General features: G+C 68.5%; 58 protein-coding genes, 1 tRNA gene and 1 other RNA gene. 34 read left to right on the top strand and 26 right to left on the bottom strand.

Features of this window, described 5'->3' with window-relative positions:
• The first annotated feature begins 33 nt into the window (after positions 1–33).
• Genes WEA29_08625 through WEA29_08575 form a run of 11 tightly spaced genes read left to right on the top strand, consistent with a single transcriptional unit; the run spans position 34 to position 7,519 of the window.
• On the top strand, positions 34–510 hold the full coding sequence (locus tag WEA29_08625; protein MEX2323814.1) for a TlpA disulfide reductase family protein: 477 nt from the start codon (positions 34–36) through the stop codon (positions 508–510).
• Positions 510–1,214, top strand: a complete 705-nt coding sequence (locus WEA29_08620) for a prolipoprotein diacylglyceryl transferase family protein (protein MEX2323813.1) — start codon at positions 510–512, stop codon at positions 1,212–1,214. The genes WEA29_08625 and WEA29_08620 overlap by 1 nt, the downstream gene beginning before the upstream one ends.
• Positions 1,211–1,858, top strand: coding sequence for an ABC transporter ATP-binding protein (locus tag WEA29_08615; protein ID MEX2323812.1), 648 nt, complete (start codon positions 1,211–1,213; stop codon positions 1,856–1,858). Before WEA29_08620 ends, WEA29_08615 begins: the two co-directional genes overlap by 4 nt.
• Positions 1,855–2,526: a heme exporter protein CcmB gene (locus WEA29_08610; protein MEX2323811.1), complete on the top strand. Its 672-nt coding sequence runs from the start codon at positions 1,855–1,857 to the stop codon at positions 2,524–2,526. Before WEA29_08615 ends, WEA29_08610 begins: the two co-directional genes overlap by 4 nt.
• Complete coding sequence (gene ccsA, locus WEA29_08605; GenBank protein ID MEX2323810.1) at positions 2,523–3,230, top strand: cytochrome c biogenesis protein CcsA; 708 nt, start codon at positions 2,523–2,525, stop codon at positions 3,228–3,230. Before WEA29_08610 ends, ccsA begins: the two co-directional genes overlap by 4 nt.
• Entirely contained in the window at positions 3,227–3,349 is a 123-nt protein-coding gene (locus tag WEA29_08600) for a hypothetical protein (protein MEX2323809.1), read from the top strand. Before ccsA ends, WEA29_08600 begins: the two co-directional genes overlap by 4 nt.
• A complete protein-coding gene (locus tag WEA29_08595; GenBank protein ID MEX2323808.1) occupies positions 3,346–3,759 on the top strand; it encodes a cytochrome c maturation protein CcmE in 414 nt (137 codons plus the stop codon). The genes WEA29_08600 and WEA29_08595 overlap by 4 nt, the downstream gene beginning before the upstream one ends.
• A complete protein-coding gene (locus WEA29_08590; GenBank protein MEX2323807.1) occupies positions 3,756–5,714 on the top strand; it encodes a heme lyase CcmF/NrfE family subunit in 1,959 nt (652 codons plus the stop codon). The genes WEA29_08595 and WEA29_08590 overlap by 4 nt, the downstream gene beginning before the upstream one ends.
• Positions 5,711–6,169: a cytochrome c-type biogenesis protein gene (locus WEA29_08585; protein MEX2323806.1), complete on the top strand. Its 459-nt coding sequence runs from the start codon at positions 5,711–5,713 to the stop codon at positions 6,167–6,169. The genes WEA29_08590 and WEA29_08585 overlap by 4 nt, the downstream gene beginning before the upstream one ends.
• On the top strand, positions 6,162–6,944 hold the full coding sequence (locus tag WEA29_08580) for a tetratricopeptide repeat protein (GenBank protein MEX2323805.1): 783 nt from the start codon (positions 6,162–6,164) through the stop codon (positions 6,942–6,944). Before WEA29_08585 ends, WEA29_08580 begins: the two co-directional genes overlap by 8 nt.
• On the top strand, positions 6,941–7,519 hold the full coding sequence (locus WEA29_08575) for a TlpA disulfide reductase family protein (protein ID MEX2323804.1): 579 nt from the start codon (positions 6,941–6,943) through the stop codon (positions 7,517–7,519). The genes WEA29_08580 and WEA29_08575 overlap by 4 nt, the downstream gene beginning before the upstream one ends.
• A gap of 40 nt (positions 7,520–7,559) precedes the next feature.
• Here WEA29_08575 and WEA29_08570 read toward each other — a convergent pair whose 3' ends face one another.
• From WEA29_08570 to WEA29_08555, 4 genes are all read right to left on the bottom strand, one after another.
• Positions 7,560–8,171 carry a TlpA disulfide reductase family protein gene (locus tag WEA29_08570; protein ID MEX2323803.1) on the bottom strand — a complete coding sequence of 204 codons (612 nt, stop codon included), beginning with the start codon at positions 8,169–8,171 and terminating at the stop codon, positions 7,560–7,562.
• A 42-nt stretch (positions 8,172–8,213) separates the two neighbouring features.
• Positions 8,214–9,233, bottom strand: coding sequence for an anthranilate phosphoribosyltransferase (trpD, locus tag WEA29_08565; protein MEX2323802.1), 1,020 nt, complete (start codon positions 9,231–9,233; stop codon positions 8,214–8,216).
• A gap of 89 nt (positions 9,234–9,322) precedes the next feature.
• Positions 9,323–10,513 carry an acyl-CoA dehydrogenase family protein gene (locus WEA29_08560; protein ID MEX2323801.1) on the bottom strand — a complete coding sequence of 397 codons (1,191 nt, stop codon included), beginning with the start codon at positions 10,511–10,513 and terminating at the stop codon, positions 9,323–9,325.
• A 46-nt stretch (positions 10,514–10,559) separates the two neighbouring features.
• Entirely contained in the window at positions 10,560–10,826 is a 267-nt protein-coding gene (locus tag WEA29_08555; GenBank protein ID MEX2323800.1) for a WhiB family transcriptional regulator, read from the bottom strand.
• A gap of 144 nt (positions 10,827–10,970) precedes the next feature.
• On the opposite strand from WEA29_08555, the gene WEA29_08550 reads away from it, so the two are divergent.
• The 3 genes from WEA29_08550 (at position 10,971) to rnpB (ending at position 12,748) form a co-directional block, all read left to right on the top strand.
• Positions 10,971–11,402 carry a gamma-glutamylcyclotransferase family protein gene (locus tag WEA29_08550; GenBank protein ID MEX2323799.1) on the top strand — a complete coding sequence of 144 codons (432 nt, stop codon included), beginning with the start codon at positions 10,971–10,973 and terminating at the stop codon, positions 11,400–11,402.
• Between the two features lie 130 nt (positions 11,403–11,532).
• Entirely contained in the window at positions 11,533–12,315 is a 783-nt protein-coding gene (locus WEA29_08545) for a trypsin-like serine protease (GenBank protein ID MEX2323798.1), read from the top strand.
• A gap of 69 nt (positions 12,316–12,384) precedes the next feature.
• An RNA gene (gene rnpB, locus WEA29_08540) (RNase P RNA component class A) lies at positions 12,385–12,748 on the top strand.
• A 42-nt stretch (positions 12,749–12,790) separates the two neighbouring features.
• Here rnpB and WEA29_08535 read toward each other — a convergent pair.
• Positions 12,791–13,636 (bottom strand): hypothetical protein, encoded by an 846-nt coding sequence (locus tag WEA29_08535; GenBank protein MEX2323797.1) that lies wholly within the window; start codon positions 13,634–13,636, stop codon positions 12,791–12,793.
• On the opposite strand from WEA29_08535, the gene WEA29_08530 reads away from it, so the two are divergent.
• Positions 13,626–14,027 carry a hypothetical protein gene (locus tag WEA29_08530; GenBank protein ID MEX2323796.1) on the top strand — a complete coding sequence of 134 codons (402 nt, stop codon included), beginning with the start codon at positions 13,626–13,628 and terminating at the stop codon, positions 14,025–14,027. The two genes, WEA29_08535 and WEA29_08530, sit on opposite strands and share 11 nt — an antisense overlap.
• 73 nt (positions 14,028–14,100) lie before the next feature.
• On the opposite strand, the gene WEA29_08525 is transcribed toward WEA29_08530, so the two are convergent.
• A complete protein-coding gene (locus tag WEA29_08525) occupies positions 14,101–14,784 on the bottom strand; it encodes an aquaporin (GenBank protein ID MEX2323795.1) in 684 nt (227 codons plus the stop codon).
• Positions 14,785–14,895: 111 nt separating this feature from the next.
• On the opposite strand from WEA29_08525, the gene WEA29_08520 reads away from it, so the two are divergent.
• Positions 14,896–15,879, top strand: coding sequence for a TIGR03557 family F420-dependent LLM class oxidoreductase (locus WEA29_08520; protein ID MEX2323794.1), 984 nt, complete (start codon positions 14,896–14,898; stop codon positions 15,877–15,879).
• Positions 15,880–15,969: 90 nt separating this feature from the next.
• Here the strand turns inward: WEA29_08520 and WEA29_08515 are convergent, their stop codons facing one another.
• Positions 15,970–16,950 (bottom strand): LLM class F420-dependent oxidoreductase, encoded by a 981-nt coding sequence (locus WEA29_08515; GenBank protein MEX2323793.1) that lies wholly within the window; start codon positions 16,948–16,950, stop codon positions 15,970–15,972.
• A gap of 92 nt (positions 16,951–17,042) precedes the next feature.
• Here WEA29_08515 and WEA29_08510 point away from each other — a divergent pair, with 92 nt between their 5' ends.
• Both WEA29_08510 and WEA29_08505 read left to right on the top strand, forming a co-directional pair.
• A complete protein-coding gene (locus WEA29_08510; protein MEX2323792.1) occupies positions 17,043–17,402 on the top strand; it encodes a sulfite exporter TauE/SafE family protein in 360 nt (119 codons plus the stop codon).
• The gene (locus WEA29_08505) at positions 17,399–17,797 is read left to right on the top strand and encodes a sulfite exporter TauE/SafE family protein (GenBank protein ID MEX2323791.1); all 399 of its coding nucleotides are present in this window, start codon (positions 17,399–17,401) and stop codon (positions 17,795–17,797) included. The genes WEA29_08510 and WEA29_08505 overlap by 4 nt, the downstream gene beginning before the upstream one ends.
• Here WEA29_08505 and WEA29_08500 read toward each other — a convergent pair.
• The 3 genes from WEA29_08500 to WEA29_08490 are packed head-to-tail and all read right to left on the bottom strand — an operon-like array spanning position 17,766 to position 19,407.
• On the bottom strand, positions 17,766–18,290 hold the full coding sequence (locus WEA29_08500) for a metal-dependent hydrolase (GenBank protein ID MEX2323790.1): 525 nt from the start codon (positions 18,288–18,290) through the stop codon (positions 17,766–17,768). The two genes, WEA29_08505 and WEA29_08500, sit on opposite strands and share 32 nt — an antisense overlap.
• Positions 18,290–18,697, bottom strand: coding sequence for a ribonuclease HI family protein (locus WEA29_08495; GenBank protein ID MEX2323789.1), 408 nt, complete (start codon positions 18,695–18,697; stop codon positions 18,290–18,292). Before WEA29_08495 ends, WEA29_08500 begins: the two co-directional genes overlap by 1 nt.
• Positions 18,694–19,407 (bottom strand): hypothetical protein, encoded by a 714-nt coding sequence (locus WEA29_08490; GenBank protein ID MEX2323788.1) that lies wholly within the window; start codon positions 19,405–19,407, stop codon positions 18,694–18,696. The genes WEA29_08495 and WEA29_08490 overlap by 4 nt, the downstream gene beginning before the upstream one ends.
• Positions 19,408–19,565: 158 nt before the next feature.
• Between WEA29_08490 and WEA29_08485 the strand changes: the two genes are divergently transcribed.
• The 5 genes from WEA29_08485 (at position 19,566) to WEA29_08465 (ending at position 23,190) form a co-directional block, all read left to right on the top strand.
• Positions 19,566–20,588: a hypothetical protein gene (locus WEA29_08485; GenBank protein MEX2323787.1), complete on the top strand. Its 1,023-nt coding sequence runs from the start codon at positions 19,566–19,568 to the stop codon at positions 20,586–20,588.
• Between the two features lie 30 nt (positions 20,589–20,618).
• On the top strand, positions 20,619–21,182 hold the full coding sequence (locus WEA29_08480) for an HhH-GPD-type base excision DNA repair protein (GenBank protein MEX2323786.1): 564 nt from the start codon (positions 20,619–20,621) through the stop codon (positions 21,180–21,182).
• A gap of 5 nt (positions 21,183–21,187) precedes the next feature.
• Entirely contained in the window at positions 21,188–21,505 is a 318-nt protein-coding gene (locus tag WEA29_08475) for a hypothetical protein (protein ID MEX2323785.1), read from the top strand.
• An 82-nt stretch (positions 21,506–21,587) separates the two neighbouring features.
• The gene (locus WEA29_08470) at positions 21,588–21,968 is read left to right on the top strand and encodes a CoA-binding protein (protein MEX2323784.1); all 381 of its coding nucleotides are present in this window, start codon (positions 21,588–21,590) and stop codon (positions 21,966–21,968) included.
• 31 nt (positions 21,969–21,999) lie between these two features.
• Positions 22,000–23,190, top strand: a complete 1,191-nt coding sequence (locus WEA29_08465; GenBank protein MEX2323783.1) for a cytochrome P450 — start codon at positions 22,000–22,002, stop codon at positions 23,188–23,190.
• A gap of 3 nt (positions 23,191–23,193) precedes the next feature.
• On the opposite strand, the gene WEA29_08460 is transcribed toward WEA29_08465, so the two are convergent.
• The 3 genes from WEA29_08460 to WEA29_08450 are packed head-to-tail and all read right to left on the bottom strand — an operon-like array spanning position 23,194 to position 26,333.
• Positions 23,194–24,561 (bottom strand): FAD-dependent oxidoreductase, encoded by a 1,368-nt coding sequence (locus tag WEA29_08460; GenBank protein MEX2323782.1) that lies wholly within the window; start codon positions 24,559–24,561, stop codon positions 23,194–23,196.
• A gap of 43 nt (positions 24,562–24,604) precedes the next feature.
• Complete coding sequence (locus WEA29_08455) at positions 24,605–25,489, bottom strand: haloalkane dehalogenase (GenBank protein MEX2323781.1); 885 nt, start codon at positions 25,487–25,489, stop codon at positions 24,605–24,607.
• A gap of 10 nt (positions 25,490–25,499) precedes the next feature.
• Positions 25,500–26,333 (bottom strand): sugar phosphate nucleotidyltransferase, encoded by an 834-nt coding sequence (locus WEA29_08450; protein MEX2323780.1) that lies wholly within the window; start codon positions 26,331–26,333, stop codon positions 25,500–25,502.
• Between the two features lie 65 nt (positions 26,334–26,398).
• On the opposite strand from WEA29_08450, the gene WEA29_08445 reads away from it, so the two are divergent.
• Together WEA29_08445 and WEA29_08440 are read left to right on the top strand one after the other, a co-directional pair.
• Positions 26,399–27,298, top strand: a complete 900-nt coding sequence (locus WEA29_08445; protein ID MEX2323779.1) for an acyl-ACP desaturase — start codon at positions 26,399–26,401, stop codon at positions 27,296–27,298.
• A gap of 432 nt (positions 27,299–27,730) precedes the next feature.
• Positions 27,731–28,312, top strand: a complete 582-nt coding sequence (locus WEA29_08440) for a hypothetical protein (GenBank protein MEX2323778.1) — start codon at positions 27,731–27,733, stop codon at positions 28,310–28,312.
• Between the two features lie 173 nt (positions 28,313–28,485).
• Here WEA29_08440 and WEA29_08435 read toward each other — a convergent pair whose 3' ends face one another.
• On the bottom strand, positions 28,486–36,918 hold the full coding sequence (locus WEA29_08435; GenBank protein ID MEX2323777.1) for a glucoamylase family protein: 8,433 nt from the start codon (positions 36,916–36,918) through the stop codon (positions 28,486–28,488).
• Between the two features lie 1,074 nt (positions 36,919–37,992).
• Between WEA29_08435 and WEA29_08430 the strand changes: the two genes are divergently transcribed.
• The 5 genes from WEA29_08430 to WEA29_08410 all read left to right on the top strand — a co-directional run bounded on the left by WEA29_08430 (position 37,993) and on the right by WEA29_08410 (position 40,582).
• Complete coding sequence (locus WEA29_08430; protein MEX2323776.1) at positions 37,993–38,256, top strand: thioredoxin family protein; 264 nt, start codon at positions 37,993–37,995, stop codon at positions 38,254–38,256.
• Between the two features lie 2 nt (positions 38,257–38,258).
• Entirely contained in the window at positions 38,259–39,326 is a 1,068-nt protein-coding gene (gene arsB, locus WEA29_08425) for an ACR3 family arsenite efflux transporter (protein MEX2323775.1), read from the top strand.
• A gap of 170 nt (positions 39,327–39,496) precedes the next feature.
• A complete protein-coding gene (locus WEA29_08420) occupies positions 39,497–40,072 on the top strand; it encodes a hypothetical protein (protein MEX2323774.1) in 576 nt (191 codons plus the stop codon).
• Positions 39,958–40,206 (top strand): FkbM family methyltransferase, encoded by a 249-nt coding sequence (locus WEA29_08415; protein ID MEX2323773.1) that lies wholly within the window; start codon positions 39,958–39,960, stop codon positions 40,204–40,206. The genes WEA29_08420 and WEA29_08415 overlap by 115 nt, the downstream gene beginning before the upstream one ends.
• A 139-nt stretch (positions 40,207–40,345) precedes the next feature.
• Positions 40,346–40,582, top strand: a complete 237-nt coding sequence (locus WEA29_08410; GenBank protein ID MEX2323772.1) for a hypothetical protein — start codon at positions 40,346–40,348, stop codon at positions 40,580–40,582.
• Between the two features lie 48 nt (positions 40,583–40,630).
• Here the strand turns inward: WEA29_08410 and WEA29_08405 are convergent, their stop codons facing one another.
• Positions 40,631–41,038 carry a type II toxin-antitoxin system VapC family toxin gene (locus WEA29_08405; GenBank protein ID MEX2323771.1) on the bottom strand — a complete coding sequence of 136 codons (408 nt, stop codon included), beginning with the start codon at positions 41,036–41,038 and terminating at the stop codon, positions 40,631–40,633.
• Positions 41,039–41,041: 3 nt separating this feature from the next.
• Positions 41,042–41,278 (bottom strand): type II toxin-antitoxin system prevent-host-death family antitoxin, encoded by a 237-nt coding sequence (locus WEA29_08400; protein ID MEX2323770.1) that lies wholly within the window; start codon positions 41,276–41,278, stop codon positions 41,042–41,044.
• 401 nt (positions 41,279–41,679) lie between these two features.
• Here WEA29_08400 and WEA29_08395 point away from each other — a divergent pair, with 401 nt between their 5' ends.
• A complete protein-coding gene (locus WEA29_08395) occupies positions 41,680–42,531 on the top strand; it encodes an ERCC4 domain-containing protein (GenBank protein ID MEX2323769.1) in 852 nt (283 codons plus the stop codon).
• 410 nt (positions 42,532–42,941) lie between these two features.
• Here WEA29_08395 and WEA29_08390 read toward each other — a convergent pair.
• The 3 genes from WEA29_08390 to WEA29_08380 all read right to left on the bottom strand — a co-directional run bounded on the left by WEA29_08390 (position 42,942) and on the right by WEA29_08380 (position 43,715).
• A tRNA-Val gene (locus WEA29_08390) sits at positions 42,942–43,015 on the bottom strand.
• Positions 43,016–43,042: 27 nt separating this feature from the next.
• A complete protein-coding gene (locus WEA29_08385; GenBank protein MEX2323768.1) occupies positions 43,043–43,486 on the bottom strand; it encodes a nucleoside deaminase in 444 nt (147 codons plus the stop codon).
• A gap of 46 nt (positions 43,487–43,532) precedes the next feature.
• Positions 43,533–43,715, bottom strand: a complete 183-nt coding sequence (locus WEA29_08380) for a hypothetical protein (protein ID MEX2323767.1) — start codon at positions 43,713–43,715, stop codon at positions 43,533–43,535.
• Positions 43,716–43,835: 120 nt separating this feature from the next.
• Between WEA29_08380 and hmgA the strand changes: the two genes are divergently transcribed.
• The gene (gene hmgA, locus WEA29_08375; GenBank protein ID MEX2323766.1) at positions 43,836–45,128 is read left to right on the top strand and encodes a homogentisate 1,2-dioxygenase; all 1,293 of its coding nucleotides are present in this window, start codon (positions 43,836–43,838) and stop codon (positions 45,126–45,128) included.
• 22 nt (positions 45,129–45,150) lie between these two features.
• Here the strand turns inward: hmgA and WEA29_08370 are convergent, their stop codons facing one another.
• The 6 genes from WEA29_08370 to yedA all read right to left on the bottom strand — a co-directional run bounded on the left by WEA29_08370 (position 45,151) and on the right by yedA (position 51,331).
• Complete coding sequence (locus WEA29_08370) at positions 45,151–46,104, bottom strand: hypothetical protein (protein MEX2323765.1); 954 nt, start codon at positions 46,102–46,104, stop codon at positions 45,151–45,153.
• A gap of 106 nt (positions 46,105–46,210) precedes the next feature.
• Entirely contained in the window at positions 46,211–47,449 is a 1,239-nt protein-coding gene (locus WEA29_08365) for a HAMP domain-containing sensor histidine kinase (protein ID MEX2323764.1), read from the bottom strand.
• Positions 47,449–48,138 (bottom strand): response regulator transcription factor, encoded by a 690-nt coding sequence (locus WEA29_08360; GenBank protein ID MEX2323763.1) that lies wholly within the window; start codon positions 48,136–48,138, stop codon positions 47,449–47,451. The genes WEA29_08365 and WEA29_08360 overlap by 1 nt, the downstream gene beginning before the upstream one ends.
• Positions 48,139–48,216: 78 nt before the next feature.
• Positions 48,217–48,993, bottom strand: a complete 777-nt coding sequence (locus WEA29_08355; GenBank protein MEX2323762.1) for a hypothetical protein — start codon at positions 48,991–48,993, stop codon at positions 48,217–48,219.
• A gap of 1 nt (position 48,994) precedes the next feature.
• On the bottom strand, positions 48,995–50,410 hold the full coding sequence (locus WEA29_08350) for a transglycosylase SLT domain-containing protein (protein MEX2323761.1): 1,416 nt from the start codon (positions 50,408–50,410) through the stop codon (positions 48,995–48,997).
• A 51-nt stretch (positions 50,411–50,461) separates the two neighbouring features.
• Positions 50,462–51,331, bottom strand: a complete 870-nt coding sequence (gene yedA / locus WEA29_08345) for a drug/metabolite exporter YedA (protein MEX2323760.1) — start codon at positions 51,329–51,331, stop codon at positions 50,462–50,464.
• A gap of 323 nt (positions 51,332–51,654) precedes the next feature.
• On the opposite strand from yedA, the gene WEA29_08340 reads away from it, so the two are divergent.
• Positions 51,655–53,394 (top strand): sortase, encoded by a 1,740-nt coding sequence (locus tag WEA29_08340; protein ID MEX2323759.1) that lies wholly within the window; start codon positions 51,655–51,657, stop codon positions 53,392–53,394.
• 11 nt (positions 53,395–53,405) lie between these two features.
• Complete coding sequence (locus WEA29_08335; GenBank protein MEX2323758.1) at positions 53,406–54,056, top strand: hypothetical protein; 651 nt, start codon at positions 53,406–53,408, stop codon at positions 54,054–54,056.
• A gap of 149 nt (positions 54,057–54,205) precedes the next feature.
• Here the strand turns inward: WEA29_08335 and WEA29_08330 are convergent, their stop codons facing one another.
• Positions 54,206–55,648, bottom strand: coding sequence for an NAD-dependent succinate-semialdehyde dehydrogenase (locus tag WEA29_08330; protein MEX2323757.1), 1,443 nt, complete (start codon positions 55,646–55,648; stop codon positions 54,206–54,208).
• Between the last annotated feature and the right edge of the window lie 328 nt (positions 55,649–55,976).

The raw sequence follows: 55,976 nt of genomic DNA, 5'->3' as shown, positions 1-55,976 counted from the left end.
GGGCGGGACCGGGAACGGCCATACACTCGCCCGATGCCCCGACGCGTCCTCCTCCTCATCGTCGCCGCCGCCGTGATCGTCACTGCCTGTGCGACACCGGGACCTCCCAGCGCCGACGAGCTGCCGCTCATCACCCCAACCGACCTCGCATCCGCCCTCGACGCAGCCGAGCGGCCCGTCGTCGTCAACATCTGGGCCTCGTGGTGCACCCCGTGCCGATCCGAGGCGCCCCTGCTGCGGGCGGCGGCGGCCGAATACGGGGATCGGGTCGACTTCATCGGGGTGGCGGTACGCGACTCGCAGGACGGCGCTCGGGCCTTCATCGGCGAGTTCTCGCTGACCGGGTTGGAGCACTACTTCGACCCCACGGGTGCGGTGCCAGCGTCGCTGGGCGGTCGGGGGGTTCCCATCACCTTCTTCTTCGCTCCGGGCGGTGACCTCGTGCAGACCCACAGCGGTGTCATCGACGAGCGAACCCTGGTCCTGTTGATCGACGAGTTGCTCGGCTGATGGAGTTCGGGCTGCTCTTCGCCGCCGCCCTCGCCATCGCGGTCGCCGCGCTCGTCATCGGCGCCGCCACACGGGACGATCCTGAGGAGCGACGGTCGCGGATCGACCTCCTTCTCGGAGCCGTCATGGGTGGCGTCCTCGTCGGACGGATTACGGCGATGCTCCTGGGGGGCACCAATCCCCTGCTCCGGCCCGCCGACCTCCTCATCGTCCGTGGCGGCGTCGAGCCGATGGCAGCGACCCTCGGGGCGCTCACCGCCGTGATCGCCCTGCGGCGCCAGGGCGCACTGAGGAGCCTCGACCTCCTCGCCGTCCCCGCCCTCGCTGGCCTCGCCGGATGGCATGGTGCCTGCCTGCTGCGGTCCGCCTGTCTGGGAAGCCCATCCGAACTTCCATGGGCGTACGCCGAATCGGGGAGCACGCTCACCCGGCACCCCGTGGAGCTCTATGCAGCCGTGCTCTTCGGTGTCGTCGCTCTGCTCCTCGCCCGTGCGGGCATCGCGACACTCGGGGCCCTGGCCGGATCGGCGCTCGTCGCCGCGGCGGCCATTCGGCTGCTGACCGAGCCGCTGCGCCCGACACTGGGTTCGGGGAGGGTGGCGACCTACGGGGTCGGGCTCGCCGTGGCAGCGCTCGCAACCGTGGCTCTGAGCCTCGCCGGGCGTGGCCGAAGCTCACCATCCGTACACTCGGACGGCCCATGAGCCTGCAGCCCCTGGTCGAACTCGCCGGTGTGTCGGTCCACCGCGGCGCCACCCCCATTCTTCGCAACGTCGACCTTGTCATCCGATCGGGCGACCTGATCCGGCTCCTCGGCCCGAACGGGTCCGGCAAGACGACGCTGCTCCGCCTCATCGCCACCATCACCTCCCCCTCCGCTGGCACCGGCACCGTGCTGGGGACTCCCCTTGGCAGCGCCACCGTCGGTACGGTTCGCCCCGGGATCGGCCTCGTTGGGCATCAGACGGGGCTCCGAGCCGGTCTCACGCTCGGCGAGAACCTCCGACTCGTCGCCGGGCTCGCCGGACTGCGTCCACAGGCGGCGGAGGCCGCGCTGCAGCAGGTCGGTCTCCACAAAGCGCGCCATCGACGGGTGGAACACTGTTCCAACGGGATGCTGCGCCGCGCCGACCTGGCGCGCCTGACTCTCGGAGAGCCCTCCCTGATCCTCCTCGACGAGGCTCATGTCGGCCTTGACACCGACGCCGTCACTCTCGTCGGCGAACTCACCTCCGGCGTCGTCACTCGCGGCGGCGCCGCCGTGGTCGCCACCCACGACCCCTCCCGCGTCGAGAACGCCACCCGCACGCTGATGCTGGTCGATGGCTCTGTGATGGAGCGGTCGTGATCCCGCTGCGGCGCCAGGCGCTCCTCATCGCCGCCGCCGATCTGCGTGCCGAACGCCGGATCGGCGAGGTGGTCTGGGTGGCAATCCCGTTCGGCATCGTCGCCCTCCTCGTCATCCCGATGGCCATCGGGATCGACACGGCGCTGCTCGCCCGCCTCGGCTCCGGTCTGTTCTGGGTGGTCGTCCTCCTCTTCGGTCTGGGCGTTACCCAGCGCCAGACCGCCTCGGGTTCGTCGGCTCACGACGACACGCTGCGGCTCCTCGGGGTCGACCCGGCGGCCCGGTTCGTCGGCAACTCCCTCGCCAGTGCCTCTCTGTTGCTCGGATTCGCCACCCTCGTCGGCCTCGCCACCGTGATCCTCTACGACCCACCCCTTCCGTCGTGGTGGCTCCTCGCCACCGTGGTCGCCCTGGCCGTCGCCGGCCTGGCGATGGTTGGAACCATCACCGGGGCCGTCGCCCGCGGAATCGGATCGCGCACCACGCTGGCCCCGCTGCTGGCGGCGCCCCTGGCGATACCCATACTCCTCGGCGCCACTCAGGCCATGGAGGGCATGCGACAGGGGGCGGGTATCCTGCGATGGATGCTCCTGCTCGCCCTCGTCGACACCCTCGTGGCCGTCGCCGGCGTCCTCACCGCCCGACCCCTCGAGGAGGCCGCCGGATGATCCGGCCCCTCGAGATGGCCGCGGTGACGGCTCTCACCTCGGCCCTCGTCTTCGGCATCCTGGCGCCGACCGACGTGGTACAGGGGACAGTGCAGAAGATCATGTACGTCCACGTGCCCTCGGCCTGGCTCGCCTACGTGGCCTTCGTGGTCACGCTGATCGGCAGCATCGGCTATCTCGCCACCCGCAACCTCCGCTGGGACCACCGGGCCGGGGCCTCGGCCGAACTCGGGGTCGTGTTCACCGGTCTCGCCCTGGCCACCGGCTCGATCTGGGGCAAGACCACGTGGGGTGTCTGGTGGACCTGGGATGCACGGCTGGTCCTCACCGCGGCCATGTTCTTCGTGTATCTGGGCTACCTGGCCGTGCGACGATCGCTCGACGACCCTCATCGCCGGGCCGGTCGGGTGGCGGTCTTCGGCATCCTCGCCGTCGTCCAGCTCCCGCTCGTCCACTTCTCGGTGGTGTGGTGGCGCGGCCTGCACCAACCGCCGACGGTGATCCGTCCGGACGGTCCGCAGATGGATGCGCCGCTGCTGTTCGCCCTCCTGCTGGCCACCGTCGCCTTCACCGCCGTCTACGCGGCCCTCCTCGTCCGTCGTACCGCACTGGCTGTGCTGGAGGATCGACTCACGATGGAACGCGCCACCACGGAGCCGGTGGCCGGAGCGGCCGTCGGCAGACCCGAGGGAGGTGCGCGGTGACCGAGGCGTGGGCGTGGGTCATCGCGGCCTACCTGGTCGTGTACGGCACCCTGATCGCCTATGCGGCGATTCTCGCCCGCCGGTTCCGCCAGGTGAAGCGCCTCCTCGACGGCTCATGAGGCGCTACGCCGCCTTTGTGATTCCGGCCCTCGGACTCGCCGCCGTTCTCATCGGGTTCCTGGTCTTCAGTCTCGGCGATCACCTCGTCTACTACCGCACTCCGACCGAGGTCCGGGATCTCACCGTCGATACCGGGGCTCGGGTTCGCCTCGGCGGCCAGGTGGCTCCCGGTGTCGAGGAGGGACCCGGGATGGTCCGTTTCGCCGTCACCGACGGGCACACCGAGGTGATGGTGGAGCACACCGGTACGCCCCAGCAGCTGTTTCGGCCGGGGATCGGCGTCGTCGTGGAGGGCACCTGGGACGGGACCGTTTTCCGGTCCGACACCATGATCATCAAGCACGACGAGCAGTACCGCACCGAGGATGGCGGCGTGTACGTCCCGGGTGCGCCCCCAACGGTTCCGTGATCGCGCTCGCCGGCCACGCTGCGATCCTGATCGCGCTGGGAGGCGCCGTCGCATTGGCCGTCGCCGGCTGGCGGGCCTTCGCCACCGGTCACCCGGCACGCGGTGCCACCCGCCTCCCCATGGCGCTCCTGCTCGGCGGTGCCATCGCCGCCTTCGTCGTCCTGGAGTTCGGCCTCCTCACCCACGACTTCTCGATCGAGTACGTCGCCCGCAATCACGCCAGGGATACCCCGGTGCTGTTCACCGTGGCCTCGGCATGGGCCGCCCTCGAGGGAAGCATCGTGCTGTGGGGCCTGGTGCTCGCCGGCTTCGCCACGGCGGTGTACTGGAGCCTCGGCGACGATGACCGCCTCGGGGTCGGAGCGCTCGCCGTGATCGGAATGGTCGCCATCTTCTTCTTCGGGCTCATGGCCACCGCGGCCAACCCGTTCACCACCCTCGCCATCCCACCTCTCGACGGCGTCGGCGCCAACCCACTGCTCCAGAACCACATCCTGATGGCGGTGCATCCACCGATGCTCTACCTCGGCTACGTGGGTATGACCGTGCCCTTCGCCTTCGCCATCGCCGCGCTCGTCGCCGGCGACGCCTCTCGCGTCTGGCTGCAGCGGACACGGCGCTGGACCCTCGTCGCCTGGTCGTTCCTCACGCTCGGCGTCCTGCTCGGGGCACTGTGGTCGTATGAGGTGCTCGGGTGGGGCGGCTACTGGGCCTGGGACCCGGTGGAGAACGCCTCGATCCTCCCCTGGCTGACGGCGACGGCGTTCCTCCACTCGGCGGTCGTGCAACGACGCCGGGGCATGCTCCAGGCCTGGAACCTGGCCCTCGTCATCGGCACCTTCACCCTCACCCTGCTCGGCACCTTCATCACCCGATCGGGGGTCATCGCCTCGGTCCACTCGTTCACCCAGTCGGCGGTCGGCCCAGCCATCCTCGGTTTCCTCCTCGTCGTCCTCGTAGCCTCCTTCGGCCTGTTCGCGACGCGCGCCCACCTCGTGGTGTCGGCCCCTCGCCTCGACTCCCTGGCAAGTCGGGAAGGGGCGATCCTGTTCAACAACCTGTTGCTCACCGTCTTCGCGGTGATCATCCTGATGGGCACCCTCTACCCCGTGATCCTCGAGGCGTTCACCGGTGATCGCGTCTTCGTCGGGGGACCGTGGTTCGACCGTTCGGCCGTGCCGATTTCGCTGGTCCTGCTGTTCGCCATGGGCCTCGGCCCGCTGCTCCCCTACCGCCTCGCCACCGCCTCGCTCACCTGGCGCCGGGTGCGGCTGCCCCTCCAGATCGCTCTGGTGACGGTGGCCGTCGCCGCCACCGCCGGCCTTCGGTCGATCGCGGTGCTGGTCACCGTCGGGGCGGCGACGCTGGTGATCTCGTCTATCGGCGTCTCCTTGCACGCCGCCGCCCGGCAGCGCGGCGGTCGCTATGTGGCCGATCTGGGAAGGACCGTGCAATCCGACCCCGGATACTGGGGCGGGATGGCGGCACACATCGGCGTGGCCGTCCTCGCCGTCGGCATCGCCTTCTCCAGCGCCTTCCACGTCAGGGAGACCATCTCTCTCGACGTCGGCGAGTCGGCAGCCTTCGACGGCTACCACCTCACCTACGTAGGACCGTTCCAGCGGGTGGAGCCCCACCGGGTGGTGATCGGGGCCGCCATCGAAATCCGACGCGATGGCCGCCTGCTCGGCGTCCACGAGCCGCGGCTCAACCAGTACCCCAACCAGGCACAGGCGATCCCGACACCGTCGGTTCGGATGGGCTTTGTGGAGGACCTGTACCTGAGCCTGGTGCGCATCGAACAGGGCACCGGCTCGGTCACTTTCGACGCTCACCGATTCCCACTGGTCTGGATGCTGTGGGCCGGTGGAGCGATCACCGTGCTCGCCGGCGGGTGGGCGGCGGTCGTCACCCGGCGGCGGCGATCCCTGCAGCTCGAAGAGGTCCCGTCGTGACCGAGCGGATCCGTACCGTGGTGGCTCTCTGTGTGATGGCGGTGTCGCTGGGTGTGACGGTGGCGTCGCTGGCGGCGGATCACCCGAGCGACGCCAATCGGGTCGAGGCGCTGGCGCAGCGGCTGAAGTGCCCGGTGTGCGCCTCCGAGTCGATCGCCAACTCGCCGAGCAGCCTGGCTCGCGACCTCTACGACCTCATCGCCGAGCAGGTGGCGGACGGATGGACCGACTACGAGATCGTGAACTTCTTCGTTGCCACCTACGGCGAACAGGTACGCCTCGATCCGCCGATCGATGCCCGCACCGTCGCCCTGTGGCTGGTTCCGGCGCTCGGGCTCGCCGTCGGGGCAGGCGTGATCCTCCGACGCCGAAGCCGAGTCGCCACACGGCCGCTCTCCGAGGAGGAGCGGCGCCGCCTCCTCTCGGCCACTGGTCCCGGGGGCGACGATGCATGAAGGCGGCGCATCGGCGCGTTCCGTCCTGGAGGAGCGTCTCGCCGGTGCCCTCGCCGACCTGAGTGAGCTCGTTGCCCAGGTGGAACAGGGGGAGATTCCACCGGACCGGGCCGCGGAGCTCCGACAGCGCTACGAGACCGAAGCTGCAGACACCCTGGCAGCGTTGGACGCGGTGGACGCGGCACCGCTAGGGCGTTCGTCACGCCGGGTCCTCGTCGGCGTCGGAGTCGCTACGCTCGCCGTCGTCGCCGCCTTCATCGCCCTCGTGCAAGCAGTCGAACCACGGCCCCCCGGGGGATTCATCACCGGTGGGGTCGCAGCCGACGTGGTGCGCGACGGCGGCGTAGACCTGTCCCGGATCACCAACGAGGAACTCGAGGCCGTGGTGGCGGCCAACCCCGAGGTCGTCGGGATGCGGCTCGCCCTGGCCCGTCGTTACGTCGAGGCCGGAGATTTCTCGGCGGCTCTCCCCCACTATTTCGAGGTGCTCGACCGCGAACCGCAGCAGCCCGAGGCCCTCATGTACCTCGGGTGGATGACCTACGTATCGGGTGACGCCGTCACCGGCGCATCGCTACTGGAGCGGAGCCTGGCGGTCGCCCCCGACAACCTGCTAGCCATGTGGTTCCTGGCCAACGCCCGCCTGTACGGCCTCGACGATGCCGAAGGGGCCATCCCGCTCCTCGAGGCCCTGATCGCGGCTCCTGACATCCCGCCTGACGTGGTTGCCGAGGCCGAGGCGATGCTCGCCGAAGCCCGCGCGGAGGATCGATGAAGCGGGGCATCCTGATCGCCATCGCCGTAGGAGCTTCGGCGGTCGTCGTCCTCGCCGTCGCCCTCGCCTCCCGCTTCGGCAGCGACCCGACCCTGTCGGCGTCGCCCCTCATCGGGCAGCGGGCTCCTGACGCCGTGGTGTCCCTGCTCCCCGATGGTCAGGACTTCCGGCTCAGCGACCTCACCGGCGAGATCGTGGTGGTCAACTTTTGGGCACCCTGGTGCCTCCCCTGTCGGGACGAGCACCCGGACCTGCTCGCCACTGCCGAGGCTTACGCCAGCTCCGGGGTCCGCGTGCTCGGCATCGCCTACCAGTCGGACACCGGCCACGTTCTCCAATACCTCGACGAGCTCGGCTGGGGCTACGACATCGCCATGGACGAGCGCTCGCGCGCCGCCATCGGTTTCGGCATCCGCGGCGTCCCCGAGACCTTCTTCGTCGATCGCGACGGCACCGTGGTGGCCAAGGTCACCGGCCCCGTGAACCGGGCTCTTCTCTCCGCCACCATCGACGCCATCATCCTCGGCGAGCCCGTGGACAGCGGGACGACCGGAACGGTGCAGCCTGCGCCGTGAGGCGCCGTGTCCTCCGGCGCGTGAACCGACGGTTCGGGTATCAGCCGATGGCGACCAGGGCGTCGAGCCGCTCCATGATCGCTTCCTTGCCGATGTTGCCGAACCACTGGTCGACGATGACGTCGTCGCTGGAGATGAGGAATCCCACCGGCTGCCCCCGGACCAGGTAGGTCTGCCATAGATCGTCGTCGTAGCCCCAGAGGATCCGATCCGACGAGAACCAGATCCCGGCACGCTCCTGTGACGCCTCGAGTGTGCTGCGACCCGCAACGGTCACGAAGGTGACCTCGTCCCCGTAGTCGGCGGCGAGGGAGTTGATGATCGGCATCTCCACGTTGCACTTGGGGCACCACTCCGCCCAGAACACGAGCAGCACCGGCTTCGTCTCGGCGCTGAGGCTGAATGACCCTCCCCCGTCGAGGGCCAGGGTGAAGTCGGGTGCCGGTTCTCCTGCGGGTGCGACCCGGGTCGTCGTGGTCTCGCCCGGGTCGCCGCCCTGAGGCGGCATGGTCGTCTCACCGACCACCGTCGTCGCTGTGGTGCCGGGGGTCGTCGTCGACGGCGCCGTCGCAGTGGGGGCGCACCCGGCGATCAGGAGAACCGCGAGTACGGCGACCAGGAAACCCGTGAGGACGGCTGTGAGTCTGTGCACCAATATGTCGACAGCCTAGGAAAGCAGCCGAATTACGAACACCTATCCGGCGCCGGAGGCCTCGACGACGGCGTAAAGCACGGCTGCGGCCGCACCGGAGTCGATCGCATCCTCCGCCGCCCGGGCGGCCTCCTCGAATCCATCCGCCACGCCGGCGGCGACCAGAGCGAACGCTGCGTTGGCCACGGCGATGTCGCGGCGGGCGCCAATTTCGCCCCCCAGGACGGCGCGGATCTGACGAGCGTTCTCCCCGGCGTCCCCTCCGGCCACCGCGTCGAGAGGCGCTCGGGACAACCCGATCGACTCGGGCTCGAACACCTCTTCGGTCACGGTGCCCGCGTCGAGGCGCAGCACCCGCGTCGGTGCCGAGAGGCTCACTTCGTCGAGTCCGTCCTCACCGTGGATCACGAAGGCCCGCTCACAGCTGAGCCGCTGGAGTACCCCCACCATCCGCATCGCCATTCGAGCATCGGCGACCCCCACCACCCGGTACGGCGCCCGGGCCGGGTTGGCCAGCGGCCCGAGCACGTTGAAGACGGTCGGGATACCGAGCGCCGCACGCACCGGCGCGGCGAACCGCATGGCCGGGTGGTAGCGCGGGGCGAAGAAAAACCCGAAGCCCACCTCGTTGACGAGGGCCGCCGTCGCCTTCGGCTCCAGGTCGATGCGGACCCCGAGTGCCTCGAGCACGTCGGCGCTCCCCGCCTGCGACGACGCCGCCCGATTGCCGTGTTTGGCCACCCGGGCCCCGGCGCCGGCGGCGATGAGCGCGGCCGCCGTCGAGACGTTGAAGGTCCCGCTGCGATCACCACCGGTACCTGCGGTGTCCACCGCCGGTGAGGCCAGCTCGACGGTGACCGCCGCGTCGTACATGGCGCTCACCATGCCCACCATCTCGTCCACCGTCTCGCCCTTGGTGCGCAGACCGACGATGAAAGCAGCGATCTGGGCGGGATCGGCACGCCCCTCCATGATCTCGGTCATGGCGGCGTGGGCGACCGACTCGCCTAGGTCCTCACCGGAGGCGAGCGGACCGAGCACGGCGGGCCAGGAGAACGACATCCGCTGAGGATAGGGGCGAGGCACGAGAGGCCAAGGGCCAGGAGCCAGGGGCGAGGGACGAGGGGTTCGCCCTCGCTACTCGCTACTCGCTACTCGGAGCCGAAGGCTCCGATCCCCGTGATCGCCTGGCCGAGGATCAGGGTGTGGATCTCGTTGGTGCCCTCATAGGTGTACACCGACTCGAGATTGTTCATGTGGCGAATCACCGGATACTCGAGGGTTATGCCGTTGGCGCCCAGCACGCTGCGGGCGGTACGGGCGACGTCGAGGGCTGCCCGGACGTTGTCCAGCTTGCCGAAGGAGATGTGGGTGGACGACAGCGTGCCGGCATCCTTCATTCGCCCGATGTGCAGCGCCACCAGCATGGAGCGGTTCACCGAGACCATCATCTCCACCAGTTGTCGCTGGATCAGTTGGAAGCGGGCGATCGGGCCGTCGAACATGGTCCGCTCGCCGGCGTAGTCGAGGGCCGCTTCGTAACAGGCCCGCGCCGCCCCCACCACCCCGAACATGATGCCGAAACGAGCCTCGTTGAGGCACGACAGGGGGCCCTTGAGTCCGACGACGCCGGGCAGCACCGATCCTTCCGGAAGCCGAACGTCGTCGAGGACCAGTTCGGAGGTGACCGACGCCCGCAGCGACAGCTTCTTGTGGATGTCGTTGGTGGTGAAGCCCGGGGTGTCGGTCGGGACCACGAAGCCTCGTATTCCTTCGTCGGTCTGTGCCCAGACGATCGCCACGTCGGCGATGCCGCCGTTGGTGATCCACATCTTCGAGCCCCGCACCATCCAGTCGGTGCCGTCGCGTCGGGCGGTGGTCCGCATCGAGCCCGGGTCGCTCCCGGCGTCGGATTCGGTGAGACCGAAGCAGCCGACCGCCTCGCCCGCCGCCATCCGGGGTAGCCACTGCTCTTTTTGCTCCTCCGACCCGAAGGCGTGGATCGGGAACATGGCCAGCGAGCCCTGCACGCTGACGAACGACCGCGTGCCGGAGTCGCCGTATTCGAGCTCGGTGCACGCCAACCCGTATGCGGTGCTGCTCGTCCCGGCGCAGCCGTAACCATCGAGGTGCATACCGAGGAGGCCGAGGGCGCCCATCTCCTTGGCGAGCTCCTTGGGGAAGGTACCCGCCTCGAACCAGTCGCCGACGTCGGGGAGGATGCGTTCGGCGACAAACCGTCGCACCGTGTCGCGCAGCATCCGCTCGTCGTCATCGAGCAGCGCGTCGATCGCCAGCAGGTCTTTGGGGTCCACCGGGGTGGCGGGTACGGGGCCGGACATCATTGGCCATTACAGCAGGCTCGGGGGCGCACCAACGGCACGGGGACTACGCGCTGAGGCGACTCGCCCGTCGACGCTGACGCTCGGTGAGGCCACCCCACACGCCGTAACGGACACGATTGTCCAGCGCCCAAGCCAGGCACTGGTCCTGGACCGGGCACGACCGACAGATCTTGACGGCTTCGAAGGAGGCGGTGTCGGTGCCCGCGAAGAAGAGTTCCGGGTCGGCAGTCCGGCAGGCGGCGTAGGACGCCCAGGGCCGCTCATCGAGGTCGACCATGTATTGATCCATCGGCGTCGGTGTCGTGCGCACCAGGGCACCTCCGCGGCAAACCGGTTCTCCGGGATACGACGGTCAGAGCACCCGGTTCGGTTCCCGGCTGCTCGCGGTCCTGAGATACCGACGGGGCGGTACAATCCCCGCCCGCGCCGAAGTCTCGGAACCACGGAGACTGCCTTGCTCTACTTTGCCTACGACGCCCAGATCGACCCCGCTCGGCTGCGGACCATCGCGCCCGGGGCGAGTTTCGAGTTCATCGCCCACCTGCCCGAGTGGGTCCTCGAGTACACCATCCCCAACGGCAAGGGCGGCCTGCCCTCGGTCCGCCCCCTGCCCGGCAACACGGTGTGGGGCGCCGTCTTCTCGATCAAGAGCGGCGAGCGCAAGGCACTCGACGAGGCCGAGAAGGCCGAGGGCCGGATCCCGACCACGACCCAGGCGATGGACCGGGAGGGGCACCGACACGACGTGCTCACCCACATCAGCAGCAACGGCCACCACGAGTCGTTTACGCCCGAGTCGTCGTATGTCCGGCTGATGGTGAGCGGCGGTCGACACTGGAAACTCCCCGCCGGCTGGGTGATGGCCCTGGAAGAGCATCTGTCCTAGGTCCCTCGAGGAGGGGCGTGCCCGGTGCGCACCCCTTCGCGGTTCAGCTCATCCCGCGGCTCCCTGCGCACACCTTCCGCTGCCGGTGTAGCATCGACCACTGTAAGTAGTTGCTACGAAAGGAACGCCGATGCGCAGACGATCGACCACCATCCTCATCGCCCTCGCCGTACTCCTCGCGGTCGCCATCCCGGCGGGCGCCGTCATGTTCGGGGAGAAGGACGTCGACAACGAGTATCCCTACGTCGGCCTCGTCGTCTTCGACTTCGGCGGCCGCCCGGCGTGGAGGTGCACCGGGCAGCTCCTGAGCCCGACCGTCTTGCTCACCGCAGGGCACTGCACCGAAGGTGCCAGTGGGGCCCGTGTCTGGTTCGACGTCGACGTGACTTCCCCCCAGTACCCGTTCGCCGGAACCGACTCGGTCGAGGCGGCCACGATCCACACCCATCCGCTCTACGACGACTTCGCGTCGTTCCCGGCAACGCACGACATCGGGATCGTCATCCTGAGCGAGGCCCAGGCGGGTCCGTTCACGTCGCTGGCCCCGGTCGGCACGCTTGACGGCCTGAGCCTCGGCACGAGCCGGGCGTCGGCGACGTTCGCCATCGTCGGCTACGGCCTCCAGGATGCGCGCCCGACACTGTTCTCGGCGGAGCGCAGCCGCTACAAGGGCGAAGTGCGGATGATCAACCTCGAATCGGACCTCAACGCCGGATACAACGTCCAGCTGACCTCCGCCGAGGGTACGGGCGGCGGGCTCTGCTTCGGCGACTCCGGTGGCGCCGTCTACTACAGCAGCACCGTGGTCGCGGTGAATTCGTTCGTGCTCAACTCGTTCTGCATGGGCAGCGGGTTCTCGCACCGGACCGACATCGCCAGCGTCCACGACTGGGTGAGCAGCTTCCTCGACTGAGCCACGATCCGTTCGACGCCTCGGGGGAATTCCCCTGGCGTTGAAGGCGTTACTGCGGGATACTGATGGTGAGTTCGCCGGGTGACCGCGGAGCGGCGTTTCGGCGTCGCTTCGAGGAAAGTCCGGACTCCACAGGGCACGGTGCTGGGTAACACCCAGGCGGGGAAACCCGACGGAAAGTGCAACAGAGAGCAGACCGCCGATGGCCCGCGAGGGCACAGGCAAGGGTGAAACGGTGGTGTAAGAGACCACCAGCGCACCGGGCAACCGGGGCGGCTCGGCAAACCCCACCGGGAGCAAGGCCAAGCAGGACCAGGACGGCCCGTCCGACGGTCCGGGTAGGCCGCACGAGCCCGTCGGCAACGGCGGGCCCAGATAGATGGTCACCACCGGGAAACCGGCACAGAATCCGGCTTATAGGCGAACTCAAAACCCGTTTCCGGGCCTCTCTCACGGGGCCCGGAAGCGTTTGGGCCTACCCGCAGACCATCTCGATGATGCCAGACACCTGCTCGCCGTCGCCCATGGCGTCGCGGAAGACGCCGTAGATCGAGAACCCCCGAGCGGTGGCAGTGAAGGCCGGGACGATGTCCTCCACCAGGACCAGGGATAGCTCCCCGTCGATCTCGACCCCGGCCGTCCCCGACGGCAGCCCGTCCACGGTCAGGGACGCGTTCACCATGTCGCCGTCCGTGGGCGTGTAGCGGTAGTCGGGGTCGCGCATGAAGCACTCCCCCGTCGACCGGAAAGTCTGGTCGCCGATCTCGGCGATGGCGGACCCCGGGGCCACGACCGCCCGGATCCAGTAGGTGCGAGCGGCGCGAGGCTCAAGCCGGAGCGTGAGCAACACCCCCTCGACTTCAGCACACCCGTCGTCGACCCGTGTGGCCGCCACCGTCGGGGTCACCTCGATGATGGCCACCTGACCCATGCCGTCGGCGGTGGCCACCAGGGCGGGATTGGCCACCGGCAGGTAGTCGCCGGTGCTCAGGATGATCTCGCGCAGGTCCTCGACGAGCGCAGCCTCGATCTCCCGCACCACCTCCGGCTCACCCCCAGGGATGAAGCCGATGAGTACCAGCTGGTCCCCGCTGGTGATGCTGTGGATGCTCAGGGCCTCGGGGAGCGGGAAGTCGCCGTGGAGCCAGTCGGGCCGTGGCAGGTCGATCCCAGCGTTGATCTCCCCATCGGTGACCGTCGGAGGGCACGGAGCGTTTGCCGGGTGCTGAGTGGTGGATCCCCGGTCGCCTCCGTTGCCAGTGCAGGCGGCGACGAGGCCAACCACCGCACAACCGAGGACGATCCGCGAAATGGGTGACATCACCGGGGAGCGTACCGCCGATGCCCGACCTCGAAAGCACCTGGAGACCGTGAAACTCGCCGGTACCCGCGTGCGTCAAAGAACCGTGACACACACCGCAGATACCACCCGCACGCCGCTGCAGACGATCTACCAGTTCCTCCTCGGCGTCGCCGGTGGGTTCTCGCTCGGGTGGTTCGCCTGGATCTTCGCCGCTCGCCTCGGCGGCGACTCGACACCCCCCTTCTGGCCCTTCGCCGTCGCTGGCGCGATCGTCGGCGTGCTCATCGTTCAGGCGGCGGGCCGAACGGCGCGCGGTCGCAAATGGATCAATCTGTTGTGGATCCCGGTGGTCGCCTTCGTCGGGTTGATGACCGCGATCGTCATGGCTCTGCGCAACTGGGGCAGCTAGTCGGGCTGCATCCCTCCGCGCGAATGCCCCCCGCCGCGGCGGGGGGCATTCGTGTGTTCGGAGCGGGTCGCGGCTACATCAGCGTGGCGACATCGTCCCGCAGGTCGGTGTCGCCGGTGACGATCACCTTGTAGAGAACCCAGGCGACCACCGCACCGATGGCCGGGCCGATCATGTACACCCAGATGTCGGTCATGTCACCGCCGACGATCGCCGGGGCGAGCGATCGCGCCGGGTTGACCGATCCGCCGGTGAAAGCCGCTCCCATCAAGATCACCGCGGTGAACGTGAGCCCGATGCCCAGGTACTTCGAGTACGACGGGCTCTTCGAGATCACCAAAATCGCCATCACCAGCACCATCGTGAACAGCGCCTCACCCACGATGCCGCCGGTCGTGTCCACCAGCTGGGTGTCGAGTCGGGTGATGGTCAGCGCCACCGCGTCCTTACCGATCACCCAGGCCAGGGTGAGGCTGGCCAGCAGCGCTCCGACCACCTGGGACGCCCAGTAGAACAGCATGTCGGTCGCCGACAGCCGCTTGTCGAGGAACATCGCCAGTGAGACAGCAGGGTTGAAGTGGCCTCCCGAGAGGCGCCCGACGGTGTACAGGCCTGCGATCAGCGCCAGGCCGAAGGCCAGAGCGACGGTGAGCACGCCCCCTCCGGTCGCGATGGCCCCGAGAATGGCGCCGGTGCCGATCCCCACCAGAACGAACGTCCCATAGGCCTCGGCGGCATACTTCTGCCATGTCTGCATGTGCAGTTCTCCCTTCTGTCCTCCACTGCACCGCCGGTCGCCCGCTGGCTCCAAACGGCATCGTGTGAGACTACGCGATGATGAGGGCCGGGACACGAGCGAGGAGTGCCGGTGACCAGCTTCTACTACTTCTGCGGACACGAGCAGTGGCACCCCGAGGAACTGGTGCGCCACGCCGTGGTCGCCGAGGAAGCCGGGTTCGACGGCGTGGTGGTGTCGGAGCACTTCCATCCGTGGGTCGACGACCACTCGGCGTCGGGGTTCGCTTTCTCCACGATCGGCGCCATGGCTCAGGCGACGGAGCGGATCCGCATCGTCACCGGAGTCACGACTCCGCTGTTTCGATTCCACCCGGCCATCGTCGCCCAGGCCGCAGCGACCCTCGACCGCCTCTCCAACGGCCGCTTCGACCTCGGGGTCGGCACCGGCGAGAACATCAACGAGGGCCCCCTCGGATACGACTTCCCTGCCTACAAGGAGCGTGCCGCCCGGATGCGCGAAGCGCTCCAGATCATGCGACGCCTCCTCGACGGGGAGAAGCTCACCTTCGACGGCGAGTACTACCGCACCGACCGGGCCAAGCTGTACAGCCCCCCGAACCGCTACCTACCGATCCTCTTGGCGGCGGGCGGACCGAAGTCGGCGCAGCTCGCCGCCGAGCTGGCCGACGGGATCATCGCGTCGTGCAAGGTCGCTGCCGAGACCATCGAGAACGTGGTCGATCCGGCAGCCGCCGCCGCTGCCGAAGCGGGCCGGCCAAAGCCGCACCTGCTGGCGACCCGCTGGTCCCTCCATGCCGCCGATGAAGAGGAGGCCTGGCAGGCACTCACCTCGTGGCGAGGGCTCAGGGCGCCGGGCAGGCTGGAGGCGGTCGACCCCCAGGACCTGCGGGAACGCGCCGATGCGATGCCCCGCGAAGAGGTTCTGGGTCGATACTCGATCGGCGCCGACGCCGACGCCATCACCGAGATCTACCGACCGCTGGTGGAGGACCTCCACGCCGACACCGTGGCCTTCCAGATCGCCTCACTCGACCAGGAGGCGACCATTCGCATGCTCGGGTCCGAGGTCGTCCCCCGACTCCGAGCGCTCTAAGGGGGTGCGCGAATAGGTCGCTGGCTTCATCAGGTTTCGGCTTGTGGCAAGCCGAAACCTGATCCCGGGGCGAGCCTATTCGCGCACCCCCTAGCGGCCCGACAGGGCCCTCAGGCCGTCGGTCACCGCTTCCGGCGACCCGAGCAGGTTGATCGCACCGACGTCGACGCCGGCAACGGAGTACTCATCGAGGCGGGCGGAGACCTCGTCGGGCGATCCGACGATGGCCACGCCGTCGACGACCTGGTCGGTGAGCGCGGCCGCGACACCGGCCCGATCGCCGGCGGTGAACGCCGCCGCGATGGCGTCCGCCGCATCCGGATGGCCGCACCAGGCGAGGAAGCGGTTGTACACGGGCTGTGCGAAGTAGGGACCAAAGCCCATCCGAATCGCCTCCCGACCGGCGATTCGATCGTCGGTGATCACGGTGTGGAACCGCGCCATCACCCGGAAGTGCTCGGGTAGATCCCTGCCGGCTTCCTCGGCTCCCCGCCGGATCTCGGCGAGCTGCCGGGGCACCACCTCGGGGGGCATGAGATTGAGGCACACGCCGTCCCCGACGGCACCGGCGAGGCGCAGCATCCGCGGACCGAGCGCACCGACGAACAGCCGGACCGGGCCGACCGGCGGCGAGGTGAGCGTGAACCGGTCGGCGCGGACCAGGGTGCCGGCATAGGAGCGCTCCCCTCCGAGGAGCGCCCGCGTCGCTTCCACCGTCTCTCGCACCCGGGCGAGCGGGGGCGCGAATGGCGCCCCGTGCCAGGTCTCGACGATCACCTGGGACGACGAGCCGACACCGAGGCAGAACTCGCGGCCGCGCAGCACCTGGCTGATCGTCCCCGCCCCCATCGCCAGCAGCGCCGGGGTCCGGGTCGAGGCAGGGACTACGGCGACCCCGAGCGCCATAGTGATGGTCGCTGCAGCGATCGCCCCGGCGAGGGCGAACGACTCCGGGCCGGCGACCTCGGCGAGCCACGCCTCCTCGAAGCCGAGTGCCTCCGCCTCGACGCAGAGATCGACCAGGGTGGCGGCATCGGCGCCAGGTGCGGAGGGACTGAAGGCAAGGCGCATTCGAGCAGGCTACCGGCTACCGGCTACCAGCTACCAGCTGACCGAAGCGCCCGCTGGCGGCTCGGGTGGCGGGGGCGGTAGCCTCACGCCCAATGCCCCGTCCTTTCGTCGCCGTCCTGCTCGGGATGGCCGCTGGCTTCTTCAGCGGGATGTTCGGCATCGGTGGGGGTCTGGTCATGGTTCCCGGCCTGGTCCTCTTTCTGTCGCTCCCTCAGCATCGGGCGCATGCCACGTCGATGGCGGCGATCGTCCTGGTGGCCGCCGCAGCCGCCGTTCCGTTCGCTGCCAGTGGGGAAGTGGAGTGGAGCCACACCGTCTGGCTGCTCTCGGGTTCGCTCATCGGCGCAGTCGTCGGTGCCCGCGCCATCTCCCGGATCCCCGCCACCTGGCTGGCCCGGTCCTTCGTCGTACTCGCCCTGATCGCTGCTGCCCGCCTGGGGCTGGGGTCATGACGGTCCTCACCCTCGTCACCATCGGGCTCCTCGCCGGCGTCATCGGCGCCGCCCTGGGCGTGGGCGGCGGCATCGTCATGGTCCCCGGGATGGTGGTCCTGCTCGCCGTCGCCCAGCACACCGCTCAGGGCACCTCGCTGGTCGTCATCGTGCCCACCGCGATCGTCGCCACGGCGGTCCATGCCCGCGCTGGGCGGGTCGACTTCACCCTGGCGATGTGGCTCGCCCTCGGAGGGCTGGGCGGCGGCGTACTCGGTGCGTGGACGGCCCTGGGGCTCGACGGTCTCGTGTTGCGGCGACTCTTTGCCGTCGTGCTGGTGCTCATCGCGGTCCGCATGCTGCGCAGCACGCGCCAGTCGACGCCTAAGGCAACGGAATCCGGCCCCGACGCATGAACCGGGCGACGCCACCAGGTTCGCGCAGGTAGCGCCACCACAGCAGCACCAGATAGGTGAGCCCCAACACCTCACCGGCGATCACCATCGGGTTGGTGATCATCGAACGCACCAGATCGCCGAGCTGGTGATTCGCCATCCGCGGGAAGTCGAGTCCGAAGAGCGGCCACAGAAAGCCCTCGTGCCGGAGCCAGGCACCGCCGAGCAGCAGGTGGATGAAGACCCCGAGCACCACGGCGAGGGCGTTCTTGCGGGCGGCCGATCCTCGACGGAATGCCAGCATGGCCGCGGCCAGCATGACGACCGGGAACAGCAGGGTGTGCCCCCAGAGCCGGTGACTGTCGAAGGTACCGGCGAACAGCACCGATCCGATCGGCTTGTCGATCAGGTCAGAGAGCAGGGCGCCGAGCATGAGCCAACGCAGATCCATGGCGGCGTCCTTGAAGACGTATCGGGCGATGAAAACGGTTCCTCCGAGCTGCCAGAACAACATCAGCGGTCCCCGTCCAGCGCCTCGTTGGCGAGGGCGTCGGCGCGGGTGTTGTGCTCGCGCCGCACATGGGTCACCCGCACCTCGCGGAGCGCGGCGAGCAGATGGACGGCGCGCCGATGCAGGGGCTTGAGACCGGGCGCCTTCACCTTGAACTCCCCCAGCACCTGTCGGACGAGGAGCAGGCTATCGAGGCGGACCTCCAGGGGCACGGCGCCGTGCTCGAGTGCCGCCTCGAGGCCGGCGATGAGCGCCTCGTACTCGGCGACGTTGTTGGTCGTCACGCCGAGGGTCCGGCCGAACTCGGTAACCGGCTCTCCCTGCGGATCGAGTAGGGAGACACCGAGGGCCGCTTGTCCTGGATTGCCCCGCGACGCCCCGTCGCAGTTCAGCGTGAATGCAGCGCTCATCGGGGGACGAGGATGCGTCGACAGTGGAGGCATCTGGGGGGCTGCGCCTTCAGGGCCTGGGACTCCTCGGCCGCCGACAGGGCCAGGTGACATCCACCACAGACCCGGTCGGCGAGCACGGCCGCCGCCACGCCATCCTTGCCCGGCCGGATGGCGTCGTACAACTGCATGAGATCGGGATCCACCTTGGATGCGAGCCCCTCGCGCTGGCCACGCAGCGTCGCCACCTGACCGTCGATCGCCGCCCACTCGGCCCGGATCTCCTCGTCGAGCCGCGCCTTGGTCGCCGCGGCATCCACCCGCTGCGCTTCGAGTTCGGCCACTCGCTGGTCGTACTGCTCGCGCAGCTCCATCAGCTCGATGACCTCGTCCTCCCGGTCGGACACCCGCTTACGCAGCATGGCCACCTCGTCGCGCATGTGCGTGGCCTCACGCGCCGTCAGCCCTCCGGCGAACAGGCGATGCTCCTCCTTCGCCGCCTTCTCCTCGTCGAGGAGCATCTCGCCTTCGGCACGGTCGAGAGCGAGCCGGGTCTCCCGGGCGTGGGTGCTCTGCTCGGCGAGATCCCTCTCGAACCGCTGGAGCTCCCCGTGAGCCTGCCGAAACTCCTCCAGGATGGGGAGGCTGGAGCGACGGGCGAGGAGGCGGTCGATCTCAGAGTCCACACCCTGGACGTCGAGAAGGGATTCCAGCATGCCGATGTCGTCCATCACACCTCCGCGCCACGGTGGAGCGCCGCAAGGCTAACCCGTCCCCGTTCGGCCGGCGCAGCCCCGCCTCAAGTCCGGTGATCGAGTGTCCGAAACCTTCCTCCTATGCCCCACCACGGGTCCCACGACCGCGCTCCCGCCTCCGTGCCGAGCCCACGATGACATCGGCTCGCCACCACGCCCCGGTGGTGGAATCGGTCGATCGGCGTGGCTTTGCGTCGCTGCGAGCCGAGTGGGATCCACTGCTCGCACGATCGGCGAGTCCCTCCCCGTTCCTGTCGTGGCCCTGGCTGAGCGCCTGGGTCGACACCATCGGCAGCGATGCCGACCTCCAACTCATCACCGCTCGCGACGCCAACACCGGGGAGCTGGTCGGTGCCGCCCCCTGCTTTGTCGATCATCGGCGGCGGCTCGGCGTCGCCGTGAGCTCGCTGCGCATGATGGGCGCCGGTATCGCCGGCGGCCGTGGTCTCGACATCCTCGTCGACCCGACCCATCCGACGACGCTCGCCTCGACGCTGTGGGATGCGACCACCCGCGACCCCCGGTGGGATGTGGTCGATCTGACCGCGCTCGCCGCCGACGGCGCCCTCGCCACCCTCCTGTTTCGACGCCGGGCGGACCGCCGTGACGTTCACGGCTCGGCAGCCAGCGCCCTCCGCACCGACGACGCCGTGCCCGCCGGTTCCCCGGGAGGCGAATCGAGACGCCTGGTGTCTCGCCCCCTCGACCTCGAAGAGACGCTGGACATCATGGCAACCCTCACCTCCGGGCCGCAGGCACCGCCTCTCGCCCATCCGGCACTCGCCGTCTTTCACCGGCAAGCGACGCACCGACTCCTCGATGCTGGCCGACTGCGGATGTGGCGCCAGGACGGTCCACACGGCACCACTGCGGTCCTCTACGGCGCACGCTTTGCCAACGCGATCGCGGTCCACAGCATCCTCACCGACCACCCGAGCCGCCCGGTGGCACCGATCATCACCGATGCTGCCTGCGCTGCCGCCGACGAGGGTGTGACCGAGCTCGTCCTCCCCCGGGGAATCGATGCCCGCCCTCTCCCCACCACGCCCGTCGTCGACCTCAGCGTGCGGCGCCCTCTCGGCTCCAAGGGTCGCCTCTTCGGCATGAGAGGTGGCTGGCGCCTCGGGCGAGACGAGGCACCAACCGACCGGCACTAGCGTTGGCGGCCCCACTGCCGGAGGTCACGGATGCCCGACGCCCTGCCGTTCACCGAGGATGCCGACGCCAACCGGCTCCTGGCGAGCAACCCGACCGCGCTGGTGATCGGGATGTTGCTCGACCAGCAGTTCCCCATGGAGCGCGCCTTCTACTCCCCCTACCTCCTGCAGGTGCGCACCGGTGGCGACCTCGACGCCGCCACCATCGCGGCCATGGATGAAGCCGACCTCGAAGCCGCCTTCGTCGGGCCACCGGCGCTGCATCGGTTCCCGAAGGCGATGGCGGAGCGGGCGCGCGATCTATGCCAGATCGTCGTCGACGAGTACGGCGGGGAGACCAGCCGCATCTGGACCGAGGCCGAAGACGGGGCAGCGCTGCGCCGTCGGCTCGAGGCGCTGCCCGGGTTCGGGAAGGCAAAGGCTCGCATATTCGTGGGCGTCGTCGGCAAGCGGCTCGGCGAAGGACCCCCCGGCTGGGAGACCGAGGCCGCGGACTGGCCTTCGATCGCCGACGTCGACGAGTTCGAGAAGGTGTTCGTGCTCCGCGAGCAGAAGAAGGCGGCCAAGGCGAAGGCCAAGCAGGACAAGGGCTGATCCCGATGCCGTGGCTGGTCATCGAGGTGGCCCTCGCCGGTCTGGCCTGGCTTGGCATGGGCGTCCTCCTGGCGACGGCGACCGCCGTCACGGCCGTCCAGCTGGGCGTAGTTCCCGGACGGATGCGCGGGGCGGCGACGATCGCCGCTCTCCTCGGCGGCCCCGTCGTCGCGGCCGTGCTGCACCGGTTCGGGTTGGAGGGGCCGTTCGCCCTCGACATCGGGGGGCGGCCCTTCCCGACGACATGGGTACTCGCCGGCGCGGTCGTCGGCGTTATCGTCCTCGCCGGCCTCAGTCGGCAACCCCGCCATTGGCGACCATGAGAACGGTTCGACGGCGTCGCATAGCGGAGTACCGTGCAGCGTGCGGCAACTGACCCCGCGTCGCAAAACCATGGACACGATCATGTCTCTCCTGACCGACCCGGCGACCACCTGTGTCGCCGTGGTGGGTGCGTCCGACAGCCCCGGGAAGTGGGGCGGACGGGCCTACCGCGATCTGCGGGCGAAGGGCTTTCAGGTGATGGCCGTCCACCCGACGGCACCGACAGTCGCCGACGACCCGGCGTATCCGACGGTGGCCGACCTCCCCGAGCCTCCGGACATCGTGGTCTTCGTCGTCCCACCCGTGGTCACCCTCGCCATCCTCGACGAGTGCCGCCAACTCGGGTACACGACGGTATGGGTCCAGCCCGGGGCCGCCGACGACGCGGTGCGCCGATACCTCGACGAGCACGCGTTCGACGCCATCGTCGACGCCTGCATCCTCGTCGAGACCGCCGCCTGACCGGGTCGGCATCGAGCCGGTACCCTGAGGCGTGTTCGACGCCTACGACCCAGAGTTCGTCAGAAATCCGTACCCGACGTATGCCAGGCTTCGCACCCACGGGCCGTTCTTCGACGAGACGTGGGGCCTGACCTTCTTCAGCCGCCATGCCGATGTGACCGGCATCCTGCGCAGTCGTGCCTTCGGCCGTGACATTCGCCACGTCCTGCCCGCCGATCAGGTCGACCACCGCACCTACCCGGCCCACCTCCCCCAGTGGACGCGGCTCATCCGGGGCTCGTTCATCGACCTCGAGCCTCCCGAACACACACGCATCCGGGGGTCGGTGAACCGGGCATTCACCCGCCGTCGGGCCGAGGTGCAGCGCTCCGACATCCGCTCCCTTGCCCAGCGCCTCCTCGACCGCCTCGGGGACGGCTTCGACGTCATCGCCGACTACGCCACGCCGATGCCGATCTCGGTCATCGCCGACATGATGGGGGTGCCCGACACCGATCACCGGCGGCTCCTCGACTGGTCCCACGCCATCGTGCGGGTGTTCGACATTGCGGCCACCGACGCCGAGCAGCAGCGGGCAGAACACGCGGTCGGTGAGTTCGCCGACTACCTGCGTGACCTGATCGAACGGCGTCGCAGCGAACCCGGCAACGATCTGATCTCGGAGCTGGTCCACAGCGACGACCCGCTCCCCGACGACGATCTGGTCGCGTCGTGCATCCTGATCCTCAACGCAGGACACGAGGCGACGGTCCACGGCATCGGAAACTCGGTGCTCACCTTCACCCGCCACCACGGGGCCTTCGGCGCCCTCGTGGACGATCCGGACCGGGTGGACGGCGGCGCCGACGAGCTCCTGCGGTTCGACGCCCCGCTACAGATGTTCGAACGCTGGGTGCTGGAACCGATCGAGTGGTCCGGTATCCCCTTGGAGCCGGGCGACAAGGTGGGTCTGCTCTTCGGTTCGGCGAACCGTGATGAGGCCGTCTTCAGCGACCCCGACACCGTTCACCTGAACCGTGACCCCAACCCGCACATCTCGTTCGGTCTGGGGACGCACTTTTGCCTGGGCTCGGCGCTCGCCCGGGTCGAACTCGAGGAGGCCTTGCGTGCCCTGGCGATGCGGTTCTCGTCCCTCGAGGCACTCGATCCCGAGCCGGAGCGCACCCCGAGCCTCGTGTTTCGAGGGGTGCGGAGCCTCCGGGTGGCAGGGACGCCACGCTGATCCTCAGCCGACGGGGAGACGGCCTAGCAGCCACCGACGGAATCGGGGGGTACTCTCCCGGTCCTCGGCGGCGTCGATCGACTCGGTGAGCTTCCGCCCCAGGTTGACGCCAATCCATCGCAAGGGTTCGGGCTCCCAGGCCCGGGAACGGTGACCGACCCATGGGAAGTCGAGCAACGGGCTGTGGCGCTCGAGGATCAGGTCGGTCAGGGTCCGCCCCGCCAGATTCGCCGCTGCCACACCCTGGCCGACGTAGCCGCCTGCCCGGGCGAGCCCGGTGTCGGGGTCGAAGGTCACCGAGGGCCTCCAGTCGCGGGGGATGCCGAGCGGCCCTCCCCAGGCTCCCTCGTAGCGGGCTCCGGCCATCGCAGGGAAGAAGGCCTCCAGGGTGCGCCTGAGCATGGCGAAGGTGGCCTCGTCACGGTCGAATTCGGGGCGAATGCTGGAGCCGAAGTGATACGGGGCGCCCCGGCCTCCGAAGGCGATCCGCCCGTCGTCAGTGCGCTGCCCGTACACGATCATCAAGCGACCGTCTGAAAACGTCTCGCGCCCCTCCAGACCGATCTCGGCCCACCGATCGTCACCCAGCGGCTCGGTCATCACCATGAGCGAGTACACCGGGATCATCGCCCGTCGCTCGGCACGGTCGAGCAGCCGGTAGGCCTCCCGGGCATCGACCACGGCATGAGTGGTGACCGGCTCGCCCCCCACCGAGACCCGTCCCCCACTGACGGTCGCCTCAGTCTCCTCGTAGATGACCCCGCCTCGCCGCTCCACCGCCTCAGCCAGTCCGACAACGAGCCGGGCAGGATCGACGGCTGCACAGTGGGGCGTGAAAGCGGCTCCGTAGAGAGCGCCCGGGCGGATCCGGGAGGCTGCCTCCTCGGGTCCGAGCCAGCGGTGGTCCTCCTCGGTGAACCCGACGGCATGCTTGGAGACGACGTAGTCGCGGAGATGCCCGACCTGAGCCGGGGTGGTCGCCGCCAGCAGCGTCCCGCCGTGGACGAACCCGCAGTCGATCGACTCCCGAGCCACGACCTCCCCCACCTCGGTGACGGTCTGGTTCATCGCCATCTGCATGTCGAGGGCGGGACCCCTCGTCTCGGCGTGCTTGAACAACCGGTCCAATCCGGCGACCTTGGCCGACACCCAGCCCCCGTTGCGGCCCGAGGCGCCGAAACCGACGTGTCGGCGCTCCAGTACCGCCACGTTCAATGCCGGTGCAGCCTCGAGGAGGTAGTAGGCGGTCCACAGTCCGGTGTAGCCGGCTCCCACGATGCAGACGTCGACCTCGAGCGGCCCGGCCAGTGGCGGCCGCAGGCGCATCGGACCGAGGCGCTCCAACCAGAACGATGCCGCGCTCTCAGCCACCGAACCACCAGTCGATGAGCAGCCGGTCGTGCACGGACCGAGCCTAGGTGGTCGCCGCCAGCCACTCGGCGACCATGCCGCCGAGCGTGGGACCAGCGTCCTCCTGGAGGAAGTGCCCGGCCTCGGGGACGATCGTTGGTTCGTCGTAGCCGAGGGCGCCCGCCAGCTTGCGGCCCAACGCTTCGGGCAGGATCGGGTCGTTCCCCGCCCAAATGACGATGCCGGGAAGCGGGTGGGCGACCAGCGCTTCCATGACGGCCCGACCCGCGGCCGCGCCGGGGGCATCCGGCTCGGTGGGCAGGATTGCCGGGAAGGCCCGGGCTCCCGCCTTCGACTCCGGGTTCGGGAACGGGGCGTCGTAGGCCCCGATGACCGCGTCACCGGGGTCGTTGAAGCAGCCGCCGCGCACCAGGAACCCGATCGGGAGGTCCTCGGTCTTGGCGACGAAAAACCGAAACCGGAGCCAGTCGTCCGTCATCCGCTGATGGCCGGTGACCGGAGCCGTCTCCATGATGACCAGCCGTGAGAACATCCCGGGAGCCTCCACCGCAACCCGGAGCCCGATGGGGCCTCCCCAGTCGTGGACCACCGCGGCCGCGTCGGCGACGCCGAGCCCGCCGAGCAGTGACTCCATGAGGCGAGTGTGGCGGTCGTAGGTGTACCAGCCGATGTCGGTGGGCTTGTCGGAGCGTCCGAAGCCGGCGTAGTCCGGGGCGATCGCACGGAAGCCCGCGGCGACTACCGGGGGGACGAGCTTCCTCCACAGGAACGACCAGGTGGGCTCCCCGTGGAAGAACACGACTGCCGGGCCCTCCCCCTCGTCCAGGTAGGCGAGTCGGAGTCCATCGGCCTCTGCGTAGTGCGGCTCGAACGGGAAGTCGGGTAGGTCGGCGAACCGGTCGTCGGGGGTGCGTACCACTTCGTCCATGGAAACAACGCTACCCGTCGAGCATCCGGCGCATCGCCGCGATGAACTCGGGAGCGAGGTCGGGGCGGGCGAGGCCGACGGCAGCGGTGGCCTCGAGCAGTCCTGCTGGCAGACCGACGTCGAGAAGGACGTGATCCACCAGCAGCCCGACGGCCCCGCCCCGCCGGGCCACCCGGTCGATGGCGTCGGTGAGTTGGATCTCGTCGCCATACCCGGGGGGCAAGGATCCGAGCTCATCGAAGATATCGGGGCCGAAGACGTAGCGTCCCAGCAGGGCGAACTCGGAGGGTGCCTTCCCGATTCCCGGCTTCTCCACGGCTCCGGTGACCTCCACCACGCCGTCGGTCGCGGGTCCCCCGATCGACACGAACCCATACCGGTCTGCGACATCCTGCCCGACCCGTTCGACGGCCACCACGGGCCGGCCGTCGTAGGCAGCCACCATCCGGTCGGCGAACCAGCGACCGGGAACCGGGAACCGGTCCGACACCATGCAGAGGAACGCCTCGTCACCGACAGCGCGCCGTGCCTGGAGCACGGCATCCCCGAGACCCGCCGGCTTGGGCTGCTCGACCGCCACGAACTCGACGTGCTTCATGCCCTCGAGGGCGGGCGGCCCCACGAAGTGGGCGATGACGGGGTCGCCCGATCGCTCGTCGACCACCAGGATCACCCGGTCGATGCCGGCGGCGACCGCTTCCTCCACGACGTATTGGATGACCGGCTTGTCGATCACCGGGAGGAGTGGCTTGGGGACCGCTCGGGTGGCGGGGCGCATGCGGGTACCCTCACCGGCGCAAGGGATCACGGCCGTACGGATGGGTGGTGTGGGCACGGACTGCATCCTCCCACATCCTGCAGCGGCTATTGTGGTGACGACGGATCGAGGACCAACCGCGCGAGGGCACCATGAGCATCGACGAACAGTTCGAGCTGGTGGCCGCCGTCGACGACGAGGTGGAGCGACTCACCGCCGAGCACCGTTCCCGCCGCGAACACTGGTACGCCCACGACTTCGTCCCGTGGGAGCAGGGCCGCAACTTCCGCGACGAGCCCTGGGAAGAGTCCCACGCCAGCCTGTCCCCCGAGGTACGCACCGCCCTCGTCCTCAACCTCCTGACCGAGGACAACCTCCCCTACTACCACGAGCTCATCGCCTCGCGGGTACCGAAGGACTCGGCACTGTCACGCTGGAACCACCTGTGGACGGCCGAAGAGGGCCAGCACGCCATCGCCCTGCGCTCCTACCTGCTCACCTCGCGCAACTGTGATCCGCGGGCGCTGGAAGACGACCGGATGTCCACCATGGAGACCGGCTACGACCTTCCGTACCAGGACCCGGCGGCGCTGATGGCCTACACGTCGGCGCAGGAGCTGGCAACGCGGGTCAGCCACCGCAATGCCGGCAAGCTCGCCGACGACCAGACGGCTTACGAGATCATGGCCCGCATCGCCACCGACGAAAACCATCACTTCATGTTCTACCGCGGGGTCACTCAGGCGATGCTGGATGCGAGCCCGTCCACGATGCTGGAGCCGATCTACCGCGTCTTCTCGACCTTCACCATGCCGGGGATCGGCATCCCCGGCTATCTGCGACGGGCTGTCGACATGGCCAAGGCCGGGGTCTACAACCTGCGCATCCACCACGACCGGGTGATCATGCCGCTGGTGCGGGACTGGAAGATCGAGCAGCTCACCGGTCTCACCTCCAAGGCGAGGGAGTTCCAGGACAAGATCATGGCGCTCCCGGACCGCATCATGCGCGGTGCCGAGGCGTTCGAGAAGCGGGCGGCCCGCGCCACCTGATCCCGGACGCGATGGTGGGGAGGACGATACGCCCTCCCCACCACCTACAGCTGGAACCGTCAGCGCTTCTTGGCGCCGCCTGACTTCCTGGCCGTGCTCGTCTTCTTGGCCGCCGGCTTCTTGGCAGCGGGCTTCTTGGCAGTCGCCATTCGTCTTCCTCTCTCGGTCGCCCACCCGACGGGGGCGACGGTGGCTGGGGACGCGGTCCCCATTTCCCACAATGTGTACTCCAAGACGACCACGCCTGTCCCGGCCATGCGCTGGCGCAGATGCGCCACACTGTCGCCCCACTTCGGCGACGTCCGAACCACCCCGAAGGGACCCCTCACGGGGCCCCGACCACCGCCGCCGGTGATCCGGGACCGTGGCCGAGCCATGCCACTCGCGTGTCGGGAGCGTGCCGTCTCGGAGGCCGGTACGCTGACGCGCCCGATGAGCACGAGCGTCGTCATACTCGAACCGGCACGAGCGTTTCGACGCGGCCTCACGGGTGCACTCACCGAGGCGGGCTACACCGTCACCGATGACGCGGCCGATGCCCGAGTGGCGGTGGTCACGATGCGGGGACCCGAGGACTGTGACCTGATCTCCGACCTGGCGTCCTCACATGTCGTGCTGGCCCTGCTTCCCGACCCGAGCCCAGCCAGCGTCGCTCATGCCCTCGCTCACGGCGTCGCCGGCGTCGTCGATTGGGCTGCCGAGCCTCTCGACATCGTCTCAGCCGTTGCTGGGGCCCTCAACGGCGAGCTCCGTCTTCCGACCGAGACGGTCTCGGCGCTCGCCGCCGAGTGGCCCGATGCCCACGCCCCCCGGCCCGAGATCGATGCCGAGGAGATCGACTGGCTGAGCGCCCTCGCCGCCGGCACCACGGTCACCCGTCTCGCCGATGAGGCGGGCTACTCAGAGCGGGCCATGTTCCGTCGCCTCCACGATCTGTACACACGCCTCGGCGTCTCGAGCCGCGCTGAGGCGATCGTCACCGCCGAGCGCCTCGGTCTCCTGGACCAGGCGTAGCCCTTGTTCTTGGTTGAAGGTCCAGGCCGGGTGCCCGACGTAGATGATCCGCTCGTCGTCCTCAGCGAATCGGTGGGCGAGGCCCGTCAGATTTGTGTCAACGAAGACGCGCGGTCCTTGTCGCCATGGGGCGCGCACCATGGCAACCGTGGGCGGCGTGGCCGTGAGCCGGTTCAGCCCAGGGTCACCCGCACCTGATGTATGGAGCCGTCGTCGACCAGTGTCAGTTCCGAGTCGGGAGGCAGGTCGATGCCATCCAGGGTCAGCTCCACGACACCTGTGGCGACGCCGTTGGGGTTATCCACCCGTATCTCGTAGCGGGAGGAGTGGTAGCGGAAATCGATCTCGAAGCCTCTCCAGGCGCGCGGGATGCACGGTTCGACACGAAGGTGGTCTCCACGCAGGCGGAAGCCGAGGATCCATTCCACACCGGCGCGGTACATCCAGCCAGCCGAGCCAGTGTACCAGGTCCAGCCTCCTCGGCCCACGTGGGGGGCCTCCGAGTACACGTCCGCCGCGGCCACATAGGGCTCGACCCGGTAGCGGTGGATGCCGGCCCTGGTGGTGGTGAGGTTGATCGGGTTGAGCAGGCCGAACAGCTCCCCCGCCCGATCGCCGTCACCGAGGGTGGCAAAGGCGATGACGCACCAAATCGCGGCGTGGGTGTATTGACCACCGTTCTCCCGAACGCCGGGCAGATATCCCTTGATGTAGCCGGGGTCCACGTCCCAATCGTCGAACGGTGGGGTGAAGAGAAGCACGAGTCCGTCGCCCCGGCGGATCAGGTACTCCTCCACCGAGTCCATCGCCCGCTGCGCCCGCTGTCTCGGGGCGCCCCCGTGGATGACCGACCAGGACTGCGCGATCGAGTCGACCCGGCACTCCGGATTGACCGATGAGCCGAGCGGTGTCCCGTCGTCGAAGTATGCGCGGCGGTACCAGTCGCCATCCCATGCCGAGGCTTCGAGGCTCGCCCGGAGACGAAACGCCGCTTGGCGCCAGTCAGCGGCCAACTCGTCCTTTCCCAGTCCGTCGGCGATGTCGGCGAAACGCGTCAGGTTCGCTTCCAGGAACCATCCGAGCCACACGCTCTCTCCCCGCCCCTCGCGACCAACTCTGTTGAACCCGTCGTTCCAGTCGCCGGTGCCGATCAGGGGTAGGCCGTGGCTCCCCAGCCGTGATAGGGCCCGTTCAAGGGCACGGCGGCAGTGGTCAAACATCGTCCCCTCGGTACGGGACGATTCAGGGGCGAGATAGATCTCGTCCTGGTCGGGAGCGAGCTCTGCCCCGACCAGATAGGGAACCATCTCGTCGAGCAGGCCCTGGTCTCCGGTCACGTCGACATAGTGCGCAACGGCGTAGGGAAGCCACAGGTAGTCATCGGAGATGCGGGTTCGAACACCCTTTCCCGATGGGGCATGCCACCAATGGAGGACGTCGCCCTCTTCGAACTGTTGACCGGCGGCACGCACCAGGTGCTCCCTGGTGATGCTGCGCATCGGCACGACCAGCGCCATGACATCCTGCAGCTGATCGCGAAAGCCGAAGGCGCCCCCTGATTGATAGAAGGCGGTGCGGGCCAGCACCCGGCAGGCGAGCGTCTGGTAGAGCAGCCACTGGTTGATCATCAGGTCGAAGGAACGCTCGGGGGTCCTCACCCGGATGGTGCCGAGGATGTCATCCCACTGCGCGGCCACCTCGGACTTCACCACCTCCAGGTCGGTCCGGCGGTAACGCTCCACCAGGGTGCGCGTATGGTCCGCGTCTTCGCCCTGGCCGAGGAGGAAGATCAGTTCGGCTTCCTCGTTTGGGGCCAGGACCAGCCGGCGCTGAATGGCCGCGCAGGGGTCGAAGCCGACTCCGACGGTGCCCGACAGGCTCCCGGTTCTCTTCAGTGCGGCCGGGTCGTCGACGCTGCCGTGCCGGCCGAGGAATTCGGCCCGATCGCCGGTGGCGCTGACCTCGCCCGGCCCCAGGTCGGCGAAGGCGACCCGGGTCCCGAAGTCGACGTTTGAGGGGTTGCGCGCCAGCATCGCTCCGGTTGCGCCGTCGCGCTCGGTGATGATCTGGATGGGCGAGGAGGATCGGGTGGTCCCGAGCACCCACTCCACGTATGCCGTGACCGAGAGTCGGCGACGGCGGCCGCTCAGGTTGCGAATCCGCAATCGTGAGATCTTGACGGGATCCTCCAGCGGAACGGTCTGGTGGAGGTGGAGGGCGATCCCCCGCGATTCATGCTCGAACTCGGAGTACCCGGGACCGTGGCGGGCAAGGTAGGTCGAGGCATGATCCCGGATGGGTAGTGCGGTTGGTCCCCAGACCTCCCCGCTCTCCTCGTCTCGCACGTAGAGCACTTCGCCGGAACGGTCGGAGACCGGATCGTTCGACCAGGGGGTCAGGTGGTTTTCCCGGCTGTTCGCTGCCCAGCTGTAGGCGGACCCCGACTCCGAGACGCAGAATCCAATGTTGGGGTTGGCGACGACGTTGACCCACGGGTTCGGTGTCCATTGGCCTTCTCCCAGTGTCACCACGTACTCCGTCCCGTCGGCGTCGAAGCCGCCGAGGCCGTTGTGAAACTCGCGGTCCGGCCGCGGCAGCCGACGCTCGGCCCGATCAGCGCGAGGCGGCCTCGGGCGGGGTGTCGGGGACGGCGCCTGAGCGGGTCGGCGGGCGAGCTGCTCGGCGAGGGTCCCATGGTGACTCAGGAGCACCGCCCGTGCCGCCGACTGAAGAGTCTGCCGATCGTCGGGAGTGAGCAGCGAGCCATTGAGGACGAAGACCCGGCCGTCGAGCTCTTGGCCGGCCCGGTAACCCCTCTCCCGCATCAGCTCTTCGATGGCCGAGTGGAGGTCCTGGGCGTACGAGTCCGGCTTCTCGTTGATGATGACGAGGTCGGCCAGCAGCCCTTTCATCCGCCAGTACTCGAGAGCCCGGAGGAGGTCGCGAACCAATCCGCGCTCTTCGGGCTGGTCGATGCGGACCAGGACCATGGGGAGGTCACCGGAGATGCCATGGCGCCACAAGAGCTCCCGACGGACAGAGTGAGTGTCCGTCTGACCCGGTGGGGTTCGCAGCGCCGGGTCGGAGTAGATGAGGGCACCGGCGAGCTGCTGGAACACGTGGGCCTGGTCGGGGGTGATACGCAGGTGATGGAGGCGAACCTGGGCGCCCGTCCAGGCCAGCGTAGAGCTTCGCTCGAAGGTGGCCGGATCGGAGCACTTGTCGATCAGGTCGAGGGTCTCGCCCCGCGTGGGGGCCACCACGGTCGTGAAGTCGAGGTGCGCGGTGGCTCCCGGCTGGATCCGCACCTTCCTACGCAGGCTGAAGATGGGATCGAGCACCCGGCCCACCGAGTTCGACAGCGGGCGATCGATCGCCGCGGCGCGGTGGACCTCGTTTCCCCGGCCCAGAAAACGCGCCCGATCCGTCTCGTACTGGACTCCTCCCACGACGTCGCCGGTCACGGCGAGGACGTGGCCGACCCACACCGTCTCCTCCTCGGCCGAGCGCGGCCTGCGGGTGGCGAGCAACGCGTCGTGGCCGACCACCGCTTCGGTCTGCACGAAGAGGTTGGAGAACGCAGGGTGAGCGGCGTCGACGCCGGGCGGCGCCAGGACCAACTCTGAGTAGGAGGTGACCTCCACCTCCCGGACGCCCGAGCCCAGGTTGGTGAGACTCACCCGGCGGACCTCGGCATCATCCTCCTCGGACACCACGACGGTCAGCGCCGTCGTCAGATTGCCGTCACGACGTCGGATCTCGGCCTTGTCCTCGCTGAAGGCCACCTGGTAGGAGTCCGCCTCCGCCAGGGTCGGTTGGTGGCCGGCAGACCAGGTTCGCCCGCTGTCGTCCCTGATGAAGAAGTAGGTGCCGAAGTTGTCGCGCGTGGCATCCTCCCGCCAACGGTTCACGGCGAGCCCCTCCCACGTGCTGTAGCCGGAACCGGCGGCGGTGATCACGGTGCTGAGTCGGCCATTGGACAGGAGGTGAGTGGCCACAACGGGACCGTGCGGCGACGAGACGAGCCGCACCACACCCTCCACCTCCTCCAGGGGATGGGCCGCCTCGGCGACCTCCTCGGCCCTCGGTCGTGCCACCTCGACATCGCGCGGGACCCTCTCATGCAGCAGCAGCTCGGTCGCCCGAACCGACGGGTCGGCATGGAACAGGGTTCGGGCGAACCCGGCGAAGATGACATTGGCCAGTGCGACCAGCGACATCGCCTGGTGGTGTGCCATGTGGGCTCGCACGAGGACGGGTCCCCCGTTGTCGGGCAGGCGGGCCGGCGTGAAGTCGAGCGCCTCGTAGTAGCCATAGGTGCCGAGTGCTCCCAGGCCGTCGAGGCGGGCCAGGTTCGCCACCGCATCGCGCGGCTCGACCATCGCCGCCAGCATCGTGGCGTAGGGAGCGACCACCAGGTCCTGGCTCAGACCTCGCTCGAACCCGAGCCCCGGCACCCCGAAGGCCCGGTATTGATAGACGAGGTCGACGCCGCGGGCGGCATAGGCTGCCTCAGAGATCCCCCACGGGATGCGACGTTCGTTCCCGTACTCGATCTGGCGGCGCACCACCGCCCGGTAGGTGGTGTCGAGGATCGTCTCGGGCGGGGAGTGCATCACCAGCAGCGGCATCAGGTACTCGAACATCGACCCCGACCACGAGATCAGGGCGCCGTCGGCCCCCATCGGGGTCATCGACCGCCCGAGGCGGAACCAATGGCTGGCGGGCAGATCACCCTTGGCGATGCCCACGAAGCTGGCAAGCCGGGCCTCGGAGGCGAGCAGGTCATAGTGGCTCTGATCCAGCGCAGCATCACCGACGCGGTAGCCCACCGACAGCAGCTTGTTGTCGGGGTCCATGAGGACGGAAAAGTCCATTGCCGCCACGAGGCGGGCGGTCCTCTCGGCCAGGTCGGCGAGACGATCGGAGAGACGCTCCCGGTCTTTGATCTCGTCGAGGATGTGACGATCGCGGAGGTGGCTCCGCACCGTCGCCACGAGCTCTTCGCCGGAGACCGCCAGCTCCTCGGCGCCCTCCACCGTGGCCAGGGTCAGGGCGATGTCTGCAAGGGCCTCGGCTTCTGCGAGGACCTCGGCGAGACCCTCTGCCCCTGCGGTCTCCCGACTGCTCAGGGTGCTGAGGAACTCGACCAGCGCCCGGTCGAGGTCGCGGGGCGAGACGACTTCGACGTCCAGATTGACAGGCAGGTTGGCGGCGACCTGCCCCATGAGGAGGGCTCCGTCCCTGATCCCGGCTGCGACCTCGGAGCCCGGTTCGAGACGGCGCAGGCGGGCACACCCCTGGGAGACCGCCAGCAGGTGTCCGGCGAGGTTCCCGCTGTCGACGGTCGACACGTATCGGGGCAGCAGTGGCTCGCACGATGTCGTGTCGTACCAATTGAGGAAGTGACCCTCGAACCGCTCGAGTCGATCGAGGGTCGACAGGGTTGCCTCGATCCTGCTCACCGTCTCTTCGACACCGATCCAGCCGAACTCACGGGCCGACAGCAGCGCCAGCAGGTAGAGCCCCACGTTGGTCGGGGAGGTGCGATGGGCTATCGCCGCAGGATTCTCCTGGACGTTGTCCGGCGGCAGCCAGTTCTCCTCCTCGTTCACGAACCTGTCGAAGTATCTCCAGGTGAGCCGGCCGGTCAGCCGCATGGTCGCCTGTTCCGCGGCGGTGGGCGGGACCGACACCTGGATCGGGCGGGGGATGCTGACACGGTGGGCGATGAGGGGAGCCAGCACCCATGAGCCCGACCACGCCACGGCAGCCACCAATGCTTCCGGCTTGAGGAGAGCGGCCGCGGTCGTGGTTGCCAGCCCCATCACGATCGAAGGGGACATGCGCCGGATGAAGCCTGCCCGATCGAGGCCGAGCTGTCGTCCGGCCTCCTCGGCCGTCACCCAGCTGAGCAGCCCTCGGCGCGAGATGACCAGGCGCCACAACGTCGTCACCACGGCGTGGGCGAACCTCACCGCCTGGTGGGCAAGGAATACGGCGTGTAGGGCAGTTCGTGCTAGGACGCGCCCGGCATCCGTTCCCCAGCGCCGCAGACGTACTGCCCCCGGGGTGGTGGTGCGGCGGGGGATCATCCGCTCGAGCAGGGGCAGCGTCGCGGGAAGGCCCATGGCCACGAGAACGAATGCGGTCCAAGGCCACACGGGCACATCCGGCACGAGGAAAGACGCGATCAGCGTGAGGAGCGCCGCCGGGGCGCTGAGGCTGCGGCGCAGGTTGTCTACCATCTTCAGTCGAGCAACCGGGGGGAGCGGTCCCCGCCGCCCCAGGATCCACGGCAGGAGCTGCCAGTCGCCGCGGGCCCAGCGGTGCTGGCGCGAGAGCGCCACCTCGTAGTGGCTCGGGAACTCCTCGAACACCTCGACGCTGCTGACCAGGCCGGCCCTGGCGAAGCAACCCTCGAAGAGGTCGTGGCTGAGCAGGGTGTTCTCCGGGATCCGACCCTCCAGAGACGCCTCGAAGGCGTCGATCTCATATATCCCCTTGCCGGCATAGGAGCCCTCGCCGAAGAGGTCCTGGTATAGGTCGCTGACCGCGGCCGCATAGGGATCGATCCCGGCAGGCGGGAAGACGACACGCTGGAAGAAGCTCATGTCGCCCGACCCGAGGAAGGCGGTGACACGAGGCTGGAGGATCCCGTAGCCCTCCACGACCCGCCCGAACCGCTCGTCGACCCGGGCCCGGTTGAGGGGGTGGGCCATCGTCGCCACCAGCCGCGTGGCCGCCCCCGGGGGAAGCCGTGAATCGGCGTCGAGGGCTATCACATAGCGAACCCCCTCGGGCCGCTCGCCGCCGGTTCGGTAGAAGTTGGTGTCGGTCGCGCCGCGCAGGAGGCGGTTGAGCTCGTGAAGTTTGCCTCGCTTGCGCTCCCAGCCCATGTACCGGTCCTCGCCCGGGTTGAACAGGCGGCGGCGATGGAGTAGCAGGAAGCGATCAGCCCCGTCGGGCCCCGGTCCGTGTCTCTCGTTGAGCCGGGCGACGCCGCGCGTCGCTGCTGCCAGCAGCTCGGCATCGCCGGGGATCTCGGGCTCGTCGGCATCGCGCCAGTCGCTGAGGAGGGCGAAGTGCAGGTCGCCTTCCGGGTTGGCGAGGTAGTGGATCTCGAGCCGTTCGACGAGCTCTTCCACTTGGTCGGGACGCGACAGCATGGCGGAGACCGCCACCAGGGTGCGTAGGTCCTCGGTTGGCCCGTGGAGCAACGCCAGGGATGGGAGTTCCTCCGGACGGGTCAGCGCTGCGACCGCCCGGTTGACCAGCGCCACACCGAGGTCGGAGGCCGGTATCAGGGCCAGCAGGCCCATGAGCAGGGGCCAGGGCCACCAGCGGTCGATCGTGAGCAGGGGCACCGAGAGGGCCAGCGCGGTCAGCAGGGCGACCGAGCTCACATAGACGACCGCCGCGTGTCTCCTGACGAATCGAGAGAGCACCAGCCCCGGGCTGCCCCGGAAGCCGATCCGACCCTCGAGGGTCGTCCTGCCCTCCCCGAGCAGATAGAAGCCGGGGTCCCTCCGGCGACTACCGGCGGGGTGGTCGCCGGCCAGCTCGAGCGTGGCCCTGGCGACGCCGAGCTCCGGGGCATCGGATCCCCTGGACAGCTCCTCGACGGCGTGCCGGTAGCGGTCCCGGGTGGCGAAGCTCATGTCGCCGAAGGAGCTCCCGGCGGCCAGGGCGTGGTCGACCAGGCTCACCTCCTCGACGAAGGCGGCCCAGTCGAAGTAGTTGACCTGGCGAAGGCTGGTCACGATGTTGCGGACGGTGACGTTGGTGGCCGCCTGTCGGCGGTGGGTCTCTGTGACGACCTCGGCGGGCGGGGTCCCCGTGGATGCCAGGCGGTCGAGCAGCCAGGGAAGGCCGGGCGTCGTCTCCGGGTCGCGGTCGCGGAGGCGCTGCAGCAGCTGAACGGCCAAAGGCTGAGGCAGCTCGTCCGTGTACTGGTCGAGGGCCGCCAGGGCCTCATCGGAGCTGCCGTCACCGACTCCGAGGAGGCCGTCGGCGATCTCATCTGCCTGGCGTCGGAGCCTCCGACCCCAGATGATCGACTCGGCCATCCGGCGCAGATTCTCGATGAGGATGAGGCGGAGGGTGATGGGGATCGCCCACAGCTCACCGATGGTGAGAGGTTCGATCTCCTGGTACGAGGCGACGAATCGGCGCAGCTCATCGGGATCGAACCGACTGTCGAGGTGGGCGACGTAGGCCCATACGATCCCGTACACGCGCGGGTAACCGGGCAGGTGACCCCCGCTGAGCTTGGGCAGCTCGTGGTAGTAGGACGGGGGGAGGTTCTCTCGAATCTCGTGCAGCTGGCTCTCGACTAGGTGGAAGTTGTCCACCAGCCATTCGGCCGCCGGCGTGAGCAGCGCCTCCTCCCGGATCGCTCGGGACAGCTCCCCGTAGGCGGAGAGGAGGACATCGCCGTTCTCCGCCAGTCGCCGAGCTATTGGTCGAAGCCGCCCCCTCCGCCCGCTCAGCTCGTGACTGGAGGCCAGGCTGCGAGCGTGCTGCTCCAACCGCTCGACGCTGAACAGCTCGGCGCGTATGGGCTCGTCGATCGGATTGGCTCCCGGGCCTCTCGACAGTGACACCAGCGCAGGATACGACGGGGAGAGAGGGCGAGGACAAGCGGTGCACACCGGGTCGGGTTGGGGTGAGTCGATGGCCTTGCTCTCCCGGGCCGTCCTTCCCGACACCCTGGCTCCCCCATGGGACGCCTCCCATGTGGACGCAACGTGGTCGCGGCCTCGATCACGGGGTCTGGGGCTCGAACGCTGATCGGCACCAACCCCTGTGTCGCAATGGAATCCCGCTGGTGGGCCGGGCAGGACGCGAACCAGGTTCAACGGGGAAGGCCCACGGTCGGCTGGGTAGGGACCCGGCCGACATCGCGATGAGGCGTCAGCCGAAGAGCCATGGGCTCAGTGGGCCGGGCAGGACGCGAACCAGGTTCAACGGGGAAGGCCCACGGTCGGCTGGGTAGGGACCCGGCCGACATCGCGATGAGGCGTCAGCCGAAGAGCCATGGGCTCAGTGGGCCTAACAGGATGGAACGCGAACCAGTGCAACGGCGAGGTTACAGAGCTGCTTGAGCTACTGGACTCACTCTGAGCGCGAGCCGACAACAAGTGATCGTCGCGGTGCTGATACTCGAGGGATGTTCGGCATCTCTCCGACTCGTTTAACGGGGGGCTAAAAACCGGGCCCCGTCCCTCGACCTAGCATTTTACAGGACTAAGGGAAGCTGGTCAGCCCTCACTTCTGACCCTTGGTGACAGACTTCACGATCTCACCCGACCGAGCTGTTGTACACGACAGACCACTTGTTCCCAGTGTTGTCTTGCTGCGACACGTAGGCCGTAGCACCTGGGGTCTTGCCATCATCAGCACTGCCCGACCGTGACAGTGTCGCTACCATCGCTCGAGGTCTCACGGTGTTGACCTGCCACATTGACCTCCGCTTGTCGGATGAGACAAGCCCACGTCTGCCGGTCTACTCTCTTGCCGAAGACATTCGGTAGTCGGCACCCGACTTCCCCTGTGCTAAAACTACAGAGATGTAACTTGCAGCCCGGCTGCCGCGGGGAGCAAATGCCAGCACCAACCGCTAATGACCCTATCGATGCCGTCGATGCCGTCGATACCGTCGATGCCAACATCGTCCTGTGGGGCGGATCCGGCGCCGCATGCTCTCGGAGGCCCGTTCGGGTTCCGTACCGTTCACGTGCTCATCTTCAATCATCGAGGTTCAGGCACTCGAACAGCTCGGTCGCGAGGGGACCGTGGAACTGGTCAACGACTTCATGGAGATCGGACGCTATGGGATCATGCGGGTCCCCGCGCTCGTGGCGGATGAGCAAGTCGTTCTGGCCGGTCGGGTTCCCGACGTGTCCGAGCTGATGACGATCCTCGGAGGGACAGAACAGTGACCATGACCCAGACCACCACGGACGCGGCGATCCTCGCCCGCCTGTCGCTCCTGGACCGTTTCCTCCCCTTGTGGATCGGCCTGGCGATGGCCGGCGGACTCCTGCTCGGGCGTTTCATTCCGCGCCTCAACGAGGCACTCGATGCAGTCAAGGTCGGGCCGGTATCGCTGCCGATCGCGATCGGCTTGTTCGCGATGATGTACCCGGTGCTGGCGAAAGTCGACTACAGCAAACTCGGCTCGATCACGTCCGACCGACGGCTCATCGCGGCGTCACTGACATTCAACTGGCTGATCGGGCCCCTGGTCATGTTCTCCCTCGCGTGGTGGCTGCTCAGCGATCATCCCGAGTTCCGCACCGGCGTCATACTCGTCGGGCTGGCACGCTGCATCGCCATGGTGCTGGTCTGGAATGACATCGCGCTCGGCAATCGCGAGGCTGCAGCCGTTCTGGTCGCCCTCAACGCCCTCTTTCAGGTGGCGTTCTACTCCGTGCTCGGCTACTTCTATCTCAAGCTCCTCCCCGGCTGGCTCGGATGGGACACCTCGGCATTCGAGGCGTCACTGTGGGAGATCGCCGCGATCGTCCTCGTATTCCTCGGACTCCCAGTACTCGGCGGCTACCTGACACGGCTCTGGGGGGAGAGACGCCGGAGCAAGGAGTGGTACGAGAGCGAGTTCCTCCCCACATTGGGTAGGGCCTCACTCTGGGGATTGCTCTTCACCGTCACCGTACTCTTCGCCCTACAGGGCGAGACGATCACCAAGGAGCCGCTCACGGTGGCCCGCATCGCCCTTCCCCTCTTCCTCTACTTCGTCGTCATGTGGGTGATGGGATTCATGACTGGTCGTCTGCTCGGGCTCCCGTATGACAAGACAGCAACGCTCGCCTTCACGGCATCCAGCAACGACTTCGAGCTGGCCATCGCGGTCGCCATCGGTGTCTACGGAGTCACCTCTGGCGAGGCTCTCGCCGGGGTGGTGGGGCCTCTCATCGAGGTCCCGGTACTGGTCGGGCTGGTGTACGTGGCGCTGTGGGCGCGGCGACGGTTCTATCCCGACGAGGTCTAGACCCGACCGGGTACTCCGACCGATCCGTGCCGGACCTGGTTCAGCCTGTCCCTCCACGGATCGGTAGGATCGGCACCGTCGACTTCCTCGCCACGCAACCTCGACGACCACAGCGAGTCTTAGCTCGCCGATCCATTCTCTGGACCTGCCACCCCGGCTCGATCGAACGCGTGAGCCCCGTCTCGCACGACCACACGCCCTCGCTGCGGCGTCTCCACGGTCTCGTCTGGTTCGCATGGGTCTTTCGCCCTATTATCGACTGGGCTGCCATCCGCCGACCGTTTCGCCGGTTGATGACCGCGAACGGGATCGCGTTGGCCGTGAGCGCACTCGACTTCTCGGTGAGCCGGACGCTGCTCCGCGACGGATCATGGGAGCCGATCACCAGCGACCTCATGCGAACCCGACTGTCTGAGGGCGATACGGCCGTCGACATCGGAGCCCGCCTGGGCTACCACACGCTGCTGATGTCGCGCGCCGTCGGACCAACCGGTCGGGTGGTCGCCTTCGAACCCGACCGGCGCCTTGCCTCCCTGCTCACACACAACGTCGCCGTAACGGTGCTCACAACGTCGAGGTGGTCGAAGCGGCTGCCACCGACCGCAACGGCGTGGTATTCATGCGCACCAACATCGCCCTTCCCCAGACATCCACCCCCACGGTTCGCATCGACGACGTCCTCGGAGCGGGCGCCACCGTCGACCTCGTCAAGATCGACATCGATGGTGGCGAGGCGGAAGCCCTGAAAGGCATGTGCTCACACTTCGCGCCAGCCCGCACCCGGCTCTCATCGCCGAATACGACCCCTGGCAGCACGAGGTGGGATCCGGGAAGACCACGGCGTTCCGATCGCTCCTACGCGACATGGGGTTCCGCCTGAAGTCCGTCATCGACGAGGCGAACGGGACCGTCATCGACGCCGCCGAGGCAACGGACCCCCTCCCAAACCACCGTGCCATCAACCTCTGGTACGAACGCGACTGACCGGACGGGACAACCGCGTCGCCGTCAGGTGCCTGATGAGTCGCCCTTCGGACTGGTCCATGTGGACCTGTGGGTGGGGTCGGGCGCAGCGCATCCCGGATCGGCTACCGAGCCGTTACGTCGAGGGCGGCGGCGAAGCCGTGGTGTTCATAGAAGGCGGCCGCCGCGGCGTTGACGGCGTCGACCACGACGACCCGTGCTGCGGCGATGTCCGCAGCGGCTCGGGCTCGGGTCAGAGCATCCCACAGCAGCTCTCCCCCCAGTCCTGGTAGGTCGGGAGTGGTGGGAAAAGCCTTCCCTCCGTTGGGGGGTGGGCCTGCTCAGTGGTCGGGGTGGGGGACGGCGACCACGGTGAGTCCCTCGATGCCGGCGAAATCGCCCGGGTTGCAGGTGTGCAGGGGCAGGTCGCTCGAGATGGCGATGGCGGCGATCATGGCGTCGTAGGCGCGCGCCGCTGGCTTGCGTCCGGCTCTTCGCAGACCTGCGGCGACTCGGCCGAAGCTGCGGGCCGCGGGCGCGTCGAACGGCAGCGCGGCGAAGTCGGCTTCGGCTTGCTGGAGATGCGCTTGACGGGCCGACCGTTCCTCGTCGGAAGATGCCACGAGTGGACCCACCGAGAGTTCGGCCAGAGTGATCGTGGTGATCAGCGGCTCGTCGGGGAGCGAATCGGTGTCCTGCATCCGACCGAGCAGGATGAGGGTGCTGGTGTCGAGGATGCCGCGACGCATCGATCAGAGGGCGGGATCGATGACCCGGTCCAGGTCGTGCCTCAACCGGTCGGGGTCGACGGGTGGCAGGTGCCTGCGGCGGGCAACGATCACGTCGAGCGGTACGGGTTCCCGGCTCAGCGGGCGCAGCTCGGCGACGGCCTTGCCAGACCGGGTGATCGTCAGCCGCTCGCCCTTGGCAGCTCGGTCGACCACGTCGCCACCGTGGTTGCGGAGTTCCCGAATAGAGATCTCAGACATGGCCGAATCGTATCACCGGTGATACGGTGGGGGAAGGGTGGTCACTCGATCGGAATTCCCACCGCCATCGAACGCACCGCGGCCAGCGGCGTTCCGTTGCCGACAGACGCAGGGCGGAGCGTTGGTGAGGGCGTTCCGGCGCCGTGACGGCGACGCCGGGGTAGGGGCCTCGGCTGCGGAGGAGGGCCGACCTGCGTTCTGTTCGCAGCGGCGAAGTCGGTCCGCTATGAACAGTGCGGGTCTGATGGGACTGAACGTGAACCATCCGTTCGGAGCGAGAGTTTGCGTGGGCCGGGCAGGACTCGAATCTGGCGACGCAGCACCAGCTCGGCAGGCAAGGATGTCGCCGACGGGTGGCTGGACCCCGGCGCATGGTCGACGCACGGGTATCGTCAGGCGTCATGGAGCGGCGGTTCCTCGTGGCGCGCAACCCGGATCCCGAATCGACCCTGCCCTTTCTGATCAGGCTTCCGCTGGGGGAAGCGGGGCTGGTGATCAAGACCCGGGAGACGTGGCCCCGCACCTCCAAGCTGTACTGCCACCGCGCCGAGGGGGAGTGGCCCGAGGGCGTGGAGATCGTCGAGGATGTCGGGGTGCGGACCTGCGAACGACGGGGGGTGGCGGTGGACCTCGTCCTGGAGCGGAGCCGGGAGAACCGCAGCCAGTTCGTCTTCACCCGCCTCAAGAACGAGCGGGAGGCGATCTTCTGGCAGACGGCGCGAACGGCCCGGAAGTCCCGCCCGGCGGTGCGGATTCCCGGGCGCAGAGCCTCCTGGCTGGGAGATCTGACGATCGTGGTGGATACCCGGGAGCGCTATCCATACCGCTTCGCCAAGCAGCAGGCGGAGAGCCGGCGCTGCCCGCTCCCGGTGGGCGACTACGGGGTGGAGCACGACGGGGAACTGGTCGGGGTGGTGGAGCGCAAGACCCTGGCGGATCTCGCCAAGGGTGTGTCGGACGGAAGCCTGGCCTTTCAGATGGCCGAGTTGTCCACTTTGCCCAGATCGGCGGTGGTCGTCGAGGAACGCTACGGAGCGGTGTTCAAGCACAGCCATCTGGCACCGGGCGTGTTCGCCGATCTCCTCGCCCGGCTCCAGGTGCGCTATCCGGAGGTCCCGGTCGTCTTCTGCGACACCCGCCCCCTGGCCGAGGAGTGGACCTTCCGATTCCTCGGCGCGGCGCTGGCCCTGTATCGCGATCATCCCGATGACCCGACGGCTCCCCGGGTCCGTTCCGAGCGACCCGGGGCATGATCGGGCACGGTCGCGCGGGGATTTGCATGATCGCGTCGCGCCCTGCCTGATCGGGACCTCGATACCGCAGGGTCGGAGTCGGCACTCACCCGCGGCATGCCGATCGCCCTCGTACATTCTGACTGATGAGTGTCTCTCCTGCAGAGGCTCAAGCGCTACTCGACGCAGTTCGCTACCTGTGGCGAGGCACGAGATGGCCTGAGGGGCGGGAGCGCTATGTCGGCGCAGCGGTGGCTCGACTCGTCTTCGGGCCGAACGGAGACATGCGCCCGTTCGGAGAGATCCACGCGGCTGTCGTCCATGCCTTCCAGCGAGCGACACTTGAACCACGAGGCTACTCACACCCACCCGAACCTTCGCTGTCGTTCGATTCCGTAAAGGAATCGAACGACAGCGAAGGTCAGATCGAGTGGGCGCTGAGGGACTCGAACCCCCGACTTCTTCCTTGTAAGGGAAGCGCTCTTGCCAACTGAGCTAAGCGCCCGGAGGGATGAGGTTATACCGACGCCGACTACTCGCCGATGTCCTCGTTCCACAGACCGGGTTCCTCGGCGATGAACGCCTCCATCAGGGCAATGCATTCCTGGTCGTCGACCACGACGACCTCTACACCGCGGGACCTCAGATGGTCTTCAGCGCCCAGAAACGTGCGGTTCTCTCCCACGATCACCTTCGGGACGCCGTAGAGGAGGATCGCTCCGGAGCACATGTCGCACGGCGACAGCGTGGTGTAAATCGTCGCTCTGCGGTACGCCGCGGCCGGCAGCCGCCCCGCCCCCTCCAGGGCGTCCATCTCGCCGTGGAGGATCGCCGAACCCTGCTGCACCCTCCGGTTGTGGCCGCGACCGACGATCTCGCCGTCGATCACCAGCACCGAACCGATGGGAATACCGCCCTCGGTGCGACCCTGGCGGGCCTCGTCGATCGCCGCCGTCAGAAACTCGTCGTGTGCCACTGCCGTACCTCCACAACGACGATACCGGACGGCTTGGGCTCCTCGGTCAGCCGGGCGGGACCCGATCCGGCGGGCCGCCCCCTACCAAGTGCAGCAGCAGAGCGACCGCGGCGCCGACCACCAGGATCCAGAAGATCGTGAGTCCGGTGGAGCGCGGGATGGTCCCCCCTCGCTGCATCAGCACCCAGACGATGGCGGCGAGCACGGCAAGGATGATCACGAGATCCATGGACAGCACTTACCCCGGCGACAGCCTGTTCGAAACATGCGAGGTGTCACTTCGAGCCTGCCCGCCTCAGCCGACACGCCGCCTCCTTCTATCCTTCTGCCCTCACGACCGAGGAGCGGGATGACCATCGAGTACCAGTCCGGTTTCGGCAACGAGCACGCGTCGGAAGCGGTCGAGGGTGCCCTGCCCATCGGTCAGAACTCGCCGCAGAAGCCGGCGCACGGCCTGTACGCCGAGCAGCTGAGCGGCACCGCCTTCACCGCACCGAAGGCCGAGAACCGCCGCACCTGGATGTACCGGATCCGGCCGTCGGTGCTCCATGTCCACGACCTGCGACCGGTGGACCACCCATTCCTGCGTACGGCCCCAACCCGGGAGGCGGAGCCGCCGATCGGCCAGCTGCGCTGGGATCCGATCCCGATGCCCGACGAGGACCTCACCTTTCTCACCGGCCTGCGCACCATCGCCACCAACGGCGACGTCCACACCCAGACCGGCATGGCGGCCCACGTCTACCTGGTGACGAAGTCCATGGACGACACCTACCTGTACAACGCCGACGGCGAGTTCCTGATCGTCCCCCAGGAGGGACGGCTGAGGATCGCCACCGAGTGCGGCGTGCTCGAAGTGGCCCCCCGCGAGATCTGCCTGATCCCCCGCGGCATGAAGTTCAAGGTCGACCTGATGGACGGCTCGGCGCGCGGCTACGTGTGCGAGAACTACGGCACCTATCTGACCCTCCCCGAGCGCGGGCCGATCGGCGCCAATGGCATGGCCAATCCGCGTGACTTCCTCGCCCCGATGGCCGCGTTCGAGGACCTGGACCGACCGTCAACCGTCTTCGTCAAGTTCGACGGGAAGCTGTTCGCCAGCGACACCGAGTATTCACCGCTCGACGTGGTCGCCTGGCACGGCAACCACGTGCCCTACAAATACGACCTGGCGCACTACAACGTGATCGGGTCGATTTCGTTCGACCATCCAGACCCGTCGATCTTCACGGTGCTGACAGCGCCGTCCGACCGGCCGGGAACCGCCAACGTCGACTTCGTCATCTTCCCGGACCGCTGGCTGGTGGCCGAGCACACCTTCCGGCCTCCCTACTACCACATGAACATCATGAGTGAGTTCATGGGCCTCATCTATGGCATCTACGACGCCAAGTTGGAGGGGTTCGGCGCCGGGGGCTTCAGCCTCCACAACCAGTACTGGCCGCACGGGCCCGACAACGAGGCCTGGGAGGGCGCCAGTAAGGCCGACCTGAAGCCGCAAAAACTCGAAGGCACACTCGCCTTCATGTTCGAGACCCGCTACCCGCTCATCCCCACCGGGTACGCGTCGACGCTGCCCGCACTCCAGGAGGATTACCAGGAAGTCTGGTCGTCGCTGCGGCGCCGCTTCAAGGGCGCATAGCCAACGGTCGAGGGTCCGACCCTCAGGAGCGGACGGCGGCCCCGGCACCCTCCAGCCGGACACGGTCGACGAGGAAATCGACCAGGTCGACGAACGGGTCGAAGCCGATCACGGTGGGGGCGTCGGCGACGAAGTTCGACAGGGCGTTCACGTCGTAGAAGTAGGGATGGCCGTCCTCGGCTCCGATCAGGTACTCGACGCCGCCGAGATCCATGCCGGCCGCCTCGACGATACGCCGCGCCTGATCGACGATGTCGGGGGGCGGCTCGTATCCCTCGATAGGCAGCCCGCGACCCGACACGCCGTCGGCGATCCCGGGGAGCTCGCAGTAGTCGGCGGGGCACAGATTGAAGGAGCCGGGGAGGAGCCGGATCCGTATGGCGTAGAGGAAGCGGTCCCCGAGGATCTCGATGCGAACGATGCTGTCGCCGGCGGCCGACAAGTGCTCCTGGAGGAGCACCAGCCCATCCGGGCTGATCTCCGTCAGGTCGCCGGCGACGGCTGCCGCCTCCAGCTCATGCGCGCCGGCGAACGACTGCATGCCGGCACCACTGCCGCCGATGTTCGGCTTGACGAGGAGGGGGAAGTCGAGTCCCGCCGCGGCCGCCAGGAGGTCGGTGTCGGCGTCCACGGTCACCGAGCGAGGGTGACGGATGCCCAGGCCGGAGAACAGCTCGATCTGGCGGACCTTCGACGTCTCGTAGGCGAAGGCCTGAGACCCGTTCAGCACCGGCACGCCGTGATCCTCCAGGCGACGCAGATATCCCCGGGTGCGCTCGATGGCGTCGGCGTGGCCCCGGGTCCACGCCGACGGGCTCATTCGATTGAGGACGAGGTCGAACGGTCCCAGGTGCTCGCCGAAATCGGGGTCGCTCAGATCTAGCGGCGTGTAGGCGACTCCCCGGCGGTCGAGCTCGGCGAACAGCGGCCGGAACCATTGGGGGTGCTCGTAGACGATGCCGATGGGATGGGCCATCGGGCCATTGTGACCGTCTCGGGTGGTTGCACCAACTCTCGGTGTCATGCCCGCGACACAACCCCGTGAGGGCTGGTCGTCTTCCCCGACCCGGGGGGACGCAGGGTCAGATCACCTGGCGCGCGGTGGTGGCGGACCCGACGAGCGGGTCCTCGATCGGGTGGATGCCGTCCCAGGTGAGCGTGGAGGGGTCGAGCCCGGACCGCTTGGGGAGCCAGATCACGAACGATGACCCGCCCGCCGGCCGCGAGGTGAGGGTCACGGTGCCTCCGGCGGCCTCTGCCACCTGACGCACGATGGACAGCCCGAGACCGGTCCTGCGCTCGTGGTGAAGGCGGCTCCGATCCCGGCTCCAGGCCCGTTGGAACACGAGCCGATGGTCACTCTCGTGGATACCCGGCCCGGCGTCCGCGACACCAGCCCACGCCCACTCGCCCAGTACGCCGCAGCCATAGCGAACCGCAGAGCCCTCGGGGGCCATCCGAATGGCGTTGCCCAACAGGTTGGCCATCGCCGAGGTGAGGGCCTGACGGTCGCCGCGAACGGTGGTCCTGCCGTCTCCGACCTTGACCAGGGTGAGACGCCGACGCCCGGCTGCGGCGCCCACCTCGGCTGCCCCATGCTCGATCAGGGCCCCCAGGTCGACGACCACCTCGGTGTCGTTGGGGAGCTCCCTCCGAGCGAAGCGGGCCATGCCATCCACGGTCAGAGATGCCCGATCGACCGAACGACGCACCGACTCCGCCGTCGAGCGGAGGGCCGCCGGGTCGGTGTCACCGGCGAGCACCAGGTCGAGGCTGGCAGCCATGGTCGCCAGCGGATTGCGCAGCTCGTGCGACACGTCCTGGATGAAACGGCGCTGGTCCTCGACCCCCTCCTCGATGCGGTCGAGCATCCCGTCGAATGCGTCGGCCAGGTGCTTGAGCTCGTCGTCCGGGCCCTCGAGCCGGATGCGACGCGACAGGTCAGAGGCCTGGATCCCCATGGCGACATTGGCAATGTGGTCGACGGGCCGCAGCACCCTCCCGGCCACGAACCAACCGGTGACCAGGCTGGCGGGAAACAGCACGCCGAGCAGGATGAGTGACATGGTGCCGAGTCTCTCGAGCGCCCGGGTGTTGGAGAGGTGCTCCACGGCGACCAGGTCGTCCCCATCGATCCAGATCATCGCGGCGCCGGTCTCGCTGGCCACCCGGCGAATCTGGATGTCCTCGGCGGTGGCGCGCCGATCCAGCGACCGGGAGAGCACCACGTTGATGGCGGCCACGGTGAGGCCGCCGAGCACGAAGACGAGCACCGCGCACCAGATCGCGATGCGGAAGCGAAGTGATCGGACGATCCGCATCAGAATTCGAGCAGGCGATACCCGGCCCCGACCACCGTTTCGATCATCTCGGGATATCCGGCGTCGGCGAGCTTGCGCCGCAGGTTGGAGATGGTCACCCGCACCGTGTTGGTGAACGGGTCGATGTTCTCGTCCCAGACGTGGTCGAGCAGTCGCTCGGCGGCGAGCACTTCGCCAGCGTGGAGCATGAAATACCGTAGCAGGGCAACTTCGCGGGCGGTGAGAGGAACCTCGTTGCCGCCGGCAGAGACCAGCATGCGGGCACCATCGAGTCGCAGCGGCCCGACTTCGATCACCGAACCAGTGTGCACCGAGCGCCGACGACTCAGCGCTCGCAACCTGGCGAGCAGCTCGTCGAGGGCGAACGGCTTGACCATGAAGTCGTCGGCCCCGGCGTCGAGACCACCGACCCGATCGGCGAGCGTGTCTCGGGCGGTGAGCATGAGCACACGGGGTGGATCGGAGGCGTCGAGGCGGGCATCGTCCTCCTGGATACGCCGGCACAGGTCGACGCCGTCCATATCCGGCAGGTTGAGGTCGAGGCAGACGATGTCGTACGGCACGGATGCGAGGCGATCGAGCGCGCCAGCGCCGTCGAGGGCGATGTCGACGGCGTAACCGTCGCGCCGCACGCCCTCGGCGATGGCTCGAGCCAGATCTCGCTCGTCTTCGACGACCAAGATCCTCATTTGCCCCTCCTCGCCTTGCACGCTACGAGGAGCAGGCTAAACCCCTCCTAAGCGTTGCGTGTGCGGTCGGTGCCTGAATCAGGGAAGGGCGAGGATCGCCCCCTGGGGCACCTCGCGTTGGACCGCGGTCACCTGGAGCAGCCCCAACTCGTCCGGGATGACCGACGTGTTGTCACAGCCGCCGTCGGTGCGGGACTGATAGTTGACCCGCACCCGCCGAGGCCGTACCACCCGGCCGTCGTCGCCGACCGCCTCGAAGTCCGACCATCGCACCGCCACCGACGGCTGCTCACACCGGGCGAAGACTTCCGACCACACCATCGGTGACGCCAGGTGGGTTCCGCCCGCCTCGAGTTCGCGCACCAGCGTCGCTTCCCCGGCGTCGAGGTCGGTGACCACGCCCCGCCACGCCGGCGGATCGGCGTCGGGGACCGGCAACACCTCGAGGCGATAGCGCCTACCGCGCTCCCATCGGAAGTCGCGGGTGTTCGGGTCGTTGCGCGACCCGGGGAGCCGTGAATCGGACCCGCGCAGCAGGGTCGATCCGGCGTCCGCCGGGCCGTACCCACCCCAGTTCACCGCTGTGAAAGCCGGATGATGCGGATTCCACTGCAACCCCAGGTGGGCGGCTCCGGCGAGGCGCCGGTCGTCGACGAACGACACCTGGAGAGCCCAGAAGTAGAGACGCCGAACGGCCGGCGGCTCGAGGACTTCGAGGGTCGCCGCCACCGATCGCAGCGGTACGGGCGGCATCTCCCACACCAGGTGGAACGACGACGCACCGTTCGCCGATCGAGGTTCGCCGGAGGTTCTTTCCCCCGGTGCCGACCGCGTCGGCAGGCGTCCCGCTCTCATCTCACGGTGGCGACTGCTGGGTGGCCCACGGGTGGATCCATCCGCTGTCGTAGAGGTTTTGCCCGGCGGGCCAGGTCCACGGGATCCCGCTGTCGCCCAGAGCGTTGGTCGGTTTGGTGGACCCGCACCCGACCCAGTGACCCCACGGCTCAGGACCCTTGCCCGACACGCTGTAGCCGTAGGCGAGCGGTCCGCTGCGCCCGTTGGATTGGCCGGTGTAGTACATCTCGAAGTTGAACTCGGGCCACGGATGCCCGCCGATCGAGCCGCCCGATCGCCGTCCCAGCAGGACCTCCTTGTTGTCCCACACCAGAAAGGCGGCGACGGTGATGTTGTGCTCGGGGTTGTAGATCGACGCGTCGGCCGGCAGGTTCGGTGCCTTGTCCGAGTGATGGGCACGGATGAAGTCGACTCGCGACTGCCAGTAGGCGGGGTGGTTCTGGAACAGCCCGGCAGTGCCCGAGTTCGGGTTGACCGCCATTGGATTCCCATTCGACTCGCACTGGATGACCTTCATGGCGTTGTCGACCTGCGGCCCGACACAGAACTCGATGCCGTTGCGGGTCTCGCAGGAGTTGCCGTTGAGGCCCCAATTGGCTAAGACCTCCTCTACCAGGGGACGCCACTGAGCGGTGCCCGCCCCGGGGTTCCATGGGATGGTCGTGGTGGTAGTGGTCGACCCGGAACCGCCACTTCCGCCTCCGGTCTGACCGGCTGTGGTGGTGGTCGTCGTCGCCCCACCACCCGAGGACGCCTGACGCTCCTCCTCCTGGCGTCGGAGCTCCTCGGCGGCAGCCGCCGCCTGTTCGGCCTGGAACCGATCCCACTCGGCGCGCACCGTCTGCAGACGGGCCCGGGCGCTGTCGGTGTCGGCGGTCCGCTCATCGACGACCACCGCGAGCCGGGTGGCCCGGTCGGCGGTCTCGGCGAGTCGCTCCTCGGCGGCCTGGCGCAGCACCTGGAGGTCGGCCACCGTCACGGCGAACTGGACCACCAGTTCGCGGTCACGGTCGGAAATGGCCCCCAGGTAGGCGACCCGGGCGGCGAAGTCGGTGACGTCAACGACGGCGACCTGGCTGATCGCCCCTCCTGCCGTCATGTACATACGGGCGATCCGATCCCGAATGGTCGCGCCTTCGAGCAGCGCCTGGTCGGCGATCTCCTGCTCGCGTTGTTCAAGCCGCTCGATGGCGTTGAGCAGGCTCGCTCGCTCGGTCTCGAGCGCGTCGAGCTCCTCCTCGACGGCGCGCAGCGCCGTGAGCGCCTCGGCGAGTTCGGCTTCCGCGCCCTCGACGTCGGCCCAGGCGACCGCGCCAGAGGCACCAGTGGCCCGCACCATCACGACGGTGCCGAGCACCGCGAAGGCGACGGCGACCAGCACCACGCGGCGCGCCCGAGTCAGGGTGCCCGATTCCATGACGGGCATCATATGGCGGTTCGGGTTCAACGAAGGGGCGTTTGCGGTCGTTCAGGCGGCCGCCGGTGCCCGGCGCGAGGCCCGCTGGGCGGCTCCTACCAAAGCGACTCCGGCGAGGATCACGGGCAGCCCGGCGATCCCCCAGGCCCCGATCGTCTCCCGCCCGAGGGTGACTCCCAGCAGCACCGCCACCACCGGGTTGACATAGGCATATGAGGTGGCGAGGGCGGGCCGAACGGTTACCAGGAGATAGAAGTAGGCGGTGTAGCCGAACAGCGAGCCGAAGACGATCAGATACACCATGGCGGCCCATGCCGTCGTCGACGGCGCCTCGGTGATCCACTCACCGCTCACCAGACCGATGAGTGATAGCAAGGCGCCGCCGGCGAGCATCTGGGCGGCCGCCGCCATCAGCCCGGCCGGCATGGGCACCCGGCGCGCCACCACCGACCCGAACGCCCACAGCACCGGCGACACCATGATCGCCACCAGCCCCACGGTGGATGCCTGGAAGTCCCCCTCTCGGCTCAGGACCACGACCCCCACGAACCCGACCGCAAGGCCGATCCACTCGAGGCGGGTGGGCCACCGGCCGAGAAGCCCGCTCCACAGCGCCGCCCACAGTGGCATCACCGCGATCACCGAGGCGGCCACCCCCGACCCGATCCCGTTGTACTCGGCGATGGTGACCAGGCCCAGCCCGCCGACGAAGAGCAGTCCGCCGATGAATCCGGCGCCAGCCCACTCGCGACGCGTCGGGTGGGCGCGACCCGACCGCAACGCCAATAGGTACAGGAGCGCCCCGGCGATGAGGAGCCGGATCCCGTTGAGCAGGAACGGCGGGAATCCTTCCAGTCCGTACTTGATCGCCAGGTAGGTGGACCCCCAGATGACGTAGACACCGAGCAGGGACAACCCGATGAGGAGGCGCCGACGCGGGTCGGGAGCTGGGGCGTCGGCGATCACCACCGAACAACGATAGGGATGCCGAGACTCTTCCCGGGACGCGAAGCAGACGCTTCCGACTAGACACCACATACAGCGTGCAACGCGACCACGCAATGTGGTGGCGGGGTCACTCCCCGCTGCACCAGATGACTAGTCACCGCCAGCCCTTCGTCGAACAACGCGGCACGACGGGCAGGCGCTCAAGAAAACGCACCAATGGCCGACTCCTATGTGATCGTGGTTACCGACGACCCGCCTGCCCTGTACAACCGCCCCGACCGGGTACGCTCACGCGCATGGCCAATGGCCACCCACGAACCGGCACCCATCTCGCCACCTATGAGCGCGTGGTGGATCTCGGCATCTTCGACGGCCGCATGAACGACCTCGACATTCCCGTCGCCACCGAGATCCCCGGCGATCAGCAGGCATCCCGTCGCCGGATGCCGGGCTGGGTCAGCCGCCCCCTGCACTACGCGCGATTCGGGTCAGCACGCTCCATCGGCGCCGAGGATGCCCGTGCCGCTCGACCTCCAACGCCGACCACGAAGAGTCCCCGCGGCCCCCTCGCAGTCGGCATCCTGCTGGTCGCGGTCGGTATCGCCGCCGTCTCCTACGGCGTCTATGGCTTGTTCATCACCAACCTGATCACGGCCGGCGAGCAAGTGGAACTGTCCGAGCAATTCGACGAGCGGCAGCGTCTCGCCGCCGCCGGCGACGACGCGACCCTCTACGGAGAGGCCGACGCGGCGAATCCCGACGACTTCGGCGCGGGGGACGTGCCCATCTTCGGCACGCCGGACGACGGCTTCGGCGACCCCAATATCGACATCCCCGGCGTGGCTCCCGAACGGGCGCCCCCACAGGGCGACGCCCTCGGGCGCATCTCGGCACCGAAGATCGGACTCGACTGGGTGGTCGTCGAAGGCGTCGGCGTGCCCGATCTCCGCAAGGGCCCCGGTCACATGCCCGGCACCCCGATGCCCGGCCAGTATGGCAACTCGGTGATCAGTGGGCACCGCACCACCTACGGCGGCCCGTTCAACCGAATCGACGAGCTGGACCCCGGCGATCGCATCACCGTCGAGACCCTCATCGGGACCCACACCTACGAAGTCGTATCCTCGGAGATCGTCGGACCCACCCACACCTGGGTCGTCAAGCACCGCGACGGCGCCTGGCTGACCCTGACCACCTGCCATCCCAAGTTATCCTCACAGCAGCGGCTCATCGTGTTCGCCAAGCTGATCGGCGGCCCCAACGCGGAGCCAATCGAGGAGTACTACGGCACCAACTACCCGCCGCCGGTGGCGCCGGACGGCACGCCGCCGGTACCGGTGTTCGTCCCCCCGACCACCACCACGACGACCCTCCCCGAGCCCTTCAACGTCGCCGGAGTGCGACACGGTTCGGCGAGTCCCGGCGACATCCTCGTCGCTCAGGTGACCGCTCAGGGCGGCAGCGGTGCTGGGATCTCGCCGCCTGCCGGCTGGAGGCTGGCCAAGCGCGACGACGTGGGCACCGACCTCGCCCAGGCCGTGTTCTGGAAGGTCGCCGGCCCCAGTGAGCCTGCCTCCTTCAACTTCTGGGTGACGGGTTCCACCGGGGCTCGAGCCGCGGTCGTCGGCGTCCCCGGCGACCCGGACGACCCCATCGCCGGCGTGACCGGCGCGACGGGTGTTGGCAGCTCCCTCACCGCTCCCGGCGCCGGATCCGGCGCCGGCACCCAGGTCTCGATGTTCAGCATCCTGAGCGACGGGTCGCTGAGCACACCGGGCGAGACGACCCAGGTCACCACTAGCCAGGCCAACGGGGTGCTCCTGCTCATGGCGAACGGGTCGGGAGGGTCGAAGTCGTCGTCGGCCTCCAAGGCAGGACCGTGGATCGCCCAGTCCATCTTCGTGCGCGCCGCTCCCCCCGAGGAGACGACCACGACCACCACGACTACGGTGCCGCCCACGACCACGACCGAAGAGACCACGACCACCACCATCACCACCACCACCACCACGACCGAAGCGACGACGGTCCCATAGGGAGACGAGTGATGGACCGCGACCTCCCGCACGAGCACGACGAAGTCCTGGATCGGCCCGATCCCTGGGGAGACATCCCCGATGTGGATGACGTCGACAGCGCCTCCGATCCGGGCGACCCCGCCGCATCACCGACCGGCGAAACCGACCACCCGCCCGCGGCGGACGAGCCACCGAAGAAGGAGCGGCACCGGCGTCGCCGAGCCGAGCACTCCGAGCGGTCCGCGACCAAGCCTCAAGTCGACCCCGCACCCGAGGTAGCCGCAGACCCTGCCCTCGACGATCGCTGGGCGACGACGAGCGCGCCGATGCAGACCGACCACGAGGAATCCGATCCGACGGATGCGGACCCCGCCCCGCCCCCGGCCCGGCCGGAGCCTGAACCGACCCAAGCGGCCCAACACGAGCCCGAACCCGAACCCGAACCGGCCGAAGTGGCTACTGGCGTGGATCACACCGCCTACATACCGCCATGGCCAGATCACTCGCTCGACGTGCTCCCCTACGCCGACCGCTCCAGCTGGCCCGGGGTCCGCGAGCGCGGCGATGAGGTAGAAACAGTACCCGTGCTGACTCCCGGCGGCCCACCGGAGCCCGCCACCAACCCGGGTGAAGCCGACCTCGAGGCGTACGCCCTTCCCGCGCCACGCGCTGCGGACTAACCTCGCCGCCTCCGGCGCGCACTAGTCACCAAACCCGCCCGGGCAAGCCAAAGGCCTCCAGAAGCGCCGGGATCTTGCCGATCACAACCTCATGCGCTGGACCCGACGCCAGAGTCGGTGACGGTCCCCTCGGTCCTCGCTCCTCGCCCCTACCAGTCCTCACCGATGTACTTGGGCTCGAGGAACTCGTGGAGGCCGTGGTACGAGCCCTCCCTTCCCAGGCCCGACTGCTTGACCCCGCCGAACGGCGCGGCCGGATCCGAGATGATCCCCCGGTTGACCGCGACCATCCCCGCCTCGAGCCGCTCCGCCACCTGCATCGCCACCCGGTGGTCTCCGCCGTACACATACGAAACCAGTCCGAGGTCGGTGCCGTTCGCCTGCGCGATGGCGTCCTCGAGGTCGTCGAAGAGCACGATCGGCGCCACCGGACCAAAGATCTCCGTATCCAGGATCGGCGCGCTCCGGTCGACGTCGGTTATCACCGTCGGGCTGTAGAAGAAGCCGCGCCGCTCCGGTGCCGACCCTCCGACGAGCACCTTCCCTGATGCCGCGGCTCCGTCGACCAACTCGGCCACCTTGTCGCGCGTGGAGGCGTTGATCAGCGGCCCGACCTCAACGCCTTCCTCCATGCCACCGCCGACCCGCATCGCCCCCATGGCGCCCGCCAGGCGGGCACCGAAGTCGTCGGCGACCGACTCGTGCACGTAGAACCGGTTCGCCGCCGTGCACGCCTCGCCAGCGTTGCGCATCTTCGCCTGCATCGCCCCGATGACGGCAGCCTCGACGTCGGCGTCGGCGAGGACCAGGAAGGGGGCATTGCCCCCCAACTCCATCGAACAGTTGAGCACCCGCTTGGCCGCCTCCGCCAACAGCAGGCGCCCCACCTCGGTGGAGCCGGTGAACGACAGCTTGCGGACACGACGGTCGGCCATCATCGCGTTCACCACCGCCGACGACCGGGACGCCGGCAACACGTTGACCACCCCCGGCGGGCATCCGGCCTCTTCGAGTACGTCGGCGAGCGCCAGCGCCACCAGCGGTGTGTCCGACGCCGGCTTGAGGATCACCGTGCACCCGGCGGCGAGGGCCGGGCCGATCTTGCGGGTCCCCATGGCGATCGGAAAGTTCCACGGCGTGACCAACAGCGAGACCCCGACCGGCTGATTGACCACGGTGATCCGCTTGTCCCCCGCCGGTGCCCGGTACACCTCTCCCCGGTTGCGCACCGCCTCCTCGGAGAACCACCGGAAGAACTCGGCCCCGTAGCGCACTTCGGCGCCGGCGTCAGGCAGCGCCTTGCCGTTCTCCAGGACGATGAGCTCGGCGAATTCCTTCTCGCGGTCCATGATCAGGTCGAAGGCGCGTCGGAGCACCTCGGCACGAGTGCGCGGGGCGGCATCGGCCCAGGCATCGGCGGCGTCGAAAGCAGCGGCGACGGCGGAGATGGCGTCATCGACATTCCCGGAGGCCACTTCGGCGATGGTCTCCTCCGTGGCCGGATCCATCACCGCAATGGTGGCCCCGTCGGAGGCGTCCAGGCGGTCGCCACCGATGCGCAGACGAGTGTCGAGGGAGTCGAGAAGGCTCATCGGCGGGATCGTACCCGCGCCCCGCGACGCGTCAGCCCTCCCCCTCCGTCAACGACCTGACGACCGCTGCCACCTCCCCCTACAGGGGAGGAAAGCGTGGATGCGCCTCGCGACGCGTCAGCCCTCCCCCTCCGTCAACGACCTGACGGCCGCTGCCACCTCCCCCTACAGGGGAGGAGAGCGTGGATGCCCCTCTCTCCCCCCGAAGGGGGGAGTACCGCCGGGAGCGGAGCGAGCGGCGGGGACGGGGGAGGCCAAACCCTACGAAGGCCCCGCGACGCGTCAGCCCTCCCCCTCCGTCAACGACCTGACGGCCGCTGCCACCTCC

Source organism: Acidimicrobiia bacterium, from assembly GCA_040902765.1.
GTDB lineage: Bacteria > Actinomycetota > Acidimicrobiia > Spongiisociales > UBA11373 > DATKBG01.
The sequence above is the reverse complement of the archived record's forward strand: the minus strand, read 5'-3'. Positions and strand labels throughout refer to the sequence as shown.

Coding starts and splice junctions, on each gene's coding strand:
- WEA29_08380 (MEX2323767.1), bottom strand. CDS start 43,715: ATGGATCTCGTGATCATCCTTGCCGTGCTCGCCGCCATCGTCTGGGTG.
- WEA29_08440 (MEX2323778.1), top strand. CDS start 27,731: ATGAGCACGAGCGTCGTCATACTCGAACCGGCACGAGCGTTTCGACGC.
- WEA29_08575 (MEX2323804.1), top strand. CDS start 6,941: ATGAAGCGGGGCATCCTGATCGCCATCGCCGTAGGAGCTTCGGCGGTC.
- WEA29_08625 (MEX2323814.1), top strand. CDS start 34: ATGCCCCGACGCGTCCTCCTCCTCATCGTCGCCGCCGCCGTGATCGTC.
- trpD (MEX2323802.1), bottom strand. CDS start 9,233: ATGTCGTTCTCCTGGCCCGCCGTGCTCGGTCCGCTCGCCTCCGGTGAG.
- WEA29_08560 (MEX2323801.1), bottom strand. CDS start 10,513: ATGTCCGGCCCCGTACCCGCCACCCCGGTGGACCCCAAAGACCTGCTG.
- WEA29_08450 (MEX2323780.1), bottom strand. CDS start 26,333: ATGCAGTCCGTGCCCACACCACCCATCCGTACGGCCGTGATCCCTTGC.
- WEA29_08395 (MEX2323769.1), top strand. CDS start 41,680: ATGGAGCGGCGGTTCCTCGTGGCGCGCAACCCGGATCCCGAATCGACC.
- WEA29_08525 (MEX2323795.1), bottom strand. CDS start 14,784: ATGCAGACATGGCAGAAGTATGCCGCCGAGGCCTATGGGACGTTCGTT.
- WEA29_08350 (MEX2323761.1), bottom strand. CDS start 50,410: ATGGAATCGGGCACCCTGACTCGGGCGCGCCGCGTGGTGCTGGTCGCC.
- WEA29_08500 (MEX2323790.1), bottom strand. CDS start 18,290: ATGTTGTTCTGGCAGCTCGGAGGAACCGTTTTCATCGCCCGATACGTC.
- WEA29_08580 (MEX2323805.1), top strand. CDS start 6,162: ATGCATGAAGGCGGCGCATCGGCGCGTTCCGTCCTGGAGGAGCGTCTC.
- WEA29_08355 (MEX2323762.1), bottom strand. CDS start 48,993: ATGAGAGCGGGACGCCTGCCGACGCGGTCGGCACCGGGGGAAAGAACC.
- WEA29_08510 (MEX2323792.1), top strand. CDS start 17,043: ATGCCCCGTCCTTTCGTCGCCGTCCTGCTCGGGATGGCCGCTGGCTTC.
- WEA29_08410 (MEX2323772.1), top strand. CDS start 40,346: ATGAGTCGCCCTTCGGACTGGTCCATGTGGACCTGTGGGTGGGGTCGG.
- WEA29_08620 (MEX2323813.1), top strand. CDS start 510: ATGGAGTTCGGGCTGCTCTTCGCCGCCGCCCTCGCCATCGCGGTCGCC.
- WEA29_08495 (MEX2323789.1), bottom strand. CDS start 18,697: ATGAGCGCTGCATTCACGCTGAACTGCGACGGGGCGTCGCGGGGCAAT.
- WEA29_08370 (MEX2323765.1), bottom strand. CDS start 46,104: ATGGCCCATCCCATCGGCATCGTCTACGAGCACCCCCAATGGTTCCGG.
- WEA29_08445 (MEX2323779.1), top strand. CDS start 26,399: ATGAGCATCGACGAACAGTTCGAGCTGGTGGCCGCCGTCGACGACGAG.
- WEA29_08615 (MEX2323812.1), top strand. CDS start 1,211: ATGAGCCTGCAGCCCCTGGTCGAACTCGCCGGTGTGTCGGTCCACCGC.
- WEA29_08455 (MEX2323781.1), bottom strand. CDS start 25,489: ATGGACGAAGTGGTACGCACCCCCGACGACCGGTTCGCCGACCTACCC.
- WEA29_08405 (MEX2323771.1), bottom strand. CDS start 41,038: ATGCGTCGCGGCATCCTCGACACCAGCACCCTCATCCTGCTCGGTCGG.
- WEA29_08470 (MEX2323784.1), top strand. CDS start 21,588: ATGTCTCTCCTGACCGACCCGGCGACCACCTGTGTCGCCGTGGTGGGT.
- WEA29_08545 (MEX2323798.1), top strand. CDS start 11,533: ATGCGCAGACGATCGACCACCATCCTCATCGCCCTCGCCGTACTCCTC.
- arsB (MEX2323775.1), top strand. CDS start 38,259: ATGACCCAGACCACCACGGACGCGGCGATCCTCGCCCGCCTGTCGCTC.
- WEA29_08365 (MEX2323764.1), bottom strand. CDS start 47,449: ATGCGGATCGTCCGATCACTTCGCTTCCGCATCGCGATCTGGTGCGCG.
- WEA29_08505 (MEX2323791.1), top strand. CDS start 17,399: ATGACGGTCCTCACCCTCGTCACCATCGGGCTCCTCGCCGGCGTCATC.
- WEA29_08530 (MEX2323796.1), top strand. CDS start 13,626: ATGGGTGACATCACCGGGGAGCGTACCGCCGATGCCCGACCTCGAAAG.
- WEA29_08335 (MEX2323758.1), top strand. CDS start 53,406: ATGGACCGCGACCTCCCGCACGAGCACGACGAAGTCCTGGATCGGCCC.
- WEA29_08480 (MEX2323786.1), top strand. CDS start 20,619: ATGCCCGACGCCCTGCCGTTCACCGAGGATGCCGACGCCAACCGGCTC.
- WEA29_08400 (MEX2323770.1), bottom strand. CDS start 41,278: ATGTCTGAGATCTCTATTCGGGAACTCCGCAACCACGGTGGCGACGTG.
- WEA29_08515 (MEX2323793.1), bottom strand. CDS start 16,950: ATGCGCCTTGCCTTCAGTCCCTCCGCACCTGGCGCCGATGCCGCCACC.
- WEA29_08475 (MEX2323785.1), top strand. CDS start 21,188: ATGCCGTGGCTGGTCATCGAGGTGGCCCTCGCCGGTCTGGCCTGGCTT.
- WEA29_08595 (MEX2323808.1), top strand. CDS start 3,346: ATGAGGCGCTACGCCGCCTTTGTGATTCCGGCCCTCGGACTCGCCGCC.
- WEA29_08360 (MEX2323763.1), bottom strand. CDS start 48,138: ATGAGGATCTTGGTCGTCGAAGACGAGCGAGATCTGGCTCGAGCCATC.
- ccsA (MEX2323810.1), top strand. CDS start 2,523: ATGATCCGGCCCCTCGAGATGGCCGCGGTGACGGCTCTCACCTCGGCC.
- hmgA (MEX2323766.1), top strand. CDS start 43,836: ATGACCATCGAGTACCAGTCCGGTTTCGGCAACGAGCACGCGTCGGAA.
- WEA29_08340 (MEX2323759.1), top strand. CDS start 51,655: ATGGCCAATGGCCACCCACGAACCGGCACCCATCTCGCCACCTATGAG.
- WEA29_08485 (MEX2323787.1), top strand. CDS start 19,566: ATGACATCGGCTCGCCACCACGCCCCGGTGGTGGAATCGGTCGATCGG.
- WEA29_08535 (MEX2323797.1), bottom strand. CDS start 13,636: ATGTCACCCATTTCGCGGATCGTCCTCGGTTGTGCGGTGGTTGGCCTC.
- WEA29_08330 (MEX2323757.1), bottom strand. CDS start 55,648: ATGAGCCTTCTCGACTCCCTCGACACTCGTCTGCGCATCGGTGGCGAC.
- WEA29_08490 (MEX2323788.1), bottom strand. CDS start 19,407: ATGGACGACATCGGCATGCTGGAATCCCTTCTCGACGTCCAGGGTGTG.